Origin of the sequence: Enterobacter cloacae complex sp. IR5422 (assembly GCF_049238165.1) — a bacterium.
Classification (GTDB): domain Bacteria; phylum Pseudomonadota; class Gammaproteobacteria; order Enterobacterales; family Enterobacteriaceae; genus Enterobacter; species Enterobacter roggenkampii.
In genome coordinates this window covers 1-57120 of the sequence record NZ_JBMKHT010000016.1, presented here as the reverse complement: position 1 = coordinate 57120, position 57120 = coordinate 1, and the positions used below count along the sequence as shown (strand labels likewise).

The 57120-nt window shown below is 54.6% G+C and carries 54 protein-coding genes, 7 tRNA genes and 1 pseudogene (1 of these 62 only partly in view); 46 read left to right on the top strand and 16 right to left on the bottom strand.

The window, feature by feature from the left end:
* Both pgm and seqA read right to left on the bottom strand, forming a co-directional pair.
* Positions 1-1624, bottom strand: the 5' portion of a protein-coding gene (gene pgm / locus ACOTXT_RS10325; RefSeq protein WP_023343591.1) for a phosphoglucomutase (alpha-D-glucose-1,6-bisphosphate-dependent). The gene continues 17 nt to the left of window position 1, outside the view; only the first 1624 of its 1641 coding nucleotides appear in the window; it begins with the start codon at positions 1622-1624; its stop codon lies off the left edge, out of view.
* A gap of 24 nt (positions 1625-1648) precedes the next feature.
* Positions 1649-2197 (bottom strand): replication initiation negative regulator SeqA, encoded by a 549-nt coding sequence (gene seqA, locus ACOTXT_RS10320; protein WP_008501070.1) that lies wholly within the window; start codon positions 2195-2197, stop codon positions 1649-1651.
* 183 nt (positions 2198-2380) lie between these two features.
* Here seqA and ybfF point away from each other — a divergent pair, with 183 nt between their 5' ends.
* The 4 genes from ybfF to fur all read left to right on the top strand — a co-directional run bounded on the left by ybfF (position 2381) and on the right by fur (position 4994).
* Positions 2381-3154: an esterase gene (gene ybfF, locus ACOTXT_RS10315; protein WP_055322207.1), complete on the top strand. Its 774-nt coding sequence runs from the start codon at positions 2381-2383 to the stop codon at positions 3152-3154.
* A 128-nt stretch (positions 3155-3282) separates the two neighbouring features.
* Positions 3283-3570, top strand: coding sequence for a LexA regulated protein (gene ybfE, locus ACOTXT_RS10310; RefSeq protein ID WP_008501068.1), 288 nt, complete (start codon positions 3283-3285; stop codon positions 3568-3570).
* A gap of 155 nt (positions 3571-3725) precedes the next feature.
* Complete coding sequence (fldA, locus tag ACOTXT_RS10305; RefSeq protein ID WP_008501067.1) at positions 3726-4256, top strand: flavodoxin FldA; 531 nt, start codon at positions 3726-3728, stop codon at positions 4254-4256.
* Between the two features lie 291 nt (positions 4257-4547).
* Positions 4548-4994 (top strand): ferric iron uptake transcriptional regulator, encoded by a 447-nt coding sequence (gene fur, locus ACOTXT_RS10300; protein WP_008501066.1) that lies wholly within the window; start codon positions 4548-4550, stop codon positions 4992-4994.
* Positions 4995-5085: 91 nt separating this feature from the next.
* Here the strand turns inward: fur and chiQ are convergent, their stop codons facing one another.
* The 4 genes from chiQ to nagE form a co-directional block, all read right to left on the bottom strand.
* Positions 5086-5412 carry a ChiQ/YbfN family lipoprotein gene (chiQ, locus tag ACOTXT_RS10295; RefSeq protein WP_055322220.1) on the bottom strand — a complete coding sequence of 109 codons (327 nt, stop codon included), beginning with the start codon at positions 5410-5412 and terminating at the stop codon, positions 5086-5088.
* A gap of 47 nt (positions 5413-5459) precedes the next feature.
* On the bottom strand, positions 5460-6857 hold the full coding sequence (chiP, locus tag ACOTXT_RS10290; protein WP_063417499.1) for a chitoporin ChiP: 1398 nt from the start codon (positions 6855-6857) through the stop codon (positions 5460-5462).
* Positions 6858-7303: 446 nt separating this feature from the next.
* Positions 7304-8971, bottom strand: a complete 1668-nt coding sequence (gene glnS / locus ACOTXT_RS10285) for a glutamine--tRNA ligase (protein WP_021242997.1) — start codon at positions 8969-8971, stop codon at positions 7304-7306.
* 179 nt (positions 8972-9150) lie between these two features.
* Entirely contained in the window at positions 9151-11103 is a 1953-nt protein-coding gene (gene nagE / locus ACOTXT_RS10280; RefSeq protein WP_055322209.1) for a PTS N-acetyl glucosamine transporter subunit IIABC, read from the bottom strand.
* A gap of 326 nt (positions 11104-11429) precedes the next feature.
* On the opposite strand from nagE, the gene nagB reads away from it, so the two are divergent.
* The 12 genes from nagB (at position 11430) to ACOTXT_RS10220 (ending at position 18299) form a co-directional block, all read left to right on the top strand.
* A complete protein-coding gene (gene nagB / locus ACOTXT_RS10275; RefSeq protein ID WP_008501061.1) occupies positions 11430-12230 on the top strand; it encodes a glucosamine-6-phosphate deaminase in 801 nt (266 codons plus the stop codon).
* Positions 12231-12285: 55 nt separating this feature from the next.
* Entirely contained in the window at positions 12286-13434 is a 1149-nt protein-coding gene (nagA, locus tag ACOTXT_RS10270) for an N-acetylglucosamine-6-phosphate deacetylase (protein ID WP_008501059.1), read from the top strand.
* Between the two features lie 8 nt (positions 13435-13442).
* Positions 13443-14663, top strand: coding sequence for a DNA-binding transcriptional regulator NagC (nagC, locus tag ACOTXT_RS10265; protein ID WP_021242995.1), 1221 nt, complete (start codon positions 13443-13445; stop codon positions 14661-14663).
* A 45-nt stretch (positions 14664-14708) separates the two neighbouring features.
* Positions 14709-15461, top strand: a complete 753-nt coding sequence (gene nagD, locus ACOTXT_RS10260) for a ribonucleotide monophosphatase NagD (RefSeq protein ID WP_008501057.1) — start codon at positions 14709-14711, stop codon at positions 15459-15461.
* A 249-nt stretch (positions 15462-15710) separates the two neighbouring features.
* Positions 15711-17375 (top strand): asparagine synthase B, encoded by a 1665-nt coding sequence (gene asnB / locus ACOTXT_RS10255; RefSeq protein WP_021242994.1) that lies wholly within the window; start codon positions 15711-15713, stop codon positions 17373-17375.
* Between the two features lie 226 nt (positions 17376-17601).
* Positions 17602-17678 (top strand) — tRNA-Met (locus tag ACOTXT_RS10250).
* Positions 17679-17687: 9 nt separating this feature from the next.
* Positions 17688-17772 (top strand) — tRNA-Leu (locus ACOTXT_RS10245).
* Between the two features lie 23 nt (positions 17773-17795).
* A tRNA-Gln gene (locus ACOTXT_RS10240) sits at positions 17796-17870 on the top strand.
* Between the two features lie 32 nt (positions 17871-17902).
* Positions 17903-17977: transfer RNA gene (locus ACOTXT_RS10235), tRNA-Gln, on the top strand.
* A gap of 17 nt (positions 17978-17994) precedes the next feature.
* Positions 17995-18071: transfer RNA gene (locus ACOTXT_RS10230), tRNA-Met, on the top strand.
* Between the two features lie 42 nt (positions 18072-18113).
* Positions 18114-18188 (top strand) — tRNA-Gln (locus ACOTXT_RS10225).
* A 36-nt stretch (positions 18189-18224) separates the two neighbouring features.
* Positions 18225-18299 (top strand) — tRNA-Gln (locus ACOTXT_RS10220).
* Between the two features lie 104 nt (positions 18300-18403).
* Here ACOTXT_RS10220 and ubiF read toward each other — a convergent pair.
* On the bottom strand, positions 18404-19579 hold the full coding sequence (gene ubiF / locus ACOTXT_RS10215) for a 3-demethoxyubiquinol 3-hydroxylase (RefSeq protein ID WP_055322210.1): 1176 nt from the start codon (positions 19577-19579) through the stop codon (positions 18404-18406).
* Between the two features lie 135 nt (positions 19580-19714).
* Between ubiF and miaB the strand changes: the two genes are divergently transcribed.
* The 10 genes from miaB to rihA all read left to right on the top strand — a co-directional run bounded on the left by miaB (position 19715) and on the right by rihA (position 30050).
* Complete coding sequence (miaB, locus tag ACOTXT_RS10210; protein ID WP_021242573.1) at positions 19715-21139, top strand: tRNA (N6-isopentenyl adenosine(37)-C2)-methylthiotransferase MiaB; 1425 nt, start codon at positions 19715-19717, stop codon at positions 21137-21139.
* Between the two features lie 163 nt (positions 21140-21302).
* A complete protein-coding gene (locus tag ACOTXT_RS10205; protein ID WP_008501053.1) occupies positions 21303-22349 on the top strand; it encodes a PhoH family protein in 1047 nt (348 codons plus the stop codon).
* Positions 22346-22813, top strand: a complete 468-nt coding sequence (ybeY, locus tag ACOTXT_RS10200; protein WP_008501052.1) for an rRNA maturation RNase YbeY — start codon at positions 22346-22348, stop codon at positions 22811-22813. Before ACOTXT_RS10205 ends, ybeY begins: the two co-directional genes overlap by 4 nt.
* An 89-nt stretch (positions 22814-22902) precedes the next feature.
* Positions 22903-23781, top strand: coding sequence for a CNNM family magnesium/cobalt transport protein CorC (gene corC, locus ACOTXT_RS10195; protein ID WP_021242574.1), 879 nt, complete (start codon positions 22903-22905; stop codon positions 23779-23781).
* 5 nt (positions 23782-23786) lie between these two features.
* Positions 23787-25325, top strand: coding sequence for an apolipoprotein N-acyltransferase (gene lnt, locus ACOTXT_RS10190; RefSeq protein WP_045416434.1), 1539 nt, complete (start codon positions 23787-23789; stop codon positions 25323-25325).
* Between the two features lie 465 nt (positions 25326-25790).
* Positions 25791-26696 (top strand): amino acid ABC transporter substrate-binding protein, encoded by a 906-nt coding sequence (locus ACOTXT_RS10185; protein ID WP_008501049.1) that lies wholly within the window; start codon positions 25791-25793, stop codon positions 26694-26696.
* A gap of 155 nt (positions 26697-26851) precedes the next feature.
* Positions 26852-27592: a glutamate/aspartate ABC transporter permease GltJ gene (gene gltJ, locus ACOTXT_RS10180; RefSeq protein WP_008501048.1), complete on the top strand. Its 741-nt coding sequence runs from the start codon at positions 26852-26854 to the stop codon at positions 27590-27592.
* A complete protein-coding gene (gltK, locus tag ACOTXT_RS10175) occupies positions 27592-28269 on the top strand; it encodes a glutamate/aspartate ABC transporter permease GltK (RefSeq protein WP_008501047.1) in 678 nt (225 codons plus the stop codon). Before gltJ ends, gltK begins: the two co-directional genes overlap by 1 nt.
* On the top strand, positions 28266-28991 hold the full coding sequence (locus ACOTXT_RS10170) for an amino acid ABC transporter ATP-binding protein (protein WP_014883001.1): 726 nt from the start codon (positions 28266-28268) through the stop codon (positions 28989-28991). Before gltK ends, ACOTXT_RS10170 begins: the two co-directional genes overlap by 4 nt.
* 120 nt (positions 28992-29111) lie before the next feature.
* On the top strand, positions 29112-30050 hold the full coding sequence (gene rihA, locus ACOTXT_RS10165; protein WP_008501045.1) for a pyrimidine-specific ribonucleoside hydrolase RihA: 939 nt from the start codon (positions 29112-29114) through the stop codon (positions 30048-30050).
* 64 nt (positions 30051-30114) lie between these two features.
* Here the strand turns inward: rihA and ACOTXT_RS10160 are convergent, their stop codons facing one another.
* Positions 30115-30597, bottom strand: a complete 483-nt coding sequence (locus ACOTXT_RS10160; RefSeq protein WP_023617134.1) for a zinc ribbon-containing protein — start codon at positions 30595-30597, stop codon at positions 30115-30117.
* A gap of 214 nt (positions 30598-30811) precedes the next feature.
* Between ACOTXT_RS10160 and leuS the strand changes: the two genes are divergently transcribed.
* The 14 genes from leuS to lipA all read left to right on the top strand — a co-directional run bounded on the left by leuS (position 30812) and on the right by lipA (position 45774).
* On the top strand, positions 30812-33394 hold the full coding sequence (leuS, locus tag ACOTXT_RS10155; protein ID WP_021242577.1) for a leucine--tRNA ligase: 2583 nt from the start codon (positions 30812-30814) through the stop codon (positions 33392-33394).
* 14 nt (positions 33395-33408) lie between these two features.
* On the top strand, positions 33409-33978 hold the full coding sequence (gene lptE, locus ACOTXT_RS10150; protein ID WP_008501042.1) for an LPS assembly lipoprotein LptE: 570 nt from the start codon (positions 33409-33411) through the stop codon (positions 33976-33978).
* On the top strand, positions 33978-35009 hold the full coding sequence (holA, locus tag ACOTXT_RS10145; protein WP_025912715.1) for a DNA polymerase III subunit delta: 1032 nt from the start codon (positions 33978-33980) through the stop codon (positions 35007-35009). The genes lptE and holA overlap by 1 nt, the downstream gene beginning before the upstream one ends.
* Positions 35002-35667: a nicotinate-nucleotide adenylyltransferase gene (gene nadD / locus ACOTXT_RS10140; protein ID WP_055322211.1), complete on the top strand. Its 666-nt coding sequence runs from the start codon at positions 35002-35004 to the stop codon at positions 35665-35667. The genes holA and nadD overlap by 8 nt, the downstream gene beginning before the upstream one ends.
* A 269-nt stretch (positions 35668-35936) precedes the next feature.
* Positions 35937-36254, top strand: a complete 318-nt coding sequence (rsfS, locus tag ACOTXT_RS10135) for a ribosome silencing factor (protein ID WP_003858696.1) — start codon at positions 35937-35939, stop codon at positions 36252-36254.
* Between the two features lie 3 nt (positions 36255-36257).
* Positions 36258-36725 carry a 23S rRNA (pseudouridine(1915)-N(3))-methyltransferase RlmH gene (gene rlmH / locus ACOTXT_RS10130; protein ID WP_003858701.1) on the top strand — a complete coding sequence of 156 codons (468 nt, stop codon included), beginning with the start codon at positions 36258-36260 and terminating at the stop codon, positions 36723-36725.
* A gap of 28 nt (positions 36726-36753) precedes the next feature.
* Positions 36754-38655, top strand: a complete 1902-nt coding sequence (gene mrdA, locus ACOTXT_RS10125) for a peptidoglycan DD-transpeptidase MrdA (protein WP_023293034.1) — start codon at positions 36754-36756, stop codon at positions 38653-38655.
* Between the two features lie 2 nt (positions 38656-38657).
* Entirely contained in the window at positions 38658-39770 is a 1113-nt protein-coding gene (mrdB, locus tag ACOTXT_RS10120) for a peptidoglycan glycosyltransferase MrdB (RefSeq protein WP_008501037.1), read from the top strand.
* Between the two features lie 16 nt (positions 39771-39786).
* Positions 39787-40899 (top strand): endolytic peptidoglycan transglycosylase RlpA, encoded by a 1113-nt coding sequence (gene rlpA / locus ACOTXT_RS10115; RefSeq protein WP_421625308.1) that lies wholly within the window; start codon positions 39787-39789, stop codon positions 40897-40899.
* Positions 40900-41038: 139 nt separating this feature from the next.
* Complete coding sequence (dacA, locus tag ACOTXT_RS10110; protein WP_008501035.1) at positions 41039-42250, top strand: D-alanyl-D-alanine carboxypeptidase DacA; 1212 nt, start codon at positions 41039-41041, stop codon at positions 42248-42250.
* A gap of 106 nt (positions 42251-42356) precedes the next feature.
* Positions 42357-42620 carry a DUF493 family protein YbeD gene (gene ybeD / locus ACOTXT_RS10105; RefSeq protein ID WP_003858718.1) on the top strand — a complete coding sequence of 88 codons (264 nt, stop codon included), beginning with the start codon at positions 42357-42359 and terminating at the stop codon, positions 42618-42620.
* A gap of 94 nt (positions 42621-42714) precedes the next feature.
* Positions 42715-43356: a lipoyl(octanoyl) transferase LipB gene (gene lipB, locus ACOTXT_RS10100; protein ID WP_008501034.1), complete on the top strand. Its 642-nt coding sequence runs from the start codon at positions 42715-42717 to the stop codon at positions 43354-43356.
* Positions 43357-43647: 291 nt separating this feature from the next.
* A complete protein-coding gene (locus ACOTXT_RS10095; RefSeq protein ID WP_008501033.1) occupies positions 43648-44601 on the top strand; it encodes a YbeF family transcriptional regulator in 954 nt (317 codons plus the stop codon).
* Positions 44602-44808: 207 nt separating this feature from the next.
* Entirely contained in the window at positions 44809-45774 is a 966-nt protein-coding gene (gene lipA / locus ACOTXT_RS10090) for a lipoyl synthase (protein WP_008501032.1), read from the top strand.
* Positions 45775-45855: 81 nt separating this feature from the next.
* Here the strand turns inward: lipA and tatE are convergent, their stop codons facing one another.
* Both tatE and ACOTXT_RS10080 read right to left on the bottom strand, forming a co-directional pair.
* A complete protein-coding gene (gene tatE / locus ACOTXT_RS10085; protein ID WP_008501031.1) occupies positions 45856-46059 on the bottom strand; it encodes a twin-arginine translocase subunit TatE in 204 nt (67 codons plus the stop codon).
* Between the two features lie 125 nt (positions 46060-46184).
* Positions 46185-46973 carry a deaminated glutathione amidase gene (locus tag ACOTXT_RS10080; RefSeq protein ID WP_021242583.1) on the bottom strand — a complete coding sequence of 263 codons (789 nt, stop codon included), beginning with the start codon at positions 46971-46973 and terminating at the stop codon, positions 46185-46187.
* Between the two features lie 67 nt (positions 46974-47040).
* Between ACOTXT_RS10080 and crcB the strand changes: the two genes are divergently transcribed.
* Positions 47041-47424, top strand: a complete 384-nt coding sequence (gene crcB / locus ACOTXT_RS10075) for a fluoride efflux transporter CrcB (RefSeq protein ID WP_008501029.1) — start codon at positions 47041-47043, stop codon at positions 47422-47424.
* A gap of 219 nt (positions 47425-47643) precedes the next feature.
* Here crcB and cspE read toward each other — a convergent pair whose 3' ends face one another.
* Both cspE and pagP read right to left on the bottom strand, forming a co-directional pair.
* Positions 47644-47853: a transcription antiterminator/RNA stability regulator CspE gene (cspE, locus tag ACOTXT_RS10070; protein ID WP_002439184.1), complete on the bottom strand. Its 210-nt coding sequence runs from the start codon at positions 47851-47853 to the stop codon at positions 47644-47646.
* A 190-nt stretch (positions 47854-48043) separates the two neighbouring features.
* Positions 48044-48661: a lipid IV(A) palmitoyltransferase PagP gene (gene pagP, locus ACOTXT_RS10065; RefSeq protein ID WP_416187337.1), complete on the bottom strand. Its 618-nt coding sequence runs from the start codon at positions 48659-48661 to the stop codon at positions 48044-48046.
* A 394-nt stretch (positions 48662-49055) separates the two neighbouring features.
* Here pagP and dcuC point away from each other — a divergent pair, with 394 nt between their 5' ends.
* Positions 49056-50423 carry an anaerobic C4-dicarboxylate transporter DcuC gene (dcuC, locus tag ACOTXT_RS10060; protein WP_021242585.1) on the top strand — a complete coding sequence of 456 codons (1368 nt, stop codon included), beginning with the start codon at positions 49056-49058 and terminating at the stop codon, positions 50421-50423.
* Positions 50424-50517: 94 nt separating this feature from the next.
* Positions 50518-51327, top strand: a complete 810-nt coding sequence (gene rna, locus ACOTXT_RS10055) for a ribonuclease I (protein WP_055322214.1) — start codon at positions 50518-50520, stop codon at positions 51325-51327.
* Here the strand turns inward: rna and ACOTXT_RS10050 are convergent.
* Positions 51321-51938 carry a flavin reductase family protein gene (locus ACOTXT_RS10050; protein WP_063417924.1) on the bottom strand — a complete coding sequence of 206 codons (618 nt, stop codon included), beginning with the start codon at positions 51936-51938 and terminating at the stop codon, positions 51321-51323. The two genes, rna and ACOTXT_RS10050, sit on opposite strands and share 7 nt — an antisense overlap.
* Before the next feature lie 246 nt (positions 51939-52184).
* On the opposite strand from ACOTXT_RS10050, the gene rnk reads away from it, so the two are divergent.
* Both rnk and yldA read left to right on the top strand, forming a co-directional pair.
* Positions 52185-52595: a nucleoside diphosphate kinase regulator gene (gene rnk, locus ACOTXT_RS10045; RefSeq protein WP_008501021.1), complete on the top strand. Its 411-nt coding sequence runs from the start codon at positions 52185-52187 to the stop codon at positions 52593-52595.
* A 139-nt stretch (positions 52596-52734) separates the two neighbouring features.
* Positions 52735-52824: a small membrane protein YldA gene (gene yldA / locus ACOTXT_RS10040; protein ID WP_008501020.1), complete on the top strand. Its 90-nt coding sequence runs from the start codon at positions 52735-52737 to the stop codon at positions 52822-52824.
* Between the two features lie 10 nt (positions 52825-52834).
* Here the strand turns inward: yldA and ACOTXT_RS10035 are convergent, their stop codons facing one another.
* Positions 52835-54073, bottom strand: a complete 1239-nt coding sequence (locus ACOTXT_RS10035) for a zinc-dependent alcohol dehydrogenase (protein ID WP_008501018.1) — start codon at positions 54071-54073, stop codon at positions 52835-52837.
* A 180-nt stretch (positions 54074-54253) separates the two neighbouring features.
* Here ACOTXT_RS10035 and uspG point away from each other — a divergent pair, with 180 nt between their 5' ends.
* Positions 54254-54682 (top strand): universal stress protein UspG, encoded by a 429-nt coding sequence (gene uspG / locus ACOTXT_RS10030; RefSeq protein ID WP_021242590.1) that lies wholly within the window; start codon positions 54254-54256, stop codon positions 54680-54682.
* Between the two features lie 60 nt (positions 54683-54742).
* Here uspG and ahpF read toward each other — a convergent pair whose 3' ends face one another.
* Complete coding sequence (gene ahpF, locus ACOTXT_RS10025; protein ID WP_063436470.1) at positions 54743-56308, bottom strand: alkyl hydroperoxide reductase subunit F; 1566 nt, start codon at positions 56306-56308, stop codon at positions 54743-54745.
* A gap of 186 nt (positions 56309-56494) precedes the next feature.
* Positions 56495-56992 (bottom strand): annotated as a pseudogene (ahpC, locus tag ACOTXT_RS10020) (alkyl hydroperoxide reductase subunit C); the annotation flags it as partial.
* Between the last annotated feature and the right edge of the window lie 128 nt (positions 56993-57120).

The following is a 57120-nucleotide window of genomic DNA, read 5'->3' as shown; positions in this document are numbered from 1 at the left end:
CTTCGCTGACAATCTCTACCGCTTCTTTCTCAATCTGCTGACGATGCTCAGCGCCGAGGAAGCTTTCGCAATAGATTTTATACGCATCTTCCGTACCGGATGGACGCGCAGCGAACCAGCCGTTTTCGGTCATTACTTTCAGACCACCAATAGACGCACCGTTACCAGGTGCCGCCGTCAGACGCGCGGTGATCGGATCGCCCGCCAGGGTGCTTGCACTGACCATCTCCGGAGAGAGTTTGGACAGGGCCGCTTTCTGGGCAGACGTTGCGCTGGCCTGAATACGGTTATAGCTTGGCGCACCAAAGCGTGCTGCCAGGTCGTTGTAATGTTCCTGCGGGTTTTTACCGGTGACCGCGGTGATTTCCGCCGCCAGCAGGCACATGATGATGCCGTCTTTATCGGTTGACCACGGCGTGCCGTCGAAGCGCAGGAAAGAGGCCCCCGCGCTCTCTTCACCACCGAAGCCAAAGCTGCCGTCGTGTAGACCGTCAACAAACCATTTGAAGCCCACAGGTACTTCCACCAGCTTGCGGCCCAGCGCCTCGACCACGCGGTCGATCATCGCGGAGGAAACCAGCGTCTTACCGACAGCCACCTCTTTGCCCCACTGCGGACGGTGCTGGAACAGGTAGTTGATCGCAACAGCCAGATAGTGGTTCGGGTTCATCAGCCCGGCAGGAGTGACGATACCGTGACGGTCGTAATCCGGGTCGTTCGCAAACGCCAGATCGAATTTATCACGCAGCGCCAGCAGGCCCGCCATCGCGCACTCGGAGGAGCAGTCCATACGGATCGCGCCGTCTTTGTCCAGGTGCATAAAACGGAAGGTCTGATCGACGTGATCGTTCACGATGGTCAGATCCAGCTTGTAGTGCTCGGCAATACGTTTCCAGTATTCAATACCGGAGCCGCCCAGCGGATCCACGCCCAGCTTCAGGCCGGCTTTCTGGATGGCCGCCATATCGACGATCTCCGCCAGCCCTTCCACGAACGGCTGAACCAGATCCTGCTCTTTTACGTGGCCGGACGCCATGGCCGCATCCAGAGAGATGCGCTTCACGCCTTTCAGACCGTCAGCCAGCAGGGCGTTCGCACGATCTTCCACCACTTTGGTGACGTTGGTGTCTGCCGGGCCACCGTTAGGCGGGTTGTATTTGATGCCGCCGTCTTCCGGCGGGTTGTGGGATGGCGTGATCACGATACCGTCAGCCAGCGCGCCACCTTTTTTGTTGTGCACCAGGATGGCGTTAGAGACCGCAGGCGTTGGGGTGAAGCCGTTGTTCTCCTGAACAATCACATCGACGCCGTTCGCAGTCAGAACTTCCAGCACGGAGATAAAGGCCGGTTCAGACAGCGCATGGGTATCTTTCCCCACGTAGCAAGGACCGGTAACGCCATTTTTAGCGCGCTCTTCCGCAATGGCCTGAGCAATGGCCAGAATGTGCGGTTCGTTAAAGCTGTGGCGAGCCGCGCTGCCGCGGTGACCAGATGTACCAAACTTCACTGCGTGTTCTGCGTTGCCCACGACCGGCTTCAGCACGTAATACTGCGCGGTCAGCTGAGCGACGTTAATCAAATCGCTTTGTTGTGCAGGTTGGCCTGCACGGCTGTGATTTGCCATTACCGGGTCCTTCTGATGCAAGGGTTAAATTGTACCGCAAACCTTCTCAATCAATTCCGCCGGGAACTGCATGGACTGCATGATGTGTTCAATCATGCTGCACTTGCGGCCCGTATTGGTATTGGTGATCACCCAGTACGGGGTGCCAGGAACATGTTTGGGTTTGGTTTGATTGCCATTTTGCAGCAGCGTCTGCTCGTCGCCCGCGAAGTAGACGCGAGTACGGCCGTGCAGCGACTCGGTCGCTTCAGCAAACGCTTTGTTATCCAGTGAATAAAGTGTAGACAGCACCAGCATAAAGCGGTTAACCGCCTTTTTTTGCTCCGCATATTCATCGGAGAGCAGCAGCTCGCGCATCGCGCGCACTTTATCTTTTGCCGGTGTCACGGCAGGTTTTGCTTGTGCAACAACGCTTGGCTGAGACACGACATCTTTGGTGACTGGGGTAGCAGGCTGTGAAGCGGCGGAAATTTTAAGCATGCGCCGTAAAATGTCGGACGCGCTCTCCCCGATATGCCGCGTCTGGCTGGCAATATACTGATAGAGTTCGTCATCAACTTCGATTGTTTTCATCTTAATCCAGTGCGATATCTTATCTGAATACAAGTCATTGGGATTATAAGGTCAAATCCCAACAGCGGATAGCGTCAAACCAGGTTGGCGGCAAAAGTCAGATTAAACTGGAACCTTGCAGCCGGGCGGCAGAATGGTCAACATGATACCCTAACCTGACATACGTAAAAAAAGAACTTTGCCATGAAATTGAATACCCGAGCGCAAACTGCACAATCGCCGAACAATAATTCTCCCATCGTACTGGTTCACGGGCTTTTTGGCAGCCTGGATAACCTGGGCGTGCTGGCGCGCGAGCTGGTTACCGACCACGATATTCTTCAGGTTGATATGCGCAATCACGGTCTTTCCGGCCGTTCCGACGAGATGACCTACGCCGCGATGGCGCAGGATCTGCTGGATACGCTGGATGCCAACGACTTGCAAAAGGTGACCCTCATCGGGCATTCAATGGGCGGTAAAGCGGTGATGGCCCTGACGGCGCTGGCCCCGGAGCGTATTAACGGCCTGGTGGTGATTGATGTTGCGCCCGTGGATTACGACGTCCGCCGTCACGACGAAATTTTTGCCGCCATCAATGCGGTCACCGAAGCGGGTGTCGCGACGCGTCAGCAGGCAGCTGCCGTCATGCGTGAGCATCTTGATGAAGAAGGCGTCGTCCAGTTCCTGCTGAAGTCGTTTGTTGACGGGCAATGGCGTTTTAACGTGCCGGTGCTCTGGAACCAGTACAACAATATTGTGGGCTGGCAAACCGTACCCGCCTGGCCACACCCTACCCTCTTTATTCGCGGTGGCAATTCCCCTTACGTTACCGACGCGTACCGCGACGCCATACTGGCGCAATTCCCGCAGGCTCGCGCCCACGTCATTGCCGGAGCCGGACACTGGGTGCATGCGGAAAAACCTGACGCCGTGCAGCGCGCCATTCGCCGCTATCTTGCTGATACTGCAAATTGATTAAAAAGAGAGCGACTGGAAGGCTGCGGGCTTCCAGTCGTTGGCGCGCCGTTTTTGGTGATGTATGATGGCGCGCTTATCGCCCGGGCATTAGCAGGGCGGCGTGTTTCCCCCGAAGTCTCAGAATCATGGCCAAAGAACAAACGGACCGTACGACACTAGATCTGTTCGCGAATGAGCGTCGCCCGGGACGACCGAAGACGAATCCGCTTTCGCGCGATGAACAGCTGCGTATCAATAAACGCAATCAGCTTAAACGCGATAAAAATCGTGGGCTTAAGCGTGTCGAACTGAAGCTCAACGCCGACGCGGTCGATGCGCTTAACGAGCTGGCCGACGCGCGAAATATTAGCCGCAGCGAGCTCATTGAAGAGATGTTGATCGCCCAGCTTGAGATGCTGCGCAGCCAGGCATAAGTCTGAAAATTCCCTTAATTACCCTTTTCATGTAGCACAGAGTGCAGTCCTGCGCGATAGCGGTTTCCGCAGGGTTGCCAGTTCTGCTATTATTGCCCTTATCCGTGGCCGAATTGCGCCACCATACTATTAAGTTTCAAGAGGTTATTTTACTCATGGCAATCATCGGCATTTTCTTTGGCAGTGATACCGGCAATACCGAAAATATCGCGAAAAACATTCAAAAACAGCTCGGTAAAGACGTTGCTGATGTGCATGACATCGCCAAGAGCAGCAAAGAAGATCTCGAAGGCTATGACATTCTGCTGCTGGGTATTCCGACCTGGTACTACGGCGAAGCCCAGTGCGACTGGGATGATTTCTTCCCGACGCTGGAAGAAGTGGACTTCAACGGTAAGCTGGTTGCCCTGTTTGGCTGTGGCGACCAGGAAGACTACGCCGAGTACTTCTGTGACGCGCTGGGTACCATCCGCGACATCATTGAGCCGAATGGCGCTGTAATCGTCGGCCACTGGCCAACCGCCGGTTACCACTTCGAAGCGTCCAAAGGCCTGGCCGATGACGATCATTTCGTGGGTCTGGCCATCGACGAAGACCGTCAGCCAGAACTGACTGCAGAGCGCGTCGAGAAATGGGTTAAGCAGATCCGTGAAGAACTGCACCTGGACGATATTCTCAACGCCTGATTTTTATCGCGGCGCAACGGCGGTTGCGCCCGCGCACCAGGTCAAACCGATTAAATTAATTGCTACAATCTTTTAACTTTTTCGCCCAGACCTGTACAATGTCTCCCTGATAAAATGTGGTTTTCCACCGAGCAAGTTTGTTGGTGATACCCCATTTTTATAAGCATATTTTGCCTGAGACTTGCAGTTTTCATTTAGCCATGGCAGTTCTATAATGAGACGCATTATCCCGGGTGCATTTTCTGTCACTTCCTACAGAAGTGAATCGTTTAGCAACAGGACAGATTCCGCATGACTGACAACAATACCGCATTAAAGAAGGCTGGCCTGAAAGTTACGCTTCCTCGGTTAAAAATCCTCGAAGTGCTTCAGGGTCCAGACAATCACCATGTCAGTGCGGAAGACCTTTATAAACGTCTTATCGACATGGGTGAAGAGATTGGGCTGGCTACCGTCTATCGCGTGCTGAACCAGTTTGATGACGCGGGCATTGTCACCCGTCATAATTTCGAAGGTGGTAAATCTGTCTTCGAACTGACCCAGCAGCAGCACCACGATCACCTGATCTGCCTCGACTGTGGCAAGGTCATTGAATTTAGCGATGACTCTATCGAAGCGCGCCAGCGTGAAATCGCCGCGCGTCACGGCATCCGTCTGACCAACCACAGCCTTTACCTTTATGGTCACTGCGCTGAAGGCGATTGCCGCGAAAATGAACATGCGCATGACGCAAAATAAGTGAGTGTTCATACTCTGAGCCAGCCGTAAGGTTGGCTTTTTTTTGCCAGAAAAAAGCCCGGTGGCACTGTGCCACCGGGCATAAAGCAACTTATTTATTGTTATTGCGTATCTCGTTCCAGATCTTATCGCAACGCTTCGCCACTTCCTGATCGTTACCGGTTTTACGTGCCTGGATACAGGCCTGGTAATCCATCACGCGGACATTCTCCTGCGTCGCGAACTGCTCGTGCGCTTTCTCTTTCTTCAGCACGTTCAGCACGCTCTGGCAGGCTTCAATTTTCTCCGGCGAACCTTCCGCTGTATTAATACAGGCGCTGTAGGCCTCCTTGAGGCGGGAGTCCTCTTTCGGTGCCTGAGTCTGGGCACACGCCACCAGCGCCGATGCCAACAGCGCGACGATTACGATTTTTTTCATCATTTGCAGTCTCCGGTCCGGCGGGATCTAACCCGCCGGACGATTCATCAGAAGATGGTGAACGGTGCGATAACCATGAATTTCACGTCACGTTCATCCTGGAAGATGTTGCCGTAACCGCCCGCGTAGCTCGGGATATCGGAGTGGTTGTCGTACTGGGTGAAGTGCAGTTTGAACATCGTGCCTTTCGCGCGGCCATCCTGCAGGGTGTAGATAGCATCCAGGCTGTAGGAAGACTCTTTCAGGCGATAGTTTGGATCGTAGTAAGCATCCGGTGTTGCCATGTCGGCAGGTTTTGCATCCCAGGCGTAAGCGTAAGAAGCGCCCACGGCCCAGCCCGGCAGATTCCAGTTTTTCAGGTCATACATCGCGCCGAAGAAGACTGCTTTCTCACCGTCGGCGTTGAAGTCGGAGCGGTTATCCCACCAGATATCAAGACGACCGTTGGAGGAAGCATAGGTCGGGGTCATACGCTGCAGGAAGTAGCCCTGCTGCCCTTCCGCTTTCACCCATGTGCCTTCCAGACGTAAATCAACCTGACCGACCTTGTAGCCGAAGGTTAACGCCTGCAGCCACGCGGTGCCGTCGTAGATATCATTGACGCCACCGTTACTGACTTTGTCGCGCGTACCGTAGAACTGGTAGCTGGTACTCAGCGGGCTACCCGCAATATCAAACTTATAGCTGGCCTTGGCAAAGTATTGATCGATATACCCTTGCGCCTGGCCGAATGCCGCTTCGAGAACCAGATCGTTTTTGAAGTCGTATTTCGCACCCAGCGAGTGGAGGTAATCGACTTTGGTTTTCTTATCGTTCTGGTAGAACTTGTCCATTTCAATGTGCCACGGTGCTTTGTACTCGTTGGTCCACATATAGGAGAAGCTCAGCGCACCTGCGTCACCGTAGTCAAAGTTAGCCCCGGCTTCTGCACCCTGATAGGTACCCGGCATAAAGCTCCAGTGTGGGGCTAACAGCGTCTGGCCGGTTGGCTGAATATAGCCCCCACGCGCCCAGACCGGGCCGTATTTAAATTTCGCTGCGGCTTTGTAGAGGCTGATACCGCTCTTATCCCCGGACCAGTCTTCATCATAGGCTTTGTTGCTGGAGGAGAAGGCGATTTCGTTCGGGTGGCCGCTGTCGCCGTTTTCCGCCATTTCGATCGCGGTGAACGCGGCGATATCCAGACCGAACAAATCCGCGGCGTAGCCTGACTGGAAGTCCAGGTTGGCGTTCCAGGTGGAGTGCGAGAGGTTGGTTTTGTATTTATCTTCAGTGACGTCTTTACGGTCACGCTCACGCTGCCAGTAATAAATACCGCCCGTGAGGGTGGAATCTTCGATGAAACCCGCTGCTTTTGCCTCTGGCGCAATCACCAGGCCCGACATTGCTGTCACACCGGCAATAGCCAGCGCCAGCGCACTACGTTTGCCACTGAACGTACGCATAGATTATTCCTCTTTGACGAATTAAAACGCCTGAAACGGCGTAAATAAAAAAGACCAAATGGTCAGGGGTAGTGTTAAATACCCTCGAATTAACTACCGTCTTTAGGTTATTTTTCGCGACGCGAATTATCAATGCTTTTCAGCGGGCAAAAGTCAGGATTATGACGAAGTGCACATAATTGGTAGTGCTTTGTAACATTTACAGGAAGGCGAGGAATGACGGGAAATTCTCAGCTATTTCAGTGTCCAGGCGTGGGATCGGTTTCCTTTTTTATAACCTTTTTGATTTTCGTAATGACACAAACTTTTTTTTAAAAAATAAGTAGCACCTCATTGACCTGTTATTTTCATGACGCCACTTTAACCCCTGGCTTAATACTCTGATCGTTAAATAAAAAAACGCCGCATAATGCGGCGTTTGTTTCTCATTGACCAGAGCAGCAATATTATTCGCCGATCTTCGTCCAGGTATCACGCAGACCCACGGTACGGTTAAATACCGGTTTTTCCGCCGTGCTGTGACGGCTGTCCAGGCAGAAGTAACCTTCACGTTCGAACTGGAACGCTTTGCCTGCTTCAGCCGCTTTCAGAGAAGGCTCCGCATAACCCTGCTTGATCACCAAAGATTCCGGGTTAATGGTCGCCAGGAAGTCTTCCGCCGCACCTGGGTTAGGCACGCTGAACAGGCGATCGTACAGACGAATCTCCACCGGCAGCGCGTGGGATGCGCTCACCCAGTGGATAACGCCTTTCACCTTGCGGCCATCCGCCGGATCTTTACTCAGCGTCTCAGCGTCATAAGAACAGAAGATGGTGGTGATATTCCCTTCCGCATCTTTTTCAACGCGCTCGGCTTTGATGACGTAAGCATTACGCAGACGCACTTCTTTACCCAGCACCAGACGCTTGTACTGCTTGTTGGCTTCTTCACGGAAGTCAGCGCGGTCAATCCAGATCTCGCCGCTGAACGGCACGTCGCGGCTTCCCATTTCCGGTTTGTTCGGATGGTTAGGCATGGAGACCAGCTCGCTCTCGCCCTGCGGATAGTTTTCGATAACCAGCTTCACCGGGTCGATAACGGCCATCGCGCGCGGGGCATTTTCATTGAGGTCTTCACGAATGCAGGATTCCAGAGACGCCATCTCAATGGTGTTGTCCTGCTTGGTCACGCCGATACGCTTGCAGAACTCACGGATTGACGCCGCGGTGTAGCCACGGCGGCGCAGACCCGAGATGGTTGGCATACGCGGGTCGTCCCAGCCCTCAACGTGCTTGTCGGTGACCAGCAGGTTCAGCTTACGCTTGGACATCACGGTGTATTCCAGATTCAGACGAGAGAACTCGTACTGACGCGGATGCACTGGAATGGTGATGTTATCCAGCACCCAGTCGTACAGACGACGGTTGTCCTGGAACTCCAGCGTACACAGCGAGTGGGTGATGCCTTCCAGCGCATCGCTGATGCAGTGGGTGAAGTCGTACATCGGGTAGATGCACCACTTGTTGCCGGTCTGGTGGTGTTCTGCGAACTTGATGCGGTACAGCACCGGATCGCGCATCACGATGAACGGAGACGCCATATCGATTTTGGCACGCAGGCACGCTTTGCCCTCTTCGAAGCCACCGGCACGCATTTTTTCAAACAGCGCCAGGTTCTCTTCCACGCTGCGATCGCGGAACGGGCTGTTTTTACCCGGTGCGGTCAGCGTACCGCGGTACTCACGGATCTCATCTGCAGACAGTTCGTCTACATACGCCAGACCTTTGTTGATGAGCTCTACCGCGTAGGCATACAGCTGATCAAAATAGTCAGAGGAGTAGCAGATATCGCCAGACCAGTTGAAGCCCAGCCATTGCACGTCATTTTTGATGGACTCAACGTATTCGATGTCTTCTTTTACTGGGTTGGTGTCATCGAAACGCAGGTTGCACTGTCCCTGGTAGTCTTGCGCAATGCCAAAGTTCAGGCAGATGGACTTCGCATGCCCGATATGCAGGTAGCCATTCGGCTCCGGCGGGAAACGGGTATGAATTGTGGTGTGCTTACCACTGGCCAGATCTTCATCGATGATCTGACGAATAAAGTTACTCGGGCGGGCTTCTGCCTCACTCATCGTGGATTCCTCAAAGCGTAAACAACGTATAACGGCATATGATCTTATAAGCCGGACGTAGTGACAACCCTTAGTTACGGAAAATACGTATCAGATGAAAATAATGGGGGCATTTGCTGCAAAAAAAAGCGGCGGAGGATATCCCCCGCCGCTTAAGGCATGACTCTACTCAGGAGCGATTACTTGCCTTTAATCTCATACAGCGGGGTTTGACCCGCAACAACCTGACCTTTCGCCTGGATGACCAGACCGCTGAAGTCGTCAATGTTGCTGCAAACCACCGGGCTAATCATGGAACGCGCGTTGGCATTCAGGAAGTCCAGATCCATTTCCAGAATCGGCTGCCCGGCCACCACTTCAGCGCCCTCTTCCACCAGGCGAGTAAAGCCCTGACCATTCAGCGCAACGGTATCGATACCCATGTGGACAACGATCTCCGCGCCCTTTTCGGTTTCGAGGCAGAACGCGTGGTTGGTGTTGAAGATTTTCACGATGGTACCGGCAGCAGGAGACACCACGGTTTTATCCGTTGGTTTCACCGCCACACCGTCACCGACCGCTTTGCTGGCGAACGCTTCATCAGGTACCTGCTCAAGGTCAACGACATCACCCGTTACCGGAGAGACCAGCGCGGCCACCATCACGGCGTTAGGCACGGCCTGCGGCTTCGCAACTGGCGCAGCCGTCGACGCAGGCGCGCTGTCGGTTGATGCTGCCGCGACCGGACCGCGGGCAACCACTTTCTTCATTTCGTCACCGATGGATTCCGCTTTGGCACCCACGATAACCTGGATAGTTTGTTTGTTCAGTTTAACCACGCCCGATGCGCCAAGGCGTTTACACATTGCGTCGCTGACGCGCGCAGAGTCACCCACCGTCAGACGCAGACGGGTGATACAGGCATCAATGGCTTTCAGGTTGTCAGTCCCCCCGACGGCAGCGATATAGCTGGTCGCCAGCTGGGTCAGACCCTCTTCGGTGTTGCTGTTGGCTTCGCTGGTGACCACTTCGTCTTTGGTGTCTTCGCGGCCCGGCGTTTTGAGGTTAAACATACGAATAACCGCAGTGAACAGCACGAAGTAGATGACGAAGAAGACCAGACCCATTACCACCAGCATCCAGACGTTCTTGCTTGCCGCCGGCAGGTTGTACATCAACACGTAGTCGATCGCGCCTGCAGAGAAGGAGAAGCCAGCATGGATACCCAGCAGGGTCGCCACAAACAGGCTGATACCGGTCAGGACCGCATGCATGAGGTACAGCACCGGCGCCAGGAACATGAACAGGAATTCCAGCGGCTCTGTTACACCGGTCAGGAACGCGGTAATCGCAACGGACAGCAGCATGCCGCCAACCATTGGGCGACGCGCTTTTGGCGCAGCCAGGTACATTGCCAGCGCAGCGCCCGGCAGACCAAACATCATGATTGGGAAGAAGCCAGACATGAACATGCCTGCGGTGCCGTCACCCGCGTAGAAGCGGTTGATGTCGCCGTGGAATACGGTGCCCGCAGCATTGGTGAACTCACCAATCTGGAACCATGCGATAGTGTTCAGCACCTGATGCAGACCGGTTGGGATCAGCAGACGGTTGATAAAACCAAAGATACCTGAGCCAAGTGCACCCGCTGAAACAATCCACTCACCACCCGCATGGATCGCATGCTGTACCGGTGGCCAGACGTAGCCAAAGATAGCGGCCAGAACCAGACAGAAGAAACCTGTTGCGATCGGCACGAAACGTTTGCCGCCAAAGAAACTCAGGAAGTCTGGCAGCTTAATGTTTGCCCAACGGTTGTACACAGCACCACCGACCAGACCGGTAATGATACCTGCCAGCACGCCCATGTTGATTTCTGGGTTAATGGTTACCATCGCTTTCGTCAGGATGAAATAACCGACTGCCCCTGCCAGCGCTGCGGCACCAGCGCTGTCTTTTGACCAGCTAGAGGCAACACCGATGGCGAAAATCAGCGCCAGGTTGTCAAAAATGGCACCGCCAGCCTGAGCAATAAACGGTACGTTAAGAAGATCGGGTTGCCCGAATCGCAGCAGCAGCGCTGCAACCGGTAGCACGGCGATAGGGAGCTGCAAAGCCCTACCGAGGCGCTGGAAAAAACCTAAAATATTCATCCTATTCCCCCTACGAGACCCTTTTTCAGGCTCGCGCATAAACTATGTTTTTATTGTGTCACGAACGATAGATACCGTTGATAATTCACTGGCAGTCTGAGTGTGTGAAAAATTAATTCGTATCGCAAATTAAACACCTATTTTTTGTGATTTTTGTCACCAAATATCGTATTCAGACCTCCCTTACACTGGCTAACAGTGAAAACTTATTTTATCATTCAAAAAATCAAGACGGATTGATCCGGCCTGAAAGTTTCCAGGTTACGCTTTAGTATCAGGTTCCGAAGCCATCCGCCCACTCTTCTACTTAAACTTTGAGGTGAACAATGAGACTGATTCCCCTGGCAACTGCAGAACAAGTTGGTAAATGGGCCGCTCGCCATATCGTAAACCGCATTAACGCGTTCAAACCGACCGCCGATCGTCCTTTCGTTCTGGGCCTTCCAACCGGCGGCACACCGCTGACCGCTTACAAGGCGCTGGTTGAGATGCATAAAGCAGGCCAGGTTAGCTTCAAACATGTTGTGACCTTCAATATGGATGAATATGTTGGCTTACCGAAAGACCACCCGGAAAGCTACCATAGCTTTATGCACCGCAATTTCTTTGATCACGTTGATATCCCAGCTGAAAATATTAACCTGCTGAATGGAAACGCGCCGGATATTGACGCAGAATGCCGTCAGTATGAAGAAAAAATCCGTTCCTACGGTAAAATCCACCTGTTCATGGGTGGTGTAGGTAATGATGGTCATATCGCGTTTAACGAACCGGCGTCCTCTCTGGCTTCCCGTACCCGTATTAAAACGCTGACCCATGACACGCGCGTGGCGAACTCCCGCTTCTTTGACGGTGACGTTAACCAGGTTCCAAAATACGCCCTGACCGTAGGCGTAGGCACCCTGCTGGATGCTGAAGAAGTGATGATTCTGGTGCTGGGCGGCGTGAAAGCGCAGGCGCTCCAGGCTGCTGTTGAAGGCAACGTTAACCATATGTGGACCATCAGCTGTCTGCAGCTGCATCCTAAATCAGTCATTGTCTGCGACGAACCGTCCACGATGGAGCTGAAGGTTAAAACGCTGAAATACTTCAACGAGTTAGAAGCCGAGAACATCAAAGGTCTGTAATTGAATAACCGCCTCTTTATCAAGAGGCGGCCGCTTTTTTTAACCGGGGGTCGTTATGTACGCTTTAACCCACGGTCGGATTTATACCGGCCATGAAATTCTGGATGACCACGCGATTGTTATCGCGAATGGCCTGATTGAACGTGTTTGCCCGCTGGCAGAACTGCCGCCGGAGATTGAACAGCGCTCACTCAATGGAGCAGTAATCTCCCCCGGTTTCATCGACGTACAGCTCAACGGCTGCGGCGGTGTCCAATTCAATGATACCGCCGATGCGGTAACGGTCGAAACGCTGGAGATCATGCAGAAAGCCAACGAGAAATCGGGCTGCACCAGCTATCTGCCGACGCTCATCACCAGCAGTGATGACCTGATGAAGCAGGGTATCCGCGTGATGCGCGAATACCTGGCCAAACATCCGAATCAGGCGCTCGGTCTGCACCTGGAAGGGCCATGGCTGAACATGGTCAAGAAAGGAACGCATAACCCGGACTACGTGCGTAAACCTGATGCGGAGCTGGTTGACTACATGTGTGCCAACGCCGATGTGATCACCAAGGTGACGCTGGCACCGGAAATGACCGGCACGGACGTCATCAGCAAGCTGGCCGCCGCCGGAATTGTGGTTTCAGCGGGCCACTCAAATGCCACGCTGAAAGAAGCGAAAGCCGGTTTCCGCGCGGGCATTACCTTTGCGACGCACCTTTATAACGCCATGCCATACATCACAGGTCGTGAACCGGGTCTGGTTGGCGCGATTCTGGATGAGCCAGACGTTTACTGCGGCATTATCGCGGACGGCTTACACGTTGATTACACCAACATTCGCAACGCCAAGCGGCTGAAAGGTGACAAGCTCTGCCTGGTAACGGACGCTACCGCACCGGCAGGTGCAAATATTGAGCAGTTCATTTTTGCCGGTAAAACAATATACTACCGCAATGGACTGTGTGTGGATGAAAACGGTACGCTGAGCGGTTCCTCTTTGACCATGATTGAAGGGGTGCGTAACCTGGTTGAGCATTGCGGAATTGCGCTTGATGAAGTCCTGCGCATGGCCACCCTTTATCCTGCGCGCGCTATCGGCGTGGATAAACAGCTTGGCGGAATTGCACCAGGTATGGTTGCAAACCTGACGGCATTCACACACGATTATAAAATTATTAAGACCATCGTTAATGGTAACGAGGTCGTCACTGAGTAAGTAAAAGTATGACACCTGGCGGACAAGCTCAAATCGGTAATGTCGATCTCGTTAAACAGCTTAACAGCGCGGCGGTATATCGCCTGATTGACCAACACGGGCCAATCTCACGTATTCAGATAGCCGAACAAAGCCAGCTTGCTCCCGCCAGCGTGACAAAAATTACCCGCCAGCTCATTGAGCGCGGTTTGATCAAAGAAGTCGATCAGCAGGCCTCCACCGGGGGCCGCCGCGCTATCTCCATTATTACCGAAACCCGCAATTTTCAGGCAATTGGCGTCCGTCTGGGCCGTCATGACACCACGCTCACGCTGTACGATCTGAGCAGTAAAGCCATTGCGGAAGAGCACTATCCCCTTCCGGAACGCACCCAGGAGACGCTGGAGCATGCGCTGCTGAATACCATCGCGCAGTTTATTGAAAGCTGTCAGCGCAAGATCCGCGAACTCATCGCCATCTCGGTGATTCTGCCCGGTCTGGTCGACCCGGAAAGCGGCGTGATCCGCTATATGCCGCACATTCAGGTTGAAAACTGGGGGCTGGTCGACGCGCTGGAAAAGCGCTTTAAAGTGACCTGCTTTGTGGGCCATGACATTCGCTCTCTGGCGCTGGCAGAGCACTACTTTGGTGCGAGCCAGGACTGTGAAGACTCTATTCTGGTGCGCGTTCACCGCGGTACGGGCGCAGGCATTATCTCTAACGGCCGAATTTTTATCGGTCGCAACGGTAACGTCGGTGAGATCGGCCACATTCAGGTTGAACCGCTCGGGGAGCGCTGCCACTGCGGCAACTTTGGCTGCCTTGAAACCATTGCCGCCAACACCGCCATCGAGCAGCGCGTTCGCCATCTGCTTGAACAGGGTTACCAAAGCCGCGTGACGCTGGATGACTGCAAGATAGGCACCATCTGCAAAGCTGCTAATAAAGGCGACGCGCTGGCCTGTGAAGTGATCGAGCAGGTGGGTCGCCATCTGGGGAAAACCATCGCCATCGCCATTAACCTGTTTAACCCACAAAAAGTGGTGATCGCCGGTGAAATTGTGGAAGCGGAAAAGGTGCTGCTCCCCGCGATTGAAGGCTGTATTAACACCCAGGCGCTGAAAGCATTCCGCCAGAATCTTCCGGTGGTTCGTTCAAAGCTTGACCATCGTTCGGCGATTGGGGCGTTCGCGCTGGTTAAACGCGCCATGCTCAACGGAATTCTGCTGCAGCATTTGCTGGAAAGTTGATCGGACCTTATAGTAACGCCTTCTTTTTTTGATGTCGGACTGTCCATGACCATTAAGAATGTAATTTGTGATATCGACGGCGTGCTGATGCACGACAACGTTGCCGTGCCGGGTGCTGCGGAGTTTCTTCACCGCATCATCGACAAAGGAATGCCTCTGGTTCTTCTCACGAACTACCCTTCTCAGACCGGTCAGGATCTGGCAAACCGCTTTGCCACGGCGGGGGTAGACGTCCCGGACAGCGTGTTTTATACCTCGGCGATGGCCACGGCGGATTTTCTGAAGCGTCAGGAAGGAAAAAAAGCCTATGTGGTCGGTGAAGGCGCGCTGATCCATGAGCTGTATAAAGCGGGCTTTACCATCACCGACGTCAACCCGGACTTTGTGATTGTGGGTGAAACGCGTTCCTACAACTGGGAGATGATGCATAAGGCATCCTTCTTTGTGGCTAACGGCGCGCGCTTTATTGCGACCAACCCGGATACCCACGGTCGCGGTTTTTATCCGGCCTGCGGCGCGCTGTGTGCCGGTATCGAGAAGATCTCCGGGCGCAAGCCGTTCTATGTCGGCAAGCCCAGCCCGTGGATCATTCGCGCCGCGCTCAACAAGATGCAGGCCCACTCTGAAGAGACCGTGATTGTCGGCGACAACCTGCGCACCGATATTCTGGCCGGTTTCCAGGCCGGTCTGGAGACGATTCTGGTGCTCTCTGGGGTCTCTCAGCTTGATGACATTGACTCAATGCCGTTCCGTCCAAGCTGGATTTACCCGTCCGTCGATGAAATTGACATCATCTGATACCAAACCACGCCTCAGGGCGTGGTTTTTTATTTTCGCGCCTGCAAAACAGAATCCTATCTAACAAAAAAGCACTTTCATTGAACATTCGTCAACAAAAGCGCTCATGACATACGCTTTTTTCACCGATCCGCAATCACCATTGCACTATTTCCGTTTTCACCCGTAAAACGCTTGCGCGCCCTGCCCCTTTGCGGCATTTTCATAAGCAAGCAACATTACAAAGCAACAGGGTTAACGGAGAAGGTTATGTGTTCAATTTTTGGCGTACTGGATATTAAAACTGACGCGGGCGAACTGCGTAAAAAGGCACTCGAACTGTCCCGCCTGATGCGCCATCGCGGCCCGGACTGGTCCGGCGTTTACGCCAGTGACAAAGCAATTCTGGCTCACGAACGTCTGTCTATTGTTGACGTCAACGCCGGTGCACAGCCGCTGTATAACGAGAAAAAAACGCACGCGCTGGCTGTCAACGGTGAGATCTATAACCACCAGGCGCTGCGCGCCGAGTACGGCGACCGCTACGCGTTCCAGACCGGGTCCGACTGTGAAGTGATCCTGGCGCTGTATCAGGAGAAAGGTCCCGAGTTTCTGGACGACCTGCAGGGTATGTTTGCCTTCGCCCTGTACGACAGCGAAAAAGACGCCTACCTGATTGGCCGCGACCACATCGGTATTATCCCGCTGTACATGGGCCACGATGAACACGGCAACTTCTACGTTGCGTCTGAAATGAAAGCCCTGGTGCCGGTCTGCCGCACCATCAAAGAGTTCCCGGCAGGCAGTTACCTGTGGAGTAAAGACGGCGAGATCCGTCCGTACTACCAGCGCGACTGGTTCGACTACGACGCGGTAAAAGACAACGTGACGGACAAAGCCGAGCTGCGTCAGGCGCTGGAAGATTCCGTGAAAAGCCACCTGATGTCAGACGTACCTTACGGCGTGCTGCTCTCCGGCGGTCTGGACTCCTCCGTGATCTCTGCCATCACCAAGAAATTTGCGGCTCGTCGCGTGGAAGATCAGGAGCGCTCAGAAGCCTGGTGGCCACAGCTGCACTCCTTTGCCGTGGGCCTGGAAGGCGCGCCGGATCTGAAAGCCGCGCAGGAAGTGGCAAACCACCTCGGCACCGTGCACCATGAAATTCACTTCACCGTGCAGGAAGGCCTGGATGCGATCCGCGATGTGATCTATCACATTGAAACCTATGACGTAACGACAATTCGCGCCTCCACGCCGATGTACCTGATGTCGCGTAAGATCAAGGCGATGGGCATCAAAATGGTGCTCTCCGGTGAAGGTTCTGACGAAGTGTTTGGCGGCTACCTGTACTTCCACAAAGCGCCAAATGCCAAAGAGCTGCACGAAGAGACCGTGCGTAAACTCCAGGCGCTGCATATGTTTGACTGCGCGCGTGCCAACAAAGCGATGTCGGCATGGGGTGTCGAAGCGCGTGTACCGTTCCTGGATAAGAAATTCCTCGACGTGGCGATGCGCATCAACCCGCAGGATAAAATGTGCGGCAACGGTAAAATGGAAAAACATATCCTGCGTGAGTGTTTTGAATCCTACCTGCCGGCGAGCGTGGCATGGCGTCAGAAAGAGCAGTTCTCCGATGGCGTAGGCTACAGCTGGATCGACACCCTGAAAGAGGTGGCGGCGAAACAGGTTTCTGACCAACAGCTGGAAACCGCAAGCTTCCGCTTCCCGTACAACACGCCGGGCTCGAAAGAAGCGTACCTCTACCGTGAAATTTTTGAAGAACTGTTCCCGGTACCGAGCGCTGCAGAGTGTGTGCCGGGTGGTCCATCCGTCGCCTGCTCGTCTGCCAAAGCGATTGAATGGGATGAATCGTTCAAATCCATGAACGATCCGTCAGGACGTGCGGTAGGCGTTCACCAGTCAGCCTACAAATAATCACGCATTTCATCTCAGGCCCTGCGGGGCCTGATTTTTTTTGCCCCGCTTTTGCACAGCTAAAACCGATTAATAACCAATAATTGCCGAATATTCGGTCACGCTGTTCGCAACCTAACCAAACAGTCACATTCCGGCTATTTTCGTTGAAAAAGGTGTTGACGCTGCAAGGGTCTATACGCATAATGCGCCCCGCAACGCCGATAAGGTAACGCGAAAAAAAGATGGCTACGTAGCTCAGTTGGTTAGAGCACATCACTCATAATGATGGGGTCACAGGTTCGAATCCCGTCGTAGCCACCATCTTTTTTTGCGGGAGTGGCGAAATTGGTAGACGCACCAGATTTAGGTTCTGGCGCCGCAAGGTGTGCGAGTTCAAGTCTCGCCTCCCGCACCATTCCCGGGTAAGCGTTGCACGGATGGGGTATCGCCAAGCGGTAAGGCACCGGTTTTTGATACCGGCATTCCCTGGTTCGAATCCAGGTACCCCAGCCATATTTCTTCGATTTTGCGGTTCTCCGCGGTATTGGGGTATCGCCAAGCGGTAAGGCACCGGTTTTTGATACCGGCATTCCCTGGTTCGAATCCAGGTACCCCAGCCATCGAAGATTGCAGTACTGGCTACGTAGCTCAGTTGGTTAGAGCACATCACTCATAATGATGGGGTCACAGGTTCGAATCCCGTCGTAGCCACCAAATTGAGATTATCGATCGATTTCGGTAATGAGAAAAAATTGTTGGGGTATCGCCAAGCGGTAAGGCACCGGATTCTGATTCCGGCATTCCGAGGTTCGAATCCTCGTACCCCAGCCAATTTACAAAGTCGTTAAGCAGCTTGTTTAACGCAATTGGGGTGTCGCCAAGCGGTAAGGCTCTGGTTTCTGATACCAGCATTCCGGGGTTCGAATCCCTGCACCCCAGCCACTTAAAACAAACAAGCCCGCTCTGCGGGCTTGTTTGTTTTTGTACAGAATTGTGCGGCCTGATGCCCTCACCCCGGCCCTCTCCCACGGGGAGAGGGAAAAAGTTTAGAGTCCGAGAGCGTACTTCAGGGCCTGACGCTTCAGGCCACCGGCACGTTCCGCAGCCATCAGGCCTATATTACGCAGAATACGCACTGGCGCTACGTCATTGCTGAACCCCGCATAGAACATATCCATCCCCGACTGCATGATGAAGTTATCCGCCATACGCCGCGTCTGATAACGCTTCAGCACCTGATGGCTGGCCCAGTTTTCCGCGTGTCCGCGGGCGTTGCCCAGCACATCCAGTAATGCATCGACGTCACGATATCCCAGGTTCACGCCCTGCCCGGCCAGCGGATGAATGGTGTGTGCCGCATCCCCCACCAGCGCTAAGCCTGCGCGGGCATACTGCAACGCATGACGACGCGTGAGTGGGAACGCCCCGGCGGCGACCGGCGTGACGTGCCCCAGACGGCTCGGGAAGTGCAGCAGGATCTCGCGCTGCAGCTGTTCCATGTTCATCCCCTGCAGCTGACGAATGCGCGCCGGTTTGTCGTACCACACCAGCGACGCCCAATTATCAAACAGCGGTAAAAAGGCATGCGGGCCGTTCGGCGTAAAGTGCTGCCAGGTGCTTTCGCCCGGCGCATTCTCGCACTCGGCGGTAATCAGCATACAGGACTGTTCATACTGCCAGGCATGAACCCCGATCCCCGCCATCTGTCTGACCTGCGAGTTAGCGCCGTCCGCCCCGATGACCAGCTTCACGGTCAGCTCATCGCCATTGTCGAGCGTCAGTAGATAGCCACGCTCGTGAGGATGCAGCGCCTTAAGCGACGCAGGCACGCGCAGCGTCACCTTCGGATGCGCCTCCAGCGCCTGCCAGAGCGCCCGCTGGAGCACGTTGTTTTCCACCATATACCCCAGGCGCGGCAGCTTCAGCTCTGCGGCATCAAACGCGACGTGGGCATTTTCCCACTCCCAGGTTTCGAGGCGGCTGTAAGGGTGCGCGCGCATCGCCTGCACCGCCTCCCAGACGCCCAGCCCGCGCAGCAGATCGACGGATGCCGCGCTGATCGCAGAAATGCGCACGTCCGGTTTGCTGGCGGGATCGTAGGCTGGCGGAGCCGCCTGTTCGATTACCGTTACCTCAAATCCCTGCTGCGCCAGCCCCAGCGCCAGCGCGCCGCCGACCATACCGCCGCCGACAACGGCAACTTCGGTGTGTTGGAGTGTCATGGTCAATTTTCCTTATTGGAGAATCCCTTAAGTTTACCGGATTTTTGCGGTCCTGAGACACATAACCTTCATACTGGTCACAACCCCACCAAAGCATTACAATACGCGGCTTGCAATCCTGAGCTGAGCAAGTCGATGACTAAAAAACTCCATATAAAAACCTGGGGCTGTCAGATGAACGAATACGATTCATCCAAGATGGCCGATCTGCTGGATACCACCCACGGATACCAGCTGACTGAAAATGCGAAAGAAGCCGATGTGCTGCTGCTGAACACCTGTTCAATTCGTGAAAAAGCGCAGGAAAAAGTCTTTCACGTGTTAGGCCGCTGGAAACTTCTCAAACGAAAAAATCCGGACCTGATCATCGGCGTGGGCGGCTGCGTCGCGTCGCAGGAAGGCAAGCTGATCCGCCAGAGAGCCCCGTATGTGGACATTGTCTTTGGCCCTCAGACCCTGCACCGTCTGCCTGAGATGATCAATCAGGTTCGTGGCAACCGTAGCCCGGTCGTTGACGTCAGCTTCCCGGAAATCGAAAAATTTGACCGTCTGCCGGAGCCGCGTGCCGATGGCCCGACCGCCTTCGTCTCCATCATGGAAGGCTGCAACAAATACTGCACGTACTGCGTGGTGCCGTACACCCGTGGTGAAGAGGTCAGCCGCCCGGCAGATGACATTCTGTTTGAAATCGCGCAGCTTGCCGCGCAGGGTGTGCGCGAAGTGAACCTGCTGGGCCAGAACGTTAACGCCTGGCGCGGTGAGAACTACGACGGCACGACCGGCAGCTTTGCTGAGCTGCTGCGTCTGGTGGCCGCGATTGACGGCATCGACCGCATTCGCTTTACCACCAGCCATCCGATGGAATTTACCGATGACATCATTGACGTTTATCGCGATACGCCAGAGCTGGTGAGCTTCCTGCACCTGCCGATTCAGTGTGGCTCTGACCGCGTGCTGAACCTGATGGGCCGTCCCCATACGGTGCTGGAGTACAAATCCACCATCCGTAAGCTGCGTGAAGCACGTCCGGATATCCAGATTAGCTCCGACTTTATCGTCGGCTTCCCTGGCGAAACCGCAGAAGACTTCGAGCGCACCATGAAGCTCATCGGCGAAGTGAACTTTGACGTCAGCTACAGCTTCATCTTCTCTGCGCGTCCAGGAACACCGGCGGCCGATATGGTTGACGATGTACCGGAAGAAGAGAAAAAGCAGCGTCTGTATATTCTGCAGGAGCGCATCAACCAGCAGGCTAACGCCTGGAGCCGCCGCATGCTCGGTACCGTACAGCGCATTCTGGTGGAAGGCACTTCCCGCAAGAGCATTATGGAACTCTCTGGTCGTACGGAAAATAACCGCGTGGTGAACTTTGAAGGCACCCCGGATATGATCGGTAAATTTGTGGACGTCGAGATTGTCGAAGTGCTGACCAACTCGCTGCGCGCGAAAGTGGTCCGCACCGAAGACGAAATGGGCCTGCGTATCGCAGAGTCACCGGAATCCGTGATCTCGCGTACCCGCAAAGAAAACGATTCTGGCGTTGGGATTTACCAGCCATAATCCTTCAGGCCTGCCGCTTTGGCAGGCCTTGTATTTCCTCTCATCGCCCCCAATATCTTCCGCAACGCTTGCGCCTTTATTCTGTGGCGTGAATAATTTCGGTAATGACCGTTTTATTGCGCCGTGTGGCAGCGGGTCAGTTAATCAATCAAAGAGGAACAGTTTGAACATAGATACGCGTGAAATTAGCCTTGAGCCAGCAGACAACGCTCGCCTGCTGAGCCTGTGCGGGCCGTTTGATGACAACATCAAACAACTGGAGCGACGTCTGGGTATCGAAATCAATCGTCGCGATAATCATTTCAAACTCACCGGACGCCCTATCTGCGTCAACGCCGCTGCGGACATTCTGCGTAGCCTGTATGTCGACACCTCCCCCATGCGCGGCGAAATTCAGGATATCGAACCGGAGCAGATTCACCTCGCCATTAAAGAGGCGCGCGTGCTTGAGCAGAGCGCGGAGAGCGTGCCGGATTATGGCAAGGCAATCAACATTAAGACCAAGCGTGGCGTCATCAAGCCGCGTACGCCAAACCAGGCGCAGTATATCGCCAATATTCTCGACCACGACATCACCTTCGGCGTGGGGCCGGCGGGTACGGGTAAAACCTATCTGGCCGTTGCCGCGGCGGTCGATGCGCTGGAGCGTCAGGAAATCCGGCGTATCCTGCTGACCCGCCCTGCCGTTGAAGCCGGTGAAAAACTGGGCTTCCTGCCTGGCGATCTGAGCCAGAAGGTCGACCCGTATCTCCGTCCTTTATACGATGCGCTGTTCGAAATGCTGGGCTTTGAGAAGGTCGAGAAGCTCATTGAGCGTAACGTTATCGAAGTGGCCCCGCTCGCCTACATGCGCGGCCGTACGCTGAACGATGCGTTCATCATTCTCGATGAGAGCCAGAACACCACCATCGAACAGATGAAAATGTTCCTGACGCGTATTGGCTTTAACTCGAAAGCGGTGATTACCGGCGACGTCACGCAGATCGATCTTCCGCGCAGCACCAAATCGGGCCTGCGCCACGCCATCGAAGTGCTGGCCGAGGTCGATGAAATCAGCTTTAACTTCTTCCACAGTGAAGACGTGGTACGCCACCCGGTGGTCGCGCGTATCGTTAACGCTTATGAAGCCTGGGAAGAGGCAGATCAGAAGCGTAAGGCCGAACTGGCCGCAGAACGTAAGCGCGAAGCGCAGGAGCAAGAACAGAAATGAGTCAGGTGATCCTCGATTTACAGCTGGCCTGTGAAGACAATTCCGGCATGCCAGATGAGGCACAGTTTCAGAAATGGCTGGATGCCGTTATCCCGCAGTTTCAGGAAGAATCAGAAGTCACGATTCGCCTGGTGGATGAAGCAGAAAGCCATGAGCTTAACCTGACCTATCGCGGGAAAGATAAGCCGACCAACGTGCTCTCTTTCCCGTTCGAAGCCCCGCCGGGCATCGAGATGCCGCTGTTGGGCGATCTGATCATCTGCCGCCAGGTGGTTGAACAGGAAGCTAAAGAGCAGCAGAAACCTCTTGAAGCCCACTGGGCGCACATGGTGGTACACGGCAGCCTGCATCTGCTCGGCTACGATCATATTGAAGACGACGAAGCGGAAGAGATGGAGTCCCTCGAGACAGAGATAATGCTTGCTCTGGGCTATGAGGATCCGTACATTGCCGAGAAAGAATAGTCAGTCACCGGACTGACTCCCCTGCCGCCACGAAAGGACATCGCGTGGCGGTAAACATTGAACTAACAAGAGAACCCTTAACAAACGCCATGAGCGACGACAATTCACACAGTAGCGACACGACAACCAGTAAAAAGGGATTTTTCTCCCTCATTCTGAACCAGCTTTTCCACGGCGAACCGAAAAACCGTGATGAACTGCTGGAGCTGATTCGTGATTCCGGGCAGAACGACCTTATCGACGAAGATACGCGCGAAATGCTCGAAGGGGTTATGGACATCGCCGACCAGCGCGTTCGCGATATCATGATTCCCCGCTCGCAGATGATCACCCTGAAACGTAACCAGACCCTGGACGAGTGTCTCGATGTCATCATCGAATCCGCCCACTCGCGTTTCCCGGTCATCAGCGAAGACAAAGATCACATCGAAGGGATTTTGATGGCGAAAGATCTGCTGCCGTTTATGCGCAGCGATGCCGAAGCCTTCAGCATGGAAAAAGTGTTACGCCAGGCCGTGGTTGTGCCGGAAAGTAAACGTGTGGATCGGATGCTGAAAGAGTTTCGCTCTCAGCGTTACCACATGGCGATTGTTATTGATGAATTTGGTGGCGTCTCCGGTCTGGTCACGATCGAGGATATCCTTGAGCTGATCGTGGGCGAAATCGAAGATGAGTATGACGAAGAAGAGGATATCGACTTCCGTCAGCTCAGCCGCCACACCTGGACCGTGCGGGCGCTGGCCTCCATTGAGGACTTCAACGACGCCTTCGGGACCCACTTCAGCGATGAAGAGGTCGATACCATTGGCGGGCTGGTGATGCAGGCCTTTGGCCACCTCCCGGCGCGCGGAGAGACCGTTGACATCGACGGTTACCAGTTCAAAGTAGCCATGGCCGACAGCCGACGTATTATACAGGTTCACGTCAGAACGCCGGACGACTCACCGGTGCCAAAACTGGAAGATTAATGTAAATGGCATTTGCCCCATTGCTTGAACGCCAGCGCGTCCGTTTGCTGCTGGCGCTGTTACTCGGAGCCAGCGGTACGCTGGCTTTTTCTCCTTACGACATCTGGCCTGCGGCCATTCTCTCCCTGATGGGGCTTCAGGGTTTGACCCTGAATCGTCGTCCGGTACAGGCTGCCGCTATCGGCTACTTCTGGGGACTGGGGCTGTTTGGCTCAGGGATTAACTGGGTCTACGTCAGCATCGCCCAGTTTGGCGGTATGCCGGGCCCGGTAAACGTCTTCCTGGTGGTACTGCTCGCCGCGTATCTCTCGCTCTATACCGGTCTGTTCGCCGGCATCCTTTCTCGCCTGTGGCCCAAAACCACCTGGCTGCGCGTCGCCATTGCCGCGCCGGTGGTCTGGCAGATCACCGAATTCCTGCGAGGCTGGGTGCTGACCGGCTTCCCGTGGCTGCAGTTCGGCTACAGTCAGATTGACGGCCCGCTGAAAGGCCTGGCGCCGGTCATGGGCGTTGAGGCCATTAACTTCCTGCTGATGGTCGTTAGCGGCCTGCTGGTATTAGCGCTGGTTTCACGATGCTGGAAACCGCTGGCTGTGGCGCTGGTACTGTTCGCCCTGCCCTTCCCGCTGCGCTATATCCAGTGGTTCACGCCGGAGCCCGCGCGCGCCATGCAGGTCTCCATGGTGCAGGGGAATATCCCGCAGTCGATGAAGTGGGACGAGAAAGAGCTGCTGAATACGCTGAAGATCTACGCCAACGCCACCGAAGAGGTGATGGGTAAATCGCAGCTGATTATCTGGCCGGAGTCTGCTATTCCCGATCTGGAGATCAACCAGCAGCCGTTCCTCAACATGATGAACGACCTGCTGCTCTCGCGTGGCAGTACGCTGATAACCGGCATTGTCGATGCGCGTCTGAATCAGCAGAACCGCTACGACACCTACAACACCATCATTACGCTCGGCAAAGACAGCGAATACAGCTACCACTCCACTGACCGGTACAACAAGAACCACCTGGTGCCGTTTGGTGAATTTGTGCCGCTGGAGTCAATTCTTCGCCCGCTGGCCCCGTTCTTCGATCTGCCGATGTCCTCCTTCAGCCGCGGACCGTACGTTCAGCCTCAGCTGCATGCGCACGGCGCAGCCCTGACGGCGGCCATCTGCTACGAAATTATCTTAGGCGAGCAGGTGCGCGATAACTTCCGCCCGGATACGGACTATCTGCTGACCATCTCTAACGATGCCTGGTTTGGTAAATCAATCGGCCCGTGGCAGCACTTCCAGATGGCACGCATGCGCTCCCTGGAGCTGGCCCGTCCGCTGCTGCGCAGCACCAACAACGGCATCACCGCCGTGATTGGTCCGCAGGGTGAAATCCAGGCCATGATCCCACAGTTCACCCGAGAAGTGCTGACCACCAGCGTCACTCCTACCACCGGGCTGACGCCGTACGCCCGCACCGGCAACTGGCCGCTGTGGATCCTGACCGCGCTGTTCGGCTTTGGCGCGGTGCTGATGAGCCTGCGCCAGCGTCGTCGATAATCCCTCCTCTTCCTGCCGGGTGGCGCTGACGCTTACCCGGCCTACTGTTTCGCTTTTGTAGGTCGGGTAAGCGTCAGTGCCGGGGGGGGTGTCCCGCCCCCCGGTCCGCTTGTTTTGTTTTGTTGGGGGGTAACCCCCCCCCCCCCACCCGACAATTCCCTCCGGACTTCAATTCTGGCACGCCTATTGCTTTGTTTATTCAGGTAAACGCAGTTTGGCTTACTGTGCAACTTTGTCGCACCAGCGTAGATCATCGGTAGCACCGAAACGGTGCAACGGGAGATATTTGCCTCTGAATGGTGCGGCGTGCTTCGCAAAAATAAACAATAACGCAGCAAAATCTTTACATTAAGCCAGACTAAATGTTAACAAGCTTGCATAACACTGCACTCGCATTGCGCGAGATATAACAACATCACAATGGGTATCAATGCGTCGCTGGCGCTGATAAAAAAGGAGTTGGGTATGCAATTACGTAAACTGGCCACAGCAATGCTGGTTATGGGGATGTCCGCAGGCGTGGTTCACGCTGAAGACGCTCCGGCAGCAGGCAGCACTCTCGACAAGATTGCCAAAAACGGCGTTATCGTGGTCGGCCACCGTGAATCTTCTGTCCCGTTCTCTTACTACGACAACACGCAAAAAGTCGTGGGCTATTCACAGGATTACTCCAACGCCATCGTTGAAGCTGTGAAGAAAAAGCTGAACAAACCTGACCTGCAGGTGAAGCTGATCCCCATCACTTCACAGAACCGTATTCCGCTGCTGCAAAACGGCACCTTTGACTTCGAGTGTGGCTCCACCACCAACAACCTCGAGCGTCAGAAGCAGGCTGCCTTCTCCGACACCATCTTTGTTGTGGGCACCCGCCTGCTGACGAAGAAAGGCGGTGAGATCAAAGACTTCGCTGACCTGAAAGGGAAAGCGGTCGTTGTCACCTCCGGGACCACGTCTGAAGTGCTGCTGCACAAGCTGAACGACGAGAAGAAAATGGATATGCGCATCATCAGCGCGAAAGACCATGGCGACTCCTTCCGTACCCTGGAAAGCGGTCGTGCCGTCGCGTTTATGATGGACGACGCCCTGCTGGCAGGCGAGCGTGCGAAAGCGAAGAAACCAGACAACTGGGATATCGTCGGTACCGCGCAGTCGAAAGAAGCCTACGGCTGTATGCTGCGTAAAGACGATCCGCAGTTCAAAAAGCTGATCGATGACACCATCGCCCAGGTGCAGACCTCAGGCGAAGCGGAAAAATGGTTCGACAAATGGTTCAAGAACCCGATTCCACCAAAAAACCTGAACATGAATTTTGAACTGTCAGACGACATGAAAGCGCTGTTCAAATCTCCAAATGACAAGGCTCTTAACTAATTAGAACAACAGGGGCGGGATCTCCTGCCCTCTCGATTGTCGGGAAGCATGGACAGACTATACGTTGAGTGGTCGTTCCCCACTCAGCGCGAAAAATGAGCTTCTCACCAATCTTCGAGGGTAGCGCTGCTACCCTTTTTTTTCTGGAGTTTATTATGTCAATCGACTGGAACTGGGGCATATTCCTGCAACAAGCCCCGTTCGGCAACACCACCTATCTTGGCTGGCTGTGGAGCGGCTTTCAGGTCACCGTGGCATTATCGATAACGGCGTGGATCATCGCGTTTCTTGTCGGTTCTCTGTTCGGTATTCTGCGCACCGTCCCTAACCGTTTTCTTTCAACACTCGGCACCCTGTACGTGGAACTGTTCCGTAACGTTCCGCTGATCGTGCAATTCTTTACCTGGTATCTGGTTATCCCGGAACTGCTGCCGGAAAATATTGGCATGTGGTTCAAGTCGGAACTGGATCCGAATGTGCAGTTCTTTGTCTCCTCCATGATGTGTCTGGGGCTGTTTACCGCTGCGCGCGTTTGCGAGCAGGTGCGTGCCGCCATTCAGTCATTACCCCGCGGACAAAAAAATGCGGGTCTGGCGATGGGGTTAACCCTGCCACAAACCTACCGCTACGTGCTGCTGCCTAACGCCTACCGCGTCATCGTTCCACCAATGACCTCCGAGATGATGAACCTGGTGAAAAACTCGGCCATCGCATCGACCATCGGTCTGGTCGATATGGCCGCGCAGGCGGGCAAGCTGCTGGATTACTCCGCTCACGCGTGGGAATCCTTCACCGCGATCACGCTCGCTTACGTTCTGATTAACGCTTTCATCATGCTGGTGATGAACCTGGTTGAACGCAAAATTCGCCTGCCGGGCAACATGGGGGGCAAATAATGTACGAATTTGACTGGAGTTCTATCGTTCCATCCATGCCTTATCTGCTTGATGGACTGATGATTACCTTAAAAATCACCGTCATTGCCATTATTGTCGGTATCGTCTGGGGCACCCTGCTGGCCGTCATGCGCCTGTCGAGCTTTAAGCCGCTCGCCTGGTTTGCAACCGCCTACGTTAACGTGTTCCGCTCCATCCCGCTGGTAATGGTGCTGCTGTGGTTTTACCTGATCGTGCCCGGCTTCCTGCAAAACGTGCTGGGGCTGTCGCCGAAAACCGACATCCGTCTGATCTCGGCGATGGTGGCGTTCTCAATGTTTGAGGCCGCTTACTACTCTGAGATTATCCGTGCAGGAATTCAGAGTATCTCCCGCGGGCAATCCAGCGCCGCGCTGGCGCTGGGGATGACGCACTGGCAGTCCATGCAGCTCATTATTCTGCCGCAGGCGTTTCGCGCCATGGTTCCGCTCCTGCTGACCCAGGGAATTGTGCTGTTCCAGGATACGTCCCTGGTCTACGTGCTGAGCCTGGCAGACTTCTTCCGTACCGCGTCCACCATCGGTGAGCGTGATGGTACGCAGGTTGAGATGGTGCTCTTTGCGGGAGCGGTCTATTTTGTGATTAGTTTAAGCGCGTCGCTGTTGGTCAGCTGGCTGAAGAAAAGGACGGTACAATGATTTCCCTGAAAAATGTTTCTAAATGGTATGGGCACTTTCAGGTGCTGACCGACTGCTCCACCGAAGTGAAAAAAGGCGACGTGGTAGTGGTGTGCGGACCGTCCGGTTCCGGTAAATCGACGCTGATCAAAACCGTTAACGGACTGGAGCCGGTCCAGCAGGGTGAGATCGTCGTCAACGGCACCAAAGTCAACGACAAGAAAACCAATCTTGCCCAGCTTCGCTCTCACGTTGGCATGGTGTTCCAGCATTTTGAGCTGTTCCCTCACCTCTCCATTATTGAGAACCTGACCCTGGCCCAGGTGAAAGTGCTCAAGCGTGATAAAAAAGCGTCGCGCGAGAAAGGCCTGAAACTGCTGGAACGCGTTGGCCTCTCTGCTCATGCCGATAAGTTCCCGGCGCAGCTTTCTGGCGGTCAGCAGCAGCGTGTGGCGATCGCCCGTGCGCTGTGCATGGATCCGGTTGCCATGCTGTTTGACGAGCCCACATCGGCGCTCGATCCGGAGATGATCAACGAAGTGCTGGACGTGATGGTCGAACTGGCGCACGAAGGGATGACCATGATGGTGGTGACCCACGAAATGGGCTTCGCCCGCAAGGTGGCCAACCGCGTGATCTTCATGGACGAAGGGAAAATTGTTGAAGATTCCCCGAAAGAGGAGTTCTTCGCCAACCCGAAATCGGAACGTGCGAAAGATTTCCTCGCGAAAATCCTGCACTAATCTTCTCGGTGCGCAATCTGCGGATTGCGCACTGCCTCACGCTTTCGCTCACTTCTTCTCGTCCGTGCCCCATTGCAGCGTTAACCTTGTCACAAAATAACGCTATGAATGGAGAACGCTATGGCACAACCTATAATTTTCGATTGCGACCCGGGTCATGATGACGCGATCGCGCTCGTCCTTGCACTTGCCTCCCCCGAGCTCGACGTCAAAGCCGTCACCTCTTCTGCCGGCAACCAGACGCCGGATAAAACCCTGCGTAACGTTTTGCGCATGCTGACGCTGCTCAAGCGCACGGATATTCCTGTCGCCGGCGGCGCCCTCAAGCCCCTGATGCGTGAATTAATTATTGCGGATAACGTGCATGGCGAAAGCGGGCTGGACGGTCCGGCGCTGCCGGAACCTGGCTTCACGCCGCAAAGCTGCACCGCCGTGGAGCTGATGGCAAAGGTGCTGCGCGAGAGCGCGGAACCCGTCACTCTGGTGGCAACGGGACCGCAAACCAACGTCGCGCTGCTGCTGAACAGCCATCCTGAACTGCACAGCAAAATCGCTCGTATCGTCATCATGGGCGGGGCTATGGGCCTGGGAAACTGGACGCCTTCCGCAGAGTTCAACATTTTTGTCGATCCGGAAGCAGCGGAGATCGTCTTCCAGTCGGGCCTGCCAGTTGTGATGGCAGGGCTGGATGTGACGCATCGCGCGCAGATTATGGCAGACGACATTGAGCGCTTCCGCTCCGTTGGCAATCCGGTCGCGACAACCGTGGCTGAGCTGCTCGACTTCTTTATGGAGTATCACAAAGCCGAGAAATGGGGATTCCACGGCGCGCCGCTGCACGATCCGTGCACCATTGCCTGGCTGTTAAAACCGGAGATGTTTACCACCGTCCACAGGTGGGTTGGCGTCGAAACGCAGGGGAAATACACCCAGGGGATGACGGTGGTGGACTACTACTCGCTGACGGGGAATAAACCGAATACCACGGTGATGGTGGATATTGACCGTGAGGCGTTTGTGGATTTGCTGGCGGAGAGACTGGCTTACTATAGTGCGTAGTGCGGCCTGATGCCCTCACCCCGGCCCTCTCCCACGGGGAGAGGGCGCAAACCTGCGCTTTTACCTAGGGCTCAAACGGCCGACGCTGGAACTGATCGTGGCCGCATTTCGGACACAGCGACAGGACCTCCGGCGTATACACCGCAATATGATGGTGGCAATTCTCGCACACCAGATTTCCCAGCCCGACCACTTCACCGCTGTGGTACACACCGTGGTGGTTTAAATCCTGAAAGACTTCACGCCACTCCAGCTGCGTTTTATCGGTGATATCGGCCAGCTCCTGCCACAGGCTCTCTTTGATCACCCGCATGAAAACGCTGTCCGTGACCTCCTCCTGGCTTTCCTGGTAGCTGCGCGCGAACTCTTCCAGATCGCGACGCACGGCGCGGGTCACCTCTTCCACTTCGGTTCGCGTTAACTCACCCGTTTGCGACACGCGGGCACGCGCCTGCTCCACCAGCGCGTCGATATCACGCTCGCCGTTACGCAGCCGTTCCGTCAGTGTCGCCACCAGTTCGCGGTAAAATTGAGCAACCTTGTTCATCATTTTGCCTCCCGGGTAAGTAACTATTTCTAATAATAGACCTTATTTCAGCGCCGCTTTGTCAGGTGAAGCACAGACCCGGTAAATTCCTGCAAAGCGCATTTGTGCGAAAGGCTGTTTTGACGCGGGCGTTTGGGCTATGCTATGCGGATCTGAATTACCACATCCATTGGCTACATTTGTAGCTGTATTGAACACAGGACCACTGGCTGCCATGCAAGAGCAATACCGCCCGGAAGAGATAGAATCAAAAGTCCAGCAACACTGGGACGAGAAGCGCACCTTTGAAGTAACCGAAGACGAGAGCAAAGAGAAGTATTACTGCCTGTCGATGCTTCCCTATCCTTCTGGTCGACTACACATGGGCCACGTGCGTAACTACACCATCGGTGATGTGATTGCGCGCTACCAGCGCATGCTGGGCAAAAACGTTCTGCAACCCATCGGTTGGGATGCGTTCGGTCTGCCTGCGGAAGGCGCGGCGGTCAAAAACAATACGGCGCCGGCACCGTGGACGTACGACAACATCGCGTACATGAAAAACCAGCTCAAAATGCTGGGCTTTGGCTATGACTGGAGCCGCGAGCTGGCAACCTGTACCCCGGAATACTACCGCTGGGAACAGAAGTTCTTCACCGAGCTGTACAAAAAAGGCCTGGTGTACAAGAAGACCTCTGCCGTTAACTGGTGCCCGAATGACCAGACCGTTCTCGCGAACGAACAGGTTATCGATGGCTGCTGCTGGCGCTGTGATACTAAAGTAGAGCGTAAAGAGATCCCGCAGTGGTTTATTAAAATCACCGCTTACGCTGATGAGCTGCTGAACGATCTGGATAATCTGGACCACTGGCCAGATACCGTTAAGACCATGCAGCGCAACTGGATCGGCCGTTCTGAAGGCGTGGAAATTACCTTCAACGTTGAGAACTACGACCAGACCCTGACCGTCTACACCACCCGTCCGGACACCTTCATGGGCGCGACCTACCTGGCCGTGGCCGCAGGTCACCCGCTGGCGCAGAAAGCGGCAGAGAACAATCCCGAACTGGCTACCTTCATCGACGAGTGCCGCAACACGAAAGTGGCCGAAGCCGATATGGCAACGATGGAGAAAAAAGGGGTTGATACCGGCTTTAAAGCCATTCACCCGCTGACGGGCGAAGCGATCCCTGTCTGGGCCGCCAACTTCGTTCTGATGGAATACGGTACAGGCGCCGTGATGGCTGTTCCAGGTCACGACCAGCGCGACTATGAATTTGCCACTAAATATGGCCTGACCATCAAGCCTGTTATTCTGACGGCTGACGGTTCTGAACCAGACCTGTCCGAACAAGCGCTGACCGAAAAAGGGACCTTGTTCAACTCCGGCGAGTTCAACGGTCTGAGCTTCGAAGAGGGCTTCAACGCTATCGCCGACAAGCTGGCCTCCCTTGGCGTGGGCGAGCGTAAAGTTAACTTCCGTCTGCGCGACTGGGGCGTTTCCCGTCAGCGTTACTGGGGTGCGCCAATTCCAATGGTGACGCTGGAAGATGGCACCGTGATGCCAACGCCGGAAGATCAGCTGCCGGTGATCCTGCCGGAAGACGTGGTCATGGACGGTATCACCAGCCCGATCAAAGCCGATCCTGAGTGGGCAAAAACCACCGTCAACGGTCAGCCCGCGCTGCGCGAAACCGACACCTTTGACACCTTTATGGAGTCATCCTGGTACTATGCTCGCTACACCTGTCCTCAGTATCAGGACGGCATGCTGGATTCCAAAGCAGCGAACTACTGGCTGCCGGTAGATATCTACATCGGTGGTATCGAACACGCCATCATGCACCTGCTCTACTTCCGCTTCTTCCACAAGCTGATGCGCGATGCGGGCATGGTGAACTCTGACGAACCTGCAAAACAGCTGCTGTGCCAGGGCATGGTGCTGGCGGATGCCTTCTATTACGTCGGGGCGAACGGCGAGCGTAACTGGGTATCTCCGGTTGACGCAATCGTTGAGCGCGACGAGAAGGGCCGTATCGTGAAGGCGAAAGACGCTGAAGGTCACGAGCTGGTCTACACCGGCATGAGCAAAATGTCCAAGTCGAAAAACAACGGTATCGACCCGCAGGTGATGGTTGAGCGTTACGGTGCGGATACCGTGCGTCTGTTCATGATGTTTGCCTCTCCGGCAGACATGACGCTGGAATGGCAGGAGTCTGGCGTGGAAGGCGCAAACCGCTTCCTGAAACGCGTCTGGAAGCTGGTTTACGAGCACACCTCACTGGGCGATGCCCCGGCGCTGAACGCTGCCGCCCTGACTGAAGATCAGCAGGCGCTGCGTCGTGATGTTCATAAAACCATTGCAAAAGTGACCGATGATATTGGTCGTCGTCAGACCTTCAATACCGCAATTGCGGCTATTATGGAACTGATGAACAAGCTGGCGAAAGCCCCGCAGGACGGCGAGCAGGATCGTGCCTTAATGCGTGAAGCGCTGCTGGCCGTCGTTCGCATGCTGAACCCGTTCACGCCGCACGTTAGCTTTACCCTGTGGCAGGAGCTGAAAGGCGAAGGCGATATCGACAACGCGCCGTGGCCGCAGGCTGACGAAGCCGCGATGGTGGAAAACACCACGCTGGTCGTGGTCCAGGTGAACGGTAAAGTCCGCGGTAAAATTACCGTGGCGGTCGATGCAACCGAAGAACAGGTTCGCGAGCGCGCGGGCCAGGAACCACTGGTCGCTAAATATCTTGAGGGCGTTACCGTACGTAAAGTGATCTACGTACCTGGTAAACTGCTGAATCTGGTCGTTGGCTAAGCGCGGGAGGAAACGTGCGACAACTGGCAACAATACTCTTATCTCTGGCGGTGCTTGTCACCGCTGGCTGCGGCTGGCACCTGCGCAATACCACCGCGGTGCCTGCACAGATGAAAACCATGATCTTTGATTCCGGAGATCCGAACGGTCCACTCAGCCGGGCAATTCGCAATCAGCTGCGTCTGAACGGCGTTGAGCTTGTTGAGAAACAGACGCTGCGTCAGGATGTACCGTCTCTGCGTGTGACAGGAAGTGGTCTGTCGAGAGACACTGCGTCTATCTTCCAGGATGGCCGTACCGCAGAGTATCAAATGGTGTTGACGGTCAACGCGGCAGTCCTGATCCCGGGTAAAGACATCTATCCGATCAGCACGAAAGTGTACCGTTCGTTCTTCGATAACCCGCAGACGGCGCTGGCAAAAGATGCCGAACAGCAGATTATCATCAACGAAATGTATGACAAGGCGGCGGAACAGCTGATCCGTAAACTGCCAAGTATTGCAGCGTCAACCAAACAAGGATCTGACATTGTTGATAAACCGGTTGATGGCACGCTTCCTGCTGCTAACTCTCTGGGTAAATGATGATCAGGCTGTATCCTGAACAACTCCGCGCGCAGCTCAATGAAGGGCTGCGCGCGGCGTATCTGCTTCTTGGAAACGATCCGTTATTACTTCAGGAAAGCCTGGATGCCGTGCGGCATGCCGCCGCCGCGCAGGGCTTTGATGAACACCACACCGTCCAGTTGGATAACAATACCGACTGGAACGCCCTCTTCTCGCTTTGTCAGGCGATGAGCCTGTTCGCATCGCGCCAGACGATTCAGATCCTGCTGCCGGAAAACGGGCCTAACGCGGCGATGAACGAGCAGCTCGCTACGCTGGTCAGCCTCTTACACAGCGATCTGATCCTGATTGTGCGTGGCAACAAGCTGACCAAAGCGCAGGAAAACGCGGCATGGTTTACCCAACTCGCGCCCCACGCGGTGTTGGTCACCTGTCAGACGCCTGAGCAGGCGCATCTGCCTAAATGGGTCGCCGCGAGAGCGAAGCAGCACAACCTTCAGCTGGATGATGCGGCGAACCAGCTGCTCTGCTACTGCTATGAAGGTAACCTGCTGGCCCTGGCGCAGGCGCTGGACAGACTCTCCCTGCTCTGGCCGGACGGCAAGCTGACCTTGCCGCGCGTCGAGCAGGCCGTTAACGACGCGGCGCACTTCACGCCGTTCCACTGGGTGGACGCGCTGCTGTCGGCAAAAAGTAAACGCGCCCTGCATATTCTGCAGCAGCTGCGCCTCGAAGGCAGCGAACCGGTTATTCTGCTGCGAACCCTGCAGCGCGAACTGCTGCTGCTGATTACGCTCAAGCGTCAGTCTGCCCATACGCCTTTGCGTTCGCTGTTTGATAAACACCGGGTGTGGCAAAATCGCCGGGCTTTGACCACCGAGGCCATCAACCGCCTGAGTCATGAACAGCTTCGCCAGGCGGTACAGCTTCTGATGCGCGCCGAGCTTACGCTAAAGCAAGATTACGGCCAGTCGGTCTGGGCGGAGCTGGAAAGCCTTTCCCTGCTGCTCTGCCACAAGGCGCTGGCAGACGTTTTTATTGATGGATAGTATGCACTCTTTACAGGCCCTGTATGGCGGCACCTTCGACCCGGTACACAACGGGCATCTGAAGCCGGTTGAAATTCTGGCGAATCTGATCGGCCTTCAGCGCGTCACCATCATGCCGAATAATGTCCCGCCCCACCGTCCACAGCCTGAGGCGACCAGCGAGCAGCGAAAAGAGATGCTTGCCCTGGCCATCGCAGATAAGCCGCTCTTCCGGCTTGACGAGCGTGAGCTGCGTCGCGATACGCCCTCCTGGACCTCGCAGACGCTTCAGGAATGGCGCGCAGAACAAGGTCCAAACCAGCCGCTGGCTTTTATCATCGGACAGGACTCCCTGCTGAACTTCCCCACATGGCATAAATATGAAACCATCCTGGAGAACAGCCACCTGCTCGTCTGCCGCCGTCCTGGCTATCCGCTGACCATGCGCGAAGCGCAGTACCAGCAGTGGCTGGAAGATCATCTCACCGCCAATGTTGAAGATCTTCACACTCAGCCTGCCGGGAAGATTTATCTGGCCGAAACGCCGTGGTTCGATATCTCTGCAACCCTCATTCGCGAGCGCTTACAGCAGGGTTTAGCGTGTGACGATCTGCTCCCCGCACCGGTGCTGGCCTATATCCATACGCATGGTTTGTATCAGAAAAGCGCAGATGAATAGCCGGAGGGCATAAAAAGCGGCTTATTGTTTATCCTGCCTTGACAGGGTAAGCCATACTGTTATTCTCCGCTGCCAGACTTTCCCGCCGATGATTGCTTTACAGAAATTGTTTTACAAAAATGGCGATGCAATCTCAGGCAGAGGGTGGGATGATACCCGCCTTCAAAAGCCCGACCGGAGACTTTTGTCCCGATACAGGCATGAGTTCAGGTATACTGTCTGGCTACGAATTCAACGTTTTACAATCTCATTCACCCCAGGGGGAAAACTTGCAGGGTAAAGCACTCCAGGATTTTGTTATTGACAAAATTGATGACCTGAAAGGTCAGGACATCATCGCTATCGACGTTAAGGGTAAATCCAGTATTACCGACTGCATGATCATCTGCACCGGTACGTCCACACGTCATGTTGTTTCAATTGCCGATCACGTGGTACAGGAATCACGTGCTGCAGGGCTGTTGCCGCTCGGCGTTGAAGGTGAAGCGACGGCTGACTGGGTGGTTGTCGATCTCGGCGATGTGATTGTCCACGTCATGCAGGAAGAGAGCCGTCGCCTGTATGAGCTGGAAAAACTCTGGGGTTAATGCGTGAAGTTGCAGCTGGTCGCCGTCGGCACCAAAATGCCGGACTGGGTACAAACCGGTTTTACTGAATATCTGCGTCGTTTTCCAAAAGACATGCCGTTCGAACTGGTGGAAATCCCCGCCGGTAAGCGCGGCAAGAACGCCGATATCAAACGTATTCTCGATAAAGAGGGCGAACTGATGCTGGCTGCCGCTGGCAAAAACCGCATCGTCACCCTCGATATTCCAGGAAAACCCTGGGATACGCCGCAGCTGGCGCACGAACTGGAGCGCTGGAAGCAGGATGGCCGTGACGTCAGTCTGTTGATTGGCGGACCCGAAGGGTTATCCCCTGCCTGCAAAGCGGCAGCAGAACAAAGTTGGTCCCTCTCCGCGCTGACGCTTCCCCACCCGCTCGTTCGGGTACTGGTGGCAGAAAGCCTGTATCGCGCGTGGAGCATTACTACCAACCACCCCTATCACCGCGAGTAATGACTGACCAGGGTAGATTAAGCAGCGGATGAAACTACAGAATTCTTTTCGCGACTATACGGCTGAGTCCGCGCTGTTTGTGCGCCGGGCGCTGGTCGCCTTCACCGGGATTTTGCTGCTTACCGGCGTGCTGATCGCCAACCTTTATAATCTGCAAATTGTCCGTTTTACCGACTACCAGACGCGTTCCAACGAAAACCGTATCAAGCTGGTGCCTATCGCGCCCAGCCGCGGCATTATTTACGATCGCAACGGCACCCCGCTGGCGTTAAACCGCACCATCTATCAAATCGAGATGATGCCGGAAAAAGTCGATAACGTTCAGGATACGCTGGAAGCGCTGAAAAGCGTTGTCGACCTTAACGACGACGATATCGCCGCCTTCAAAAAAGAACGCGCCCGCTCTCACCGTTTCACCTCCATCCCGGTTAAAACCAACCTGACGGAAGTCCAGGTGGCCCGCTTTGCGGTAAACCAGTACCGTTTCCCCGGCGTGGAAGTAAAGGGCTACAAGCGTCGCTACTACCCCTACGGCTCCGCGCTGACGCATGTGATTGGCTACGTCTCCAAGATTAACGACAAAGACGTCGACCGCCTCGATAAAGACGGCAAGCTGGCGAACTACGCCGCAACGCACGACATCGGTAAGCTCGGTATTGAACGCTACTACGAAGATGTCCTGCACGGGCAAACCGGCTATGAAGAGGTTGAGGTTAACAACCGTGGCCGCGTGATTCGCCAGCTTAAAGAAGTGCCGCCTCAGGCGGGGCATGACGTCTATCTGACCCTCGACCTTAAGCTACAGCAGTATATTGAAACCCTGCTGGCAGGCAGCCGCGCAGCCGTTGTGGTCACCGATCCCCGCACTGGCGGCATCCTGGCGATGGTGTCTATGCCAAGCTATGACCCGAACCTGTTTGTTGACGGCATTTCCAGTAAAGACTACTCCGGTCTGCTGAATGACCCCAACACGCCGCTGGTGAACCGCGCGACGCAAGGGGTTTACCCGCCGGCATCCACGGTTAAACCGTACGTGGCGGTCTCGGCACTGAGCGCTGGCGTCATCAACCGCAATACCAGCCTGTTTGACCCAGGCTGGTGGCAGCTGCCCGGTTCAGAAAAGCGCTATCGCGACTGGAAAAAATGGGGCCACGGTCATCTGAACGTCACCAAATCGCTGGAGGAGTCTGCGGATACCTTCTTCTATCAGGTGGCGTATGACATGGGGATCGACCGCCTGTCTGAGTGGATGAGCAAATTCGGCTACGGACACTACACCGGCGTTGACCTTGCGGAAGAACGCTCCGGCAACATGCCGACGCGCGAATGGAAGCTGAAGCGCTTTAAAAAACCGTGGTATCAGGGCGACACCATTCCGGTGGGTATCGGTCAGGGTTACTGGACGGCAACGCCGCTTCAGATGAACAAAGCCATGATGATCCTCATCAATGACGGGGTGGTGAAAGTGCCTCACCTGCTGCAGAGTACGGTTGAAGACGGCAAAAAAGTGCCGTGGAACCAGCCGCACGAAGCGCCGGTGGGTGACATTCATTCCGGCTTCTGGGAAATCGCAAAAGACGGTATGTACGGCGTGGCAAACCGCCCGAACGGTACCGCACACAAGTATTTCGCCGGTACGCCGTACAAAGTGGCGGCGAAGTCCGGTACTGCGCAGGTCTTTGGCCTGAAAGCCAACGAAACCTATAACGCGCACCGCATTGCCGAACGTCTGCGTGACCACAAGCTGATGACGGCGTTTGCCCCTTATGACAACCCGCAGGTCGCGGTGGCGATGATTCTGGAGAACGGCGGTGCCGGGCCTGCAGTAGGGACCATCATGCGCCAGATCCTTGACCACATTATGCTGGGTGATAACAACACCGAACTGCCGGCTGAAAACCCGGCCGCCGCTGCGGCGGAGGACCAATAATCATGACGGATAATCCAAATAAAAAATCGCTGTGGGACAAAATCCACATCGACCCAGCCATGCTGCTGATCCTGCTGGCTCTGCTGGTTTACAGCGCGCTGGTTATCTGGAGCGCCAGCGGCCAGGACATCGGGATGATGGAGCGCAAAATCGGCCAGATCGCCATGGGCCTGATCATTATGGTGGTGATGGCGCAGATCCCGCCGCGCGTCTACGAAGGCTGGGCGCCCTACCTCTACATTTTCTGTATTATTTTGCTGGTTGCGGTAGATGCCTTTGGGGCCATTTCAAAAGGGGCGCAGCGCTGGCTGGATTTGGGCATTGTCCGCTTTCAGCCTTCGGAAATTGCCAAAATCGCCGTGCCCTTAATGGTGGCACGCTTTATCAACCGCGACGTCTGTCCGCCGTCGCTGAAGAATACCGCTATCGCGCTGGTGCTGATTTTCCTGCCAACGCTGCTGGTTGCGGCACAGCCTGACCTGGGGACCTCTATCCTCATCGCCCTCTCCGGCCTGTTTGTCCTGTTCCTGTCGGGCCTGAGCTGGCGCCTGATTGGTATCGCGGTAGTGCTGATTGCGGCGTTCATCCCTATTCTCTGGTTCTTCCTGATGCACGATTACCAGCGCCAGCGCGTCATGATGCTGCTCGATCCGGAAACCGATCCGCTGGGCGCGGGCTATCATATTATTCAGTCCAAGATTGCGATTGGCTCCGGCGGCCTGCGCGGTAAAGGCTGGCTGCACGGCACGCAGTCGCAGCTGGAATTTTTACCGGAACGCCACACCGACTTTATCTTTGCCGTCCTGGCGGAAGAGCTGGGGCTGGTGGGCATCTTAATACTCCTGGCCCTATACGTTCTGCTGATCATGCGGGGATTGTGGATTGCAGCACGCGCGCAAACGACCTTTGGTCGCGTCATGGCTGGCGGGTTGATGCTGATTTTATTCGTTTATGTCTTCGTAAATATTGGTATGGTGAGTGGTATTCTGCCGGTGGTAGGCGTACCGCTGCCGCTGGTGAGTTACGGAGGCTCGGCACTGATCGTGTTGATGGCCGGGTTTGGTATCGTGATGTCGATCCATACCCACAGAAAAATGTTGTCAAAAAGCGTATAAAAATAAGGGGATCGGAATGCGTAAGCAGTGGCTGGGGATCTGCATTGCGGCAAGTTTACTTGCGGCCTGTACTAGTGATGATGGTCAGCAACAGGCAACCGTCGCGCCGCCGCAGCCTGCGGTGTGTAATGGCCCGATCGTAGAAATCAGCGGTGCCGATCCCGTTTATGAACCGCTGAATGCCAGTGCCAATCAGGATTACGAGCGCGACGGCAAAAGCTATAAAATTGTTCAGGATCCTTCCCGTTTCAGCCAGGCGGGCTTTGCCGCCATTTATGATGCCGAGCCAGGCAGTAACCTGACGGCCTCCGGAGAGACGTTCGACCCCATGCAGCTGACGGCGGCACATCCGACGCTGCCGATCCCGAGCTATGCCCGTATCACCAACCTGGCAAACGGCCGCATGATCGTCGTGCGTATCAACGACCGCGGCCCGTACGGAAATGACCGGGTGATCTCCCTGTCGCGCGCGTCTGCCGATCGCCTGAATACCTCGAACAACACCAAAGTCCGTATTGACCCGATTATTGTGGCGCAGGATGGTTCGCTGTCCGGTCCAGGTACCGCGTGTACGACGGTGGCGAAACAGACCTATGCCCTGCCCGACCGCCCCAATCTTGACGGCGGAATGGGCAGCGTCTCTTCTCCGGCCGAGCCTGCTCAGCCGGGGGGAGAAATACGCCCAATCAGCAATGACACGCTGCAAAGCGACGATTCAACGGGCGCACCGGTAAAGAGCAGCGGCTTTCTTGGTGCACCGACGACCTTAGCCTCGGGCGTGCTGGAAGGCAGTGAACCTACCCCAGCCCCCGCTCCCGTTGCTGCACAAGCGACCCGGTCGGCTCCCGTAACGGCGCCCGCGGCCACGCAAAGTGCCGCGGTGGCGGCTCCAACAGCGGCCAGCGGCAGCTATGTGGTTCAGGTCGGTGCTGTGAGCGATCAGGCCCGGGCTAAACAGTATCAGCAGCGTCTGAGCCAGCAGTTTGGCGTACCAGGACGCGTTGAGCAGAACGGTGCGGTCTGGCGCATTCAGATGGGGCCGTTTGCCAGCAAATCGCAGGCAGCCTCCCTGCAGCAGCGTCTGCAGAATGAAGCTCAGCTTCAGTCATTTATCGCTGTTGCGAAATAATTAACCGGCGGTATCCGAATTGTCAGTTTGTGTAAAACACATTCACAAACTCATGCTTAAAGTCGGATGCCTGCCTGAATAGCATTTGCTATAGTAAGGCACTTTTTTTAATTCCATCACGGATGTCGTAGTTCTGACCATGAAGACCACTTTTTCTGCTCGTTTTGTGCAGCGCATGGCGCTGACCACGGCCCTTTGCGCGGCTGCGCTCTCTGCAGCTCACGCCGATGACCTGAATATCAAGACCATGATCCCCGGCGTTCCGCAAATCGACGCGGAATCCTACATCCTGATCGATTACAACTCTGGCAAAGTGCTGGCAGAACAGAATGCCGATGCCCGCCGTGACCCGGCCAGCCTGACCAAAATGATGACCAGCTACGTTATCGGCCAGGCGATGAAGGCAGGTAAATTCAAAGAAACGGATCTGGTCACCATCGGTAACGATGCGTGGGCAACCGGGAACCCGGTCTTTAAGGGTTCCTCTCTGATGTTCCTGAAACCGGGTATGCAGGTTCCTGTTTCCCAGCTGATTCGCGGTATCAACCTGCAGTCGGGTAACGATGCCTGCGTAGCGATGGCCGATTTCGCCGCCGGTAGTCAGGATGCCTTCGTAGGCCTGATGAACAGCTACGTGAACGCGCTGGGTCTGAAAAACAGCCATTTCCAGACCGTACACGGCCTGGACGCAGACGGTCAGTACAGCTCGGCACGTGACATGGCGTTGATTGGTCAGGCGCTGATCCGCGATGTTCCTAATGAGTACTCTATCTATAAAGAGAAAGAGTTCACCTTCAACGGTATCCGTCAGACCAACCGTAACGGCCTGCTGTGGGATAACAGCCTGAACGTTGACGGCATCAAAACGGGTCACACCGACAAAGCGGGCTACAACCTGGTCGCCTCCGCCACTGAAGGCCAGATGCGTCTGATCTCTGCCGTGATGGGTGGCCGCACCTTTAAAGGCCGTGAAACAGAAAGCAAGAAGCTGCTGACCTGGGGCTTCCGTTTCTTCGAAACCGTGAATCCACTGAAAGCAGGCAAAGAGTTTGCGTCTGAACCGGTCTGGTTCGGCGACAACGACCGTGCTTCTCTCGGCGTTGATAAAGACCTCTACCTTACCATTCCGCGCGGTCGTATGAAGGATCTGAAAGCCAGCTACGTCCTGAACAGCACCGAGCTGCACGCCCCGCTGCAGAAAAATCAGGTCGTGGGCACAATCAACTTCCAGCTGGATGGCAAAACGATCGATCAGCGCCCGCTGGTGGTCCTGCAAGAAATTCCTGAAGGCAATTTCTTCGGCAAAATCATTGATTATATTAAATTGATGTTCCACCACTGGTTTGGTTAAAAATCGAACACTTGAAAGTGTGATTTTGATCCCCATATACTAAGTATCCTGATAACTCCCACCTGACGTGGGAGTTATTATTTTTTGACGTTACGCCGGAGCTGACATGAAAACCAAACTTAACGAACTGCTTGAATTCCCTACCCCATTTACCTACAAAGTAATGGGTCTGGCGAAACCTGAGCTGGTTGATCAGGTGGTTGAAGTGGTACAGCGCCATGCGCCGGGTGACTACTCTCCGTCAGTAAAACCAAGCAGCAAGGGCAACTACCACTCGGTTTCTATTACCATCACTGCGACACACATTGAGCAGGTTGAGACGCTGTACGAAGAGCTCGGCAATATCGAAATCGTTCGTATGGTGCTGTAGTCCCTTTGCGGTTACCCGGTTTGCCGGGTAACCCCTCTCCCCGCTGTGATATACTCCCGCATACCTTTTGTCCCTCGTCTTCGGAGACGCAGTTTTGTATCAGGATAAAATTCTGGTCCGTCACCTCGGGCTGCAACCTTACGAGCCTGTCTCCCAGGCTATGCATGACTTCACCGATTCACGCGATGACACTACCCCCGATGAGATCTGGCTGGTCGAACACCTGCCGGTCTTTACGCAGGGTCAGGCGGGAAAAGCAGAACATTTATTAATGACGGGCGATATTCCGGTTATCCAGAGCGATCGCGGCGGTCAGGTCACGTACCATGGACCCGGGCAGCAGGTGATGTACGTCCTGCTCAATCTGAAGCGCAGAAAGCTCGGCGTGCGTGAACTGGTTACCTTACTGGAACAGACAGTCGTCAATACGCTGGCGGAATACGGGATTGACGCGCATCCGCGAGCCGATGCGCCTGGGGTCTACGTTGGGGAAATGAAGATCTGCTCTCTGGGGCTGCGTATTCGTAAAGGCTGCTCATTCCATGGCCTGGCCTTGAATATTAATATGGATCTCGCGCCTTTCCAGCGCATAAACCCCTGTGGCTACGCCGGCATGGAAATGACGCAAATGCGCCAGTGGGTAGAAACCGCTACGCCAGACACGATTCGTCCCGTGCTGTTAAAGAACGTGTTAGCACTACTTAACAATCCCCCGCACGAATATATCCCTGCTTAATATATCGTACAACAGGGCTCGCTAATTTGACGGGCCACTGTCTATTTACCGTTTTTGCACTTTACAATAATCCATAGATTCTATATTTTCGAAGCGCCCGAATATTACCGCTACATATTATTTAGCCTCCAGCATGCACGGCAAACACGGCATAAGTAACGTGAGCAATTATCACACAAGTGTTTGCTTTTGATAAACAAATGAAACAAAACCAACACTTTACGAATCTCTACAAGCATAATAAATAAATTCAACTATCATTCATATTGTGAATGTATACGGAGTGAAAGCGTGGAGTATAATAATTTACCAGCCAAACGACTGAATGAACCTGGTGGCGAAGACAAGCCGCAAATTTTTCGGACTTTACGTAATATTGATCTCAATTTACTGACTATTTTTGAGGCAGTATATGTCCATAAGGGTATCGTTAACGCTGCGAAAATTCTTAATCTCACGCCATCAGCAATAAGCCAGTCAATCCAAAAGCTACGCGCTATATTTCCTGACCCGTTATTTATCCGTAAGGGCCAGGGGGTAACGCCGACGGCTTACGCCACGCATCTTCATGAGTACATCAGCCAGGGGCTGGAGTCGATTCTGGGCGCACTGGATTTAACCGGGAGCTATGATAAGCAGAGAACCATCACCATCGGCTGTTCTCCTTCTGTGGGTGTGCTGGTCATGCCTGCGATCTTCCAGGCCGTAAAAGAGCATGCTCCGCAGCTCCTGCTTCGCAATGTGCCTCTCCATGAACCTGACGTTCAGCTTGCCCAGTTCCAGACGGACCTGATTATTGAAAGCGGCAGCTTCAGTGCCAGAGCGCTGGGGCAAAATGTGCTCTATGCGGATAACCTGGTGCTGGTTTGCCGTCAGCAGCATCCTGCCCTCAGCGAGCCGCTGACCATCGAAAACCTGCGCAACTACGACCACTCGTCTTTCATGACCGAAGGGCAGTCCAACCATGGCCTTCGTCAGCGTATTGATGAAATTTTCCCGGAACGTCAGATCAGCTTCAGCAGTTACAATATGTTCACCACCGCATCCCTGATAGGCAGCAGCGATATGCTGTGCATCATGCCATCGCGCCTGTACAGCCTGCTCCGGAAATGCTGGCCGCTGGACAGTATCCCCCTCAGCCAGCTTAATGCGGAATCTGTTGAAATTTCACTGCATTACAACAAGCTGAGCTTGCGCGATCCGGTTCTGGAAAACGTCATCCGCATTATCCGTCAGGCCTTCTGACAGGTTGAGCCAGCATAAGCCCCTGCGACAGACAGGGCAAAAGGCACAAAACAACAACTATTTTACAAATTGGCGATCTGGCAGGCTGCTTTAACGACCGTTTCAATGATATACTGCCTGTCGTTCGTTCAAAAATAGTTGATAAATACAACATTCCCTTGAATTGAAACGCTTTCCTTCGATATTCGCAACTGGAACACGCACGCTATGAGTAAACCCATTGTGATGGAACGCGGTGTTAAATACCGCGATGCCGATAAAATGGCCCTTATCCCGGTTAAAAACGTGGCTACAGAGCGCGAGGCGCTGTTAAGAAAACCGGAATGGATGAAAATCAAACTTCCGGCCGACTCTTCGCGTATCCAGGGGATCAAAGCGGCGATGCGCAAGAATGGCCTTCACTCCGTTTGTGAAGAAGCCTCTTGTCCGAACCTTGCTGAATGTTTCAATCACGGTACCGCGACGTTTATGATTCTGGGTGCGATCTGTACCCGCCGCTGCCCGTTCTGCGATGTTGCTCATGGCCGTCCGGTCGCACCTGATGCTAACGAACCCCAGAAGCTGGCGCAGACCATCGCCGACATGGCGCTGCGTTACGTGGTTATCACGTCCGTTGACCGTGACGATCTGCGCGACGGCGGAGCGCAGCACTTCGCTGACTGTATTACGGCCATTCGCGAGAAAAGCCCAAACATCAAAATCGAGACGCTGGTGCCAGACTTCCGCGGCCGTATGGACCGCGCGCTGGATATCCTGACCGCGACGCCGCCAGATGTGTTTAACCACAACCTGGAAAACGTACCGCGTCTCTATCGTCAGGTCCGCCCGGGCGCTGACTATAACTGGTCTCTGAAACTGCTGGAACGCTTCAAAGAAGCGCATCCGCATATTCCGACCAAGTCAGGTCTGATGGTAGGTCTGGGTGAAACTAACGATGAAATCATCGAGGTGATGCGCGATCTTCGCCGCCACGGTGTAACCATGCTGACTCTGGGCCAGTATCTGCAGCCAAGCCGTCACCACCTGCCGGTACAGCGCTACGTGAGCCCGGACGAGTTTGATGAAATGAAGGCCGAAGCGCTGGCGATGGGCTTTACTCACGCCGCATGCGGCCCGTTTGTTCGCTCCTCCTACCATGCAGATATGCAGGCAAAAGGCGAAGAAGTTAAATAAAGCTGTAATATTCATTTACAGTAATACAAAAAAACCGGCCTCATGAGCCGGTTTTTTTTCGCATGCCCTCAGGCGTTGCTGTCACTCTTTGTGAGAAAGCTTGTCTGCCGGGACGTCATCCTCAGCGCTTTTCTTCGCGGCTGTATCATCGTCGTTCATTGCTTTCTTAAAGCCTTTGATGGCAGCCCCCAGGTCACCACCCAGCGTGCGTAACTTCTTGGTACCAAACAGCAGGACGACCAGTGCGGCAACCACCAGCAGTTTGGTAATACTAATCTCACCCATAGATACCTTCTTTACTTAAAACAGGCTGCATTCAGCGCCAAAACCTGACTGTATTAACGGTCATTTAGCGCGTGCACACAATAGCAATCTGTAACAAGGTGAATCAAGCATTGTTGAAAAAAACATCACAATAATTGCGGTGGCGCAAACCGACGATTGCGAAGAACAGGTAATTGCTGACGTGCAAGCGCAATTCTGTCTATGTTTATCTCTGCCACCAGCAAATCCGGGGCTTCCGCAGCGGCGGCAATCGTCACACCCAGCGGATCGACCACCCTGCTTTGCCCGATGTTCTTCGTTCCGCATTCTCCTGCAGCAACGACATAGCAGGTGGTATCCAGCGCGCGTGCCGCCAGCAGCGTTGCCCAGTGATGTTCCTTTAACGGCCCTTTAACCCACGCGGCAGGCAGAACCAGCACGTCCGCCCCCTGTAGCGCCAGATGGAGTGCCAGCTCCGGAAAACGCAGGTCATAGCAGGTCATCAGCCCAACCTTTAATCCGTCAATCTCCAGCAGCGGCGGAACACGGTCTCCTGGGTCGACGCGCCGTGATTCCTGAATGCTGAAGGCATCATAAAGATGGAGCTTGGCGTAACGTGCGACTATGGCTCCGCCGCGAATCGCCACCAGCGTATTCACCGCCCGACCCGGCGTAGAGGGAACATGGATTGTTAAGATCGTCGTCATCGTATTGCCCACGCTCTGGGCGAGCAATTGCTGTAAAAATTCACCGTCCAGCGGCTGCGCGGACTTCACGGATAAATCCGGGTCATTATCATCCCTGGCCAGCAGCGCCTCAGGAAGCACCAGCAGCGACGCGCCTTTCTGTTGGGCCTGCATCATCAGATTGACGCATTTTATCGCGTTAGCCTGCCAGTCAGGCGTGACCGCAAATTGCCCTACCGCAACATACATATTTGTCCCCTCATCATAAACGGCGTTAAACTCGCTTCTCTTACACATCAAATAGCAGGTATTTAGCGTGTTACAACTACTTTTAGCCGTTTTTATTGGTGGGGGAACGGGTAGCGTTGCGCGATGGTTTCTCAGTATGCGGTTTAACCCCCTGCATCAGGCGATTCCCATGGGGACGCTGGCTGCAAACCTGATAGGTGCCTTTATCATTGGCATGGGGCTGGCCTGGTTTAACCGAATGACACACATTGACCCAATGTGGAAAGTCCTGATTACCACCGGATTCTGCGGCGGGTTAACCACCTTCTCAACCTTTTCTGCGGAAACGGTTTTTCTCTTTCAGGAAGGCCGTATCGGCTGGGCGCTGATGAATATGGCGATCAATATGCTCGGCTCCTTTGCGATGACGGGGATCGCATTTTGGCTATTTTCTTCCGCAAGCGCGCATTAACAGCCGAACCGTTAATGTTGGCTTAATTTTTCTCTGTCACTCTGGATGCAGTACTGAACGAGGGTGACAGAATGAAACAGAGTCTGATGAGCGCAGGCATGGTATTGTTAAGCGTGCTGATCGTGGCCAGCTTCCTGAAAATGTATCTGCTTGGCTGATTCAAAACGAAAAAAACCCGCTCAGTGAGCGGGTTTTGAAATTCTTGCTGACGCGTCTGGATTACAGAGCGATTACGTTAGCAGCAGAAGGGCCTTTGGCACCGTTAGTGATTTCGAACTCTACACGCTGACCTTCAGCCAGAGTTTTGAAACCATTAGACTGGATTGCAGAGAAGTGTACGAACACGTCTTTGCTGCCATCTTCAGGAGTAATGAAACCGAATCCTTTGGACTCATTAAACCACTTAACGTTACCTTTAATCTTAGACATCAAAATTACCTTTACATTAAAAAACGACACAAATGCTGTGTCGGTTACCAGTACATCAATTGTGAGACCTTTTGTCCAGCGGATCTTTGATAAAAAGTGACTAAAGTCGCGTTAATTTTCACTGGCAGATTTTTATCGTTTATGAATCAACAGCTGCGCGTTTTATCACCAACAGGTAAAGTTTTTTCAGTTAAAACTGAAAACGCATCCAGGCGAAGTAAACGTTACCGTTGTTGTACGTGCCCGGGATGTAGGTCATCTGGAACGTTGCGGGGCCGTAACCGATAGAGGCCAACGGCAGCAGCACCGGGATCGGAATGTAGTTCCAGTTGTCACGTGCGGTGACCCCCGCGGTATAGCCCAACCCGACATGGAAGTTCTCGTCGGCTAGCGGGCGCCAGGTTTTCTCCCAGCCGTAGCCCCCAATCGGCTCCCATTTATTAAAGGAGTCTTTAAAGGCCATCAGATAGATGCCATGCCAGTTTCCCTTATCATCCCAGCGCGACTGACCGAAACCAGCGCCCCACGGACGCTCGTTATATTTATCGGTTTTCTCTTTGTCGTAAGCAAAACGCGCATGCCACGTTATTGCCGGAACATAGAGATCATAATGTTCGGGCGCCGTCCAGGTATGAGAGACATTATCCGTAAAGGTTGAGAACCACCCTTTATCCGTCGCGTTGTCCTCTGCCTGTGCAACAGAAGAAAACGTTAACTGCCCAAAAATAAACAATAAAATTGAGAAAAATGTATTACGTACGATCACAATGCAATTACCATTCTTAGTATTCGAGGCAAAGTTTACCATAAAGTAGTTGAATCAAGGCTTAACGACATCAGCGTTATTCCTAATTATTCGGCCTTTTTCCGGGAATATTCTCAATAAACTGGACCGCAAGTCTGAATAAGCCCATTCAGAGTGAGCCTTTAACCTGTTTAGCCTTGTATATCAGCAACATGCTGAATTACACAAAATATTAACAATCTGTTATCATTGTAAGGACATATTACGCTATTTCTGACGGTCAAGACTCTCATGGCGTAAATGTAAGAGCCATGGCAAAAACACGGTTGTTCTGCTCTCTAGTCGTCTGTTTATTGATTTTAATCAGCAAGAACAGGCCATTTATTCGGCACATTTTCATCCTTCTTATTTTTATTGATTTTTTGTGCTCCATTGCAGCAGAGATACAGGGGAAATCATGCTTACGTTATTCGAACTCCTTATTGGGGTCGTCGTCATTGTCGGTGTCGCACGCTACATCATTAAAGGCTATTCGGCCACGGGCGTATTATTTGTTGGCGGTTTAACGCTGCTGATTATCAGCGCCATAATGGGACATCAGGTATTACCTGCCAGTGCAACCAGTACGGGTTACACCGCCACTGATATTGTTGAATACATTAAGATATTACTCATGAGCCGCGGCGGCGACCTGGGTATGATGATCATGATGCTGTGCGGTTTTGCCGCCTACATGACCCATATCGGTGCCAACGACATGGTCGTTAAGCTTGCCTCAAAACCGCTGCAGTACATCAACTCACCCTATCTGCTGATGGTCGCCGCCTATTTCCTCGCCTGCCTGATGTCGCTGGCCGTGTCGTCGGCAACCGGACTTGGCGTACTGCTCATGGCCACGCTGTTCCCGGTCATGGTGAACGTCGGTATCAGCCGCGGCGCGGCAGCAGCCATTTGCGCGTCTCCGGCAGCCATTATTCTTTCCCCAACCTCCGGCGACGTTGTGCTGGCGGCAAAGGCTGCGGAGATGTCGCTCATCGACTTCGCCTTTAAAACCACGCTGCCAATCTCTATTGTCGCCATTGTGGGAATGGGAATCGCGCATTTCTTCTGGCAGCGCTATCTGGATAAGAAAGAAAACATCAGCCACGAGATGATGGATGTGAGTGAGATCACCACCACCGCACCCGCGTTTTATGCCATTCTGCCCTTCACGCCGATTATCGGAGTGCTGATTTTTGACGGCAAATGGGGCCCGCAGCTGCACATCATCACCATTCTGGTGATCTGCATGCTGCTGGCTGCCGTGCTGGAGTTTGTGCGCGGTTTCAACACGCAAAAGGTGTTCTCGGGTCTGGAAGTCGCCTATCGAGGAATGGCGGATGCCTTCGCTGGCGTGGTGATGCTGCTGGTGGCAGCGGGCGTTTTTGCTCAGGGTCTGAGCACCATCGGCTTTATCCAGAGCCTGATCTCTATCGCCACCTCGTTCGGCTCGGCCAGTATTATCCTGATGCTGGTCCTGGTGGTACTCACCATGCTGGCGGCCATGACCACCGGTTCCGGCAATGCGCCTTTCTACGCTTTCGTGGAGATGATCCCGAAACTGGCCCACTCCTCCGGTATTAACCCGGCCTATCTCTCCATTCCTATGCTGCAGGCGTCAAACCTGGGCCGTACCATTTCCCCGGTATCGGGCGTGGTCGTCGCCGTTGCCGGGATGGCGAAAATCTCGCCATTTGAAGTGGTAAAACGCACCTCAGTGCCCGTTATGGTTGGGCTGATTATCGTGATTATCGCCACGGAAGTGCTGGTGCCCGGCGCAGCCTAAGCTAAATTCCTGATATCCAGAAAGCGCCTGCGGGCGCTTTTTGTGCTTTAATAACCCCCAGAAATCAATCACGCTCATTCGATCAGGAAATCATATGTTCAGGAAGGATATCGTTATCCCGTCTGGGGCAATCGCGCTTGCCCTCTGTGTTTTCTCCACACAGGCAGAACCGCTCAAGGCAACCCAGTATGGCGATTTCGATCGCTATGTGCTGGCCCTGTCCTGGCAAACCGGGTTTTGCCAGAGCATGGTCGAGCGCAACCGCAATGAACCTGACGAATGTCGCCTGCAAAAAGAGCGCGAAAATAAAGCCGATTTTCTGACCGTTCACGGGCTATGGCCCGGCCTGCCGAAATCCATTGCCGCACGCGGGGTGGATGAACGTCGCTGGATGCGTTTTGGCTGCGCCACGCGCCCCATTCCGAACATGCCGGAAGTGAAGGCCAGCCGCAAATGCGATGCCGCCGAAACCGGACTGTCGCTTTCTGCTGCCGCAAAGCTCAACGACGTGATGCCGGGTGCGGGCGGTAATTCCTGCCTGGAACGCTACGAATACTCCAAACATGGCGTCTGCTTTGGTTTCGATCCGGATGCCTATTTCGGCACGATGGTGCGGATGAATCAGGAAGTTAAAAACAGTGCGGTCGGTAAATTCCTTGCCAATAACTACGGAAAACCCGTCAGTCGCAGCGACTTTGACAGTGCCGTGGCCAAAAGCTGGGGCAAGGAGAACGTCAAAGCGTTCAAGCTGACCTGCAACGGCAATCCGGCTTATCTGACCGAGATGCAGATTTCGCTGAAGGCTGACGCCATTAACAACCCGCTTTCTGCGGCCTCATTTGCCCCGCAGCCACATCCGGGTAACTGCGGTAAACAATTCGTGATTGATAAAGCCGGTTACTGATCCGCGCCCGGGCGCACCATATCAAACCGGTTTTCATCGCTGATGCCATAGTACGCCGTCGGCCCACCCGCACGCAGGATGGGCTGCGCTTTCGCCGTCTGGTATATCCCCTCTTCCAGCAGCGTTTCGGCAATATGGATACCGACCACTTCCCCCAGCACCAGCCACGTGTCCACCGGCGTACCGTCGGCTCCGGTAAGCTGAATGCACTGGGACAGTCGACATTCAAAATTCACCGGGCTTTCTGCAACGCGGGGGGCGTTAACCAGCTGGCTGGCCGCTGGCGTGAGTCCGGCAAAGCTAAATTCATCCCGATCGTGGGGAAGCATCGCGGAGGTTTGATTCATCGCATGTGCGAGATCGCGCGTTGCCAGGTTCCAGACAAACTCCCCGGTTTCCGTAATATTACGCACGCTGTCCTTCCAGCCGTTGCTGGAAAAGCCGATGATCGGCGGGCGGTAGTTAAAGCAGTTGAAGAAACTGTACGGTGCAAGGTTCAGCTGACCGGCCTTGTCGCAAGAGGAGATCCAGCCTATCGGACGTGGACCAATAATGGCGTTCAGCGGGTCATGCGGCAGGCCGTGCCCCTGAGACGGTTGATAGAAGTACATAGTTCTCTCTCGTTGGTGGGCAACGCCCGGGTTCAGGACACTCAGCGTAACGTATTCCGTCAGGAATGAAGACTGAATAAATTTCAGCGAAAATTCATATGGCCCATGAATGTGACTTTCATCACTTCAAACTTGCGCGCTCAGCCAGTATCATCGGGAGAGTTAAACCCTCGCTGCCAGACGGCGAGGGTTTTCTTTTGGATCAGTTTCTGCGTTAGACGCAGCATTAACGACATGGAGTAAAAAATGTCCAGACCTACCATTATCATCAATGAGCTCGACGCAGAACGTATCGACAGGCTGCTGGAAAAAGCGGAATTTGCCTCGCTCCCCGTGGCCGACGCCCTGAATGAGGAGCTCGACCGGGCACAGATGTGCACGCCTGAGACAATGCCACATGACGTGGTCACCATGAACAGCCAGGTGAAATTCCGCAACCTGACCACCGGTGAAGAGTTGACCCGTACGCTGGTATACCCGGCTCAGATGACCGACAGCAGCACACAGCTTTCTGTTCTGGCCCCTGTGGGTGCCGCACTGCTGGGACTGCGTACGGGGGATACGATCCACTGGGAATTACCGGGTGGGGCGTCAACCCATCTGGAAGTGCTGGAGCTGCTCTACCAGCCAGAAGCCGCGGGCGATTACCTGCGTTAATCTCTTCTGAATAAGCGCCTACCCGCTTTGCACAGAGGATGCAGCCGCATCCTCTTTCCGCAAATTCACCCAATTTTCCTATACCGCGCAAAATGGCCTTAATCCACGCTTAACCTGTTTTGGTGCCGCGGGGACGGTCATGAGTGAGATAGGCGTTATCACACTTATCTTTCTGATTTTTGTGGCGATTATAGTCACGGCCGTGCTCTATCTTGAACGCCACTGGTAAGCGAATATTCTCAGGCAACCCCGCCCGGGAAGGCATTCACCAGCCCTTTAACGGTCTGCTCTGCGGCTTCGGGGGTCTCTGCGCCCGGGACCAGAATCACCTTCCGGCACTCCTCCTCCCGTTTTTCGAAAATCTTATAGGCGCGTTCCGCATCCGCAAGGGGGAGATAATGGGTCACGATCTCTTCCGGCGTAAGCAGCCCTTTTTCGATCAGCGGTAACAGTTCACCCAGCCAGGCATGGACGTGCGTCTGGCCCATCTTAAACGTCAGCCCCTTATCAAAGGCATCGCCAAACAGGAAGCCATGGATAAACCCTGCGTATACGCCGGGTACGCTGACCACCCCGCCGCGACGCACGGCAGCAATGCACTGACGCAACGCTTTGCCGCTGCTGCCTTCGATTTTAAGATTGCTGAGGATCGTTTCCGTGGTGCTGCCTTTCGCTTCAAACCCGACCGCATCAATCACGGCGTCAACGCCGCGCTGGCCCGCGGTCTGCTCGATGATTTTTTCCGCCGCGTCGTTGTCATCATCGAAGTTGATGGGGATAGCGCCATAGCGCGCCTCGGCAAATCGCAACCGGTACGGATGGTGATCGATAACAAAAATCTGCTCAGCCCCCAGCAGCCGCGCACAGGCAATGGTCAGTAGCCCCACCGGCCCGGCGCCAAAAACGGCTACGCTTGAGCCTTTTTCAATCTGCGCATTTTTTGCCGCCTGCCAGGCCGTGGGCAAAATGTCGGACAGGAACAGCGCTTTGTCATCAGAAAGAAGCTGCGGGACTTTAAACGGCCCGACGTTACCCTTTGGCACGCGAACGTATTCCGCCTGTCCCCCCGGCACGCCGCCGTAGAGGTGGCTATAGCCAAACAGCGCGGCAGGTGCGGGAATTTGCTTTTTGTTCAGTGCGGCGCCCTGCCCGGCGTTGGTATTCTCACAGGCCGCGTACTGCTGGAGGCGACAGAAGAAACAGTCCCCGCAGGCGATAACAAAGGGGATCACCACGCGATCGCCCTTTTGCAAATTCTTCACCTCTGCGCCGCACTCGACGATTTCCCCCATAAACTCATGGCCAAAAATATCGCCGTGCTGCACCTTCGGTATCTTTCCGCGGTAGAGATGCAAATCGGAGCCGCAGATAGCCGTGGCCGTGACGCGCAGAATAATATCGTCGGGCTGTTCGATGATGGGGTCGGGGACATTCTCGACGCGAACATGGTGTGGACCGTGATACGTAAGTGCTTTCATGCGACCTCCGAAAGGTTCCGGGTAAGTGTATAAGGGTAGCTACCCCTGAAGGTCTGCCTGTGAATACGGGTCTTTTGAGATTTATCCTGGCAAGATAAGAAAACTGACGGAGCGCTTACAGAAACCATGACTATTTTGTGGTTGAATGAGTACAGCGTTTATAAACAAGGAGAAACGGGTATGTATCAGAGAATCATTATGCCGGTTGATGTTTTTGAAATGGAGCTGAGCGACAAGGCCGTACGCCACGCGGAGTTTCTGGCGCAGCAGGACGGTGTCATCCATCTGCTACACGTGCTGCCAGGCTCCGCCAGCCTGAGCCTGCACCGCTTTGCCGCCGATGTGCGTCGCTTCGAGGAGCATTTGCAGCACGAGGCGGAAAATCGCCTGCAAACCATGGTCAGCCACTTCAGCATCGACCCTTCACGGATCAAAACACACGTCAGATTCGGCAGCGTACGCGATGCGGTCAATGAGCTGGCGAACGAGCTGAAAGCAGACGTGGTGGTTATCGGTTCGCGTAACCCGTCCATTACCACGCATCTGCTGGGCTCTAACGCCTCCAGCGTGATCCGCCACACGCATATACCGGTGATGGTCGTCAGATAAAAAAAGAGGCCACCTTTCGGTGGCCTCTCGCTATTGCAGGTGTAGCCTTACTTTCTTTTCTTATGCGGTTTTGGTGCGGATCAGGTAGTCAAACGCGCTGAGAGACGCCTTCGCCCCTTCACCCGTGGCGATAATGATCTGTTTGTACGGCACGGTGGTGCAGTCGCCCGCCGCAAACACGCCCTTCACGCTGGTTTCACACTTCGCATCAATGATGATTTCGCCCATGCGGTTGCGCTCAATCGCCCCTTCCAGCCAGGTGGTGTTTGGCAGCAGACCAATCTGCACGAAGATCCCTGAAAGCTGCACGCTGTGCACGTCGCCACTCACGCGGTCGCGGTATTCCAGACCGGTCACCTTGCTGCCGTCGCCCTTCACTTCCGTGGTCTGCGCGTTCAGTATGATGTCGACGTTTTTCAGGCTGCGAACTTTGTCCTGCAGCACCTGGTCGGCCTTCATGTCTGGCGCGAACTCCAGCAGGGTTACGTGTTCAACAATCCCCGCCAGGTCGATCGCCGCTTCCACGCCGGAGTTTCCGCCGCCGATCACCGCCACGCGCTTACCTTTAAACAGCGGGCCGTCGCAGTGCGGGCAGTAGGTCACGCCTTTGGTGCGATACTGATCTTCGCCCGGGACGTTCATGTTGCGCCATTTCGCACCGGTGGCAATGATGATGCTGCGCGCTTTCAGCACCGCGCCGGAGGCGGTTTCAATCTGGTGTAACCCCCCCTCAACCGCAGCAGGTACCAGCCTGCTGGCGCTCTGGCTGTCGATCACATCTACGTCGTAATCGCTGACGTGCGCCTTCAGCGCGCCGGCCAGCTTCTGGCCTTCGGTTTTTGGCACGGAGATATAGTTTTCAATGTCCACGGTATCCAGCACCTGGCCACCAAAACGTTCGCCCATCAGGCCGGTACGGATCCCTTTACGTGCGGAGTACACTGCCGCCGCCGCACCCGCAGGGCCGGAACCGACAATCAGCACGTCATAGGCATCACGTTTGTTCAGCGCTTCTGCGGCACGTTTTTCTGCACCGGTATCCACTTTGGCGACGATTTCCGTCAGCGTCATACGGCCCTGGCCGAATTCCTGACCGTTCAGATACACCGCCGGAACGCCCATCACGTTGCGATCGGTGATTTCATTCTGGAAGGTACCGCCATCAATTGCCGTGTGTTTGATGCGCGGGTTGAGGACCGACATCAGGTTCAGCGCCTGCACCACGTCAGGACAGTTGTGGCAGGAGAGCGAGTAATAGGTTTCAAACTCAAAATCACCGTCGATATCGCGGATCTGCTCCAGCAGCGCCTGCGCCTCTTTCGACGGATGACCGCCGGTCCACAGCAGCGCCAGCACCAGCGAGGTAAATTCGTGCCCCAGCGGCGAGCCGGCAAAACGCGGCCCCAGCTCAGAGCCTGGGTTAGTGATCAGGAAAGACGGCTTACGGACGTTAAGCGAGTTATCCTCTTTGAAGGTCACTTTTGGTGACAGTTCAGCAATCTCTGCCAGCAGTTCCTTGATCTCTGCCGATTTCGCGCTGTCGTCCAGCGTGGCAATCAGCTCAACGGGTTTGGTCAGTTTCTCAAGATAGGCCTTGAGCTGGGTTTTCATCGTGGTGTCGAGCATGGTTCTTCCCTCTCTTAAAACGTCATCATGCAAGCTGCCTTATACGGGCGGCCTGAATGCAACTTGCATCATGGTGCTGGAATGAAATGGGCGCGGGTGCGCCCATTGATTGCGGGTGGCTCGTCGTTTACCCGGCCTACGATACTGTAGGCCTGTGCAAGCGCAGCGCCGCCAGGCTTTACAGACTTAGATCTTGCCGACCAGGTCTAAAGATGGCGCCAGCGTTGCTTCGCCTTCTTTCCATTTAGCCGGGCACACTTCGCCTGGGTGAGAAGCGACATACTGCGCTGCTTTTACTTTACGCAGCAGGTCAGACGCATCACGGCCGATACCTTCAGCGGTAACTTCGATAGCCTGGATAATGCCCTGCGGGTCAACAACGAAGGTCGCACGGTCAGCCAGGCCTTCATCTTCACGCATGTTGTCGAAGTTACGGGTCAGGGCGCCAGTCGGGTCACCGATCATCGCGTATTTGATTTTGGCGATGGTTTCAGAGCTGCTGTGCCATGCTTTGTGGGTGAAGTGGGTATCGGTAGACACAGAGTAAACGTCTACGCCCAGCTTCTGCAGTTCGTCGTAATGGTCAGCCACGTCGCCCAGTTCGGTCGGGCAAACGAAGGTGAAGTCAGCCGGATAGAAGAAGAAGACGCTCCAGCGACCTTCGGTATCTTTCTCGGTTACTTCGGGAAGTTGCGATTAAGTGGTCCGCAGCTCCCGATATGACGCCCCAAACCGTCCTTTATCGACGTCCTGTGGCTCAATTTTCCAATTTTCAGCCCAAAATCGTCTCTTCGTGGCTGATTTTGGCCCTG

Bases quoted from the DNA above. Each gene is read 5' to 3' on its own strand.
- seqA (WP_008501070.1), bottom strand. From the start codon at position 2,197: ATGAAAACAATCGAAGTTGATGACGAACTCTATCAGTATATTGCCAGC.
- ybfF (WP_055322207.1), top strand. From the start codon at position 2,381: ATGAAATTGAATACCCGAGCGCAAACTGCACAATCGCCGAACAATAAT.
- ybfE (WP_008501068.1), top strand. From the start codon at position 3,283: ATGGCCAAAGAACAAACGGACCGTACGACACTAGATCTGTTCGCGAAT.
- fldA (WP_008501067.1), top strand. From the start codon at position 3,726: ATGGCAATCATCGGCATTTTCTTTGGCAGTGATACCGGCAATACCGAA.
- fur (WP_008501066.1), top strand. From the start codon at position 4,548: ATGACTGACAACAATACCGCATTAAAGAAGGCTGGCCTGAAAGTTACG.
- chiQ (WP_055322220.1), bottom strand. From the start codon at position 5,412: ATGAAAAAAATCGTAATCGTCGCGCTGTTGGCATCGGCGCTGGTGGCG.
- chiP (WP_063417499.1), bottom strand. From the start codon at position 6,857: ATGCGTACGTTCAGTGGCAAACGTAGTGCGCTGGCGCTGGCTATTGCC.
- glnS (WP_021242997.1), bottom strand. From the start codon at position 8,971: ATGAGTGAGGCAGAAGCCCGCCCGAGTAACTTTATTCGTCAGATCATC.
- nagE (WP_055322209.1), bottom strand. From the start codon at position 11,103: ATGAATATTTTAGGTTTTTTCCAGCGCCTCGGTAGGGCTTTGCAGCTC.
- nagB (WP_008501061.1), top strand. From the start codon at position 11,430: ATGAGACTGATTCCCCTGGCAACTGCAGAACAAGTTGGTAAATGGGCC.
- nagA (WP_008501059.1), top strand. From the start codon at position 12,286: ATGTACGCTTTAACCCACGGTCGGATTTATACCGGCCATGAAATTCTG.
- nagC (WP_021242995.1), top strand. From the start codon at position 13,443: ATGACACCTGGCGGACAAGCTCAAATCGGTAATGTCGATCTCGTTAAA.
- nagD (WP_008501057.1), top strand. From the start codon at position 14,709: ATGACCATTAAGAATGTAATTTGTGATATCGACGGCGTGCTGATGCAC.
- asnB (WP_021242994.1), top strand. From the start codon at position 15,711: ATGTGTTCAATTTTTGGCGTACTGGATATTAAAACTGACGCGGGCGAA.
- ubiF (WP_055322210.1), bottom strand. From the start codon at position 19,579: ATGACACTCCAACACACCGAAGTTGCCGTTGTCGGCGGCGGTATGGTC.
- miaB (WP_021242573.1), top strand. From the start codon at position 19,715: ATGACTAAAAAACTCCATATAAAAACCTGGGGCTGTCAGATGAACGAA.
- ybeY (WP_008501052.1), top strand. From the start codon at position 22,346: ATGAGTCAGGTGATCCTCGATTTACAGCTGGCCTGTGAAGACAATTCC.
- corC (WP_021242574.1), top strand. From the start codon at position 22,903: ATGAGCGACGACAATTCACACAGTAGCGACACGACAACCAGTAAAAAG.
- lnt (WP_045416434.1), top strand. From the start codon at position 23,787: ATGGCATTTGCCCCATTGCTTGAACGCCAGCGCGTCCGTTTGCTGCTG.
- ACOTXT_RS10185 (WP_008501049.1), top strand. From the start codon at position 25,791: ATGCAATTACGTAAACTGGCCACAGCAATGCTGGTTATGGGGATGTCC.
- gltJ (WP_008501048.1), top strand. From the start codon at position 26,852: ATGTCAATCGACTGGAACTGGGGCATATTCCTGCAACAAGCCCCGTTC.
- gltK (WP_008501047.1), top strand. From the start codon at position 27,592: ATGTACGAATTTGACTGGAGTTCTATCGTTCCATCCATGCCTTATCTG.
- ACOTXT_RS10170 (WP_014883001.1), top strand. From the start codon at position 28,266: ATGATTTCCCTGAAAAATGTTTCTAAATGGTATGGGCACTTTCAGGTG.
- rihA (WP_008501045.1), top strand. From the start codon at position 29,112: ATGGCACAACCTATAATTTTCGATTGCGACCCGGGTCATGATGACGCG.
- ACOTXT_RS10160 (WP_023617134.1), bottom strand. From the start codon at position 30,597: ATGAACAAGGTTGCTCAATTTTACCGCGAACTGGTGGCGACACTGACG.
- leuS (WP_021242577.1), top strand. From the start codon at position 30,812: ATGCAAGAGCAATACCGCCCGGAAGAGATAGAATCAAAAGTCCAGCAA.
- holA (WP_025912715.1), top strand. From the start codon at position 33,978: ATGATCAGGCTGTATCCTGAACAACTCCGCGCGCAGCTCAATGAAGGG.
- nadD (WP_055322211.1), top strand. From the start codon at position 35,002: ATGGATAGTATGCACTCTTTACAGGCCCTGTATGGCGGCACCTTCGAC.
- mrdA (WP_023293034.1), top strand. From the start codon at position 36,754: ATGAAACTACAGAATTCTTTTCGCGACTATACGGCTGAGTCCGCGCTG.
- mrdB (WP_008501037.1), top strand. From the start codon at position 38,658: ATGACGGATAATCCAAATAAAAAATCGCTGTGGGACAAAATCCACATC.
- rlpA (WP_421625308.1), top strand. From the start codon at position 39,787: ATGCGTAAGCAGTGGCTGGGGATCTGCATTGCGGCAAGTTTACTTGCG.
- dacA (WP_008501035.1), top strand. From the start codon at position 41,039: ATGAAGACCACTTTTTCTGCTCGTTTTGTGCAGCGCATGGCGCTGACC.
- ybeD (WP_003858718.1), top strand. From the start codon at position 42,357: ATGAAAACCAAACTTAACGAACTGCTTGAATTCCCTACCCCATTTACC.
- lipA (WP_008501032.1), top strand. From the start codon at position 44,809: ATGAGTAAACCCATTGTGATGGAACGCGGTGTTAAATACCGCGATGCC.
- tatE (WP_008501031.1), bottom strand. From the start codon at position 46,059: ATGGGTGAGATTAGTATTACCAAACTGCTGGTGGTTGCCGCACTGGTC.
- ACOTXT_RS10080 (WP_021242583.1), bottom strand. From the start codon at position 46,973: ATGTATGTTGCGGTAGGGCAATTTGCGGTCACGCCTGACTGGCAGGCT.
- cspE (WP_002439184.1), bottom strand. From the start codon at position 47,853: ATGTCTAAGATTAAAGGTAACGTTAAGTGGTTTAATGAGTCCAAAGGA.
- pagP (WP_416187337.1), bottom strand. From the start codon at position 48,661: ATGGTAAACTTTGCCTCGAATACTAAGAATGGTAATTGCATTGTGATC.
- dcuC (WP_021242585.1), top strand. From the start codon at position 49,056: ATGCTTACGTTATTCGAACTCCTTATTGGGGTCGTCGTCATTGTCGGT.
- rna (WP_055322214.1), top strand. From the start codon at position 50,518: ATGTTCAGGAAGGATATCGTTATCCCGTCTGGGGCAATCGCGCTTGCC.
- ACOTXT_RS10050 (WP_063417924.1), bottom strand. From the start codon at position 51,938: ATGTACTTCTATCAACCGTCTCAGGGGCACGGCCTGCCGCATGACCCG.
- rnk (WP_008501021.1), top strand. From the start codon at position 52,185: ATGTCCAGACCTACCATTATCATCAATGAGCTCGACGCAGAACGTATC.
- yldA (WP_008501020.1), top strand. From the start codon at position 52,735: ATGAGTGAGATAGGCGTTATCACACTTATCTTTCTGATTTTTGTGGCG.
- ACOTXT_RS10035 (WP_008501018.1), bottom strand. From the start codon at position 54,073: ATGAAAGCACTTACGTATCACGGTCCACACCATGTTCGCGTCGAGAAT.
- uspG (WP_021242590.1), top strand. From the start codon at position 54,254: ATGTATCAGAGAATCATTATGCCGGTTGATGTTTTTGAAATGGAGCTG.
- ahpF (WP_063436470.1), bottom strand. From the start codon at position 56,308: ATGCTCGACACCACGATGAAAACCCAGCTCAAGGCCTATCTTGAGAAA.